This is a genomic window from Liquorilactobacillus oeni DSM 19972, from assembly GCF_001436275.1.
GTDB lineage: Bacteria > Bacillota > Bacilli > Lactobacillales > Lactobacillaceae > Liquorilactobacillus > Liquorilactobacillus oeni.
Genome location: NZ_AZEH01000020.1, coordinates 346,028 through 403,698, shown reverse-complemented (window position 1 = coordinate 403,698; position 57,671 = coordinate 346,028). Strand labels below are relative to the sequence as shown.

Annotated in this window: 51 protein-coding genes and 2 other annotated features (2 of these 53 running past the window's edge); of the genes, 17 read left to right on the top strand and 34 right to left on the bottom strand. The window is 37.7% G+C overall.

The window, feature by feature from the left end:
• A protein-coding gene (locus tag FD46_RS02810; protein WP_169790352.1) for a peptide ABC transporter substrate-binding protein crosses the window boundary here: on the bottom strand, positions 1–273 show its start. Its footprint begins 1,374 nt before the window's first position; only the first 273 of its 1,647 coding nucleotides appear in the window; its start codon is at positions 271–273; its stop codon lies beyond the left edge, outside the window.
• A 427-nt stretch (positions 274–700) separates the two neighbouring features.
• Between FD46_RS02810 and FD46_RS02805 the strand changes: the two genes are divergently transcribed.
• Positions 701–1,132, top strand: a complete 432-nt coding sequence (locus FD46_RS02805; protein ID WP_057895666.1) for an Hsp20/alpha crystallin family protein — start codon at positions 701–703, stop codon at positions 1,130–1,132.
• Between the two features lie 164 nt (positions 1,133–1,296).
• Here the strand turns inward: FD46_RS02805 and FD46_RS02800 are convergent, their stop codons facing one another.
• The 4 genes from FD46_RS02800 to FD46_RS02785 all read right to left on the bottom strand — a co-directional run bounded on the left by FD46_RS02800 (position 1,297) and on the right by FD46_RS02785 (position 5,189).
• Complete coding sequence (locus FD46_RS02800) at positions 1,297–2,442, bottom strand: ArgE/DapE family deacylase (RefSeq protein ID WP_057895665.1); 1,146 nt, start codon at positions 2,440–2,442, stop codon at positions 1,297–1,299.
• A 56-nt stretch (positions 2,443–2,498) separates the two neighbouring features.
• Positions 2,499–3,200: a methionine ABC transporter permease gene (locus FD46_RS02795; RefSeq protein WP_057895664.1), complete on the bottom strand. Its 702-nt coding sequence runs from the start codon at positions 3,198–3,200 to the stop codon at positions 2,499–2,501.
• A complete protein-coding gene (locus FD46_RS02790) occupies positions 3,193–4,266 on the bottom strand; it encodes a methionine ABC transporter ATP-binding protein (RefSeq protein ID WP_057895663.1) in 1,074 nt (357 codons plus the stop codon). The genes FD46_RS02795 and FD46_RS02790 overlap by 8 nt, the downstream gene beginning before the upstream one ends.
• Before the next feature lie 80 nt (positions 4,267–4,346).
• Positions 4,347–5,189: a MetQ/NlpA family ABC transporter substrate-binding protein gene (locus FD46_RS02785; protein ID WP_057895662.1), complete on the bottom strand. Its 843-nt coding sequence runs from the start codon at positions 5,187–5,189 to the stop codon at positions 4,347–4,349.
• Positions 5,190–6,107: 918 nt separating this feature from the next.
• On the opposite strand from FD46_RS02785, the gene FD46_RS02780 reads away from it, so the two are divergent.
• Both FD46_RS02780 and FD46_RS02775 read left to right on the top strand, forming a co-directional pair.
• Entirely contained in the window at positions 6,108–7,046 is a 939-nt protein-coding gene (locus tag FD46_RS02780; RefSeq protein ID WP_057895661.1) for a DMT family transporter, read from the top strand.
• 25 nt (positions 7,047–7,071) lie between these two features.
• Complete coding sequence (locus tag FD46_RS02775; RefSeq protein ID WP_057895660.1) at positions 7,072–7,938, top strand: NAD(P)-dependent oxidoreductase; 867 nt, start codon at positions 7,072–7,074, stop codon at positions 7,936–7,938.
• Positions 7,939–8,472: 534 nt separating this feature from the next.
• Here FD46_RS02775 and FD46_RS02770 read toward each other — a convergent pair.
• The gene (locus tag FD46_RS02770; protein ID WP_057895659.1) at positions 8,473–9,681 is read right to left on the bottom strand and encodes an NAD(P)/FAD-dependent oxidoreductase; all 1,209 of its coding nucleotides are present in this window, start codon (positions 9,679–9,681) and stop codon (positions 8,473–8,475) included.
• Positions 9,682–9,713: 32 nt separating this feature from the next.
• Positions 9,714–10,619, bottom strand: coding sequence for a prenyltransferase (locus FD46_RS02765; protein WP_057895658.1), 906 nt, complete (start codon positions 10,617–10,619; stop codon positions 9,714–9,716).
• A gap of 100 nt (positions 10,620–10,719) precedes the next feature.
• On the opposite strand from FD46_RS02765, the gene FD46_RS02760 reads away from it, so the two are divergent.
• The gene (locus FD46_RS02760) at positions 10,720–11,700 is read left to right on the top strand and encodes a polyprenyl synthetase family protein (protein ID WP_057895657.1); all 981 of its coding nucleotides are present in this window, start codon (positions 10,720–10,722) and stop codon (positions 11,698–11,700) included.
• Here the strand turns inward: FD46_RS02760 and cydC are convergent.
• From cydC to FD46_RS10720, 13 genes are all read right to left on the bottom strand, one after another.
• Positions 11,697–13,442 (bottom strand): thiol reductant ABC exporter subunit CydC, encoded by a 1,746-nt coding sequence (gene cydC / locus FD46_RS02755; protein WP_057895656.1) that lies wholly within the window; start codon positions 13,440–13,442, stop codon positions 11,697–11,699. The two genes, FD46_RS02760 and cydC, sit on opposite strands and share 4 nt — an antisense overlap.
• A 1-nt stretch (position 13,443) precedes the next feature.
• A complete protein-coding gene (gene cydD, locus FD46_RS02750; protein WP_057895655.1) occupies positions 13,444–15,159 on the bottom strand; it encodes a thiol reductant ABC exporter subunit CydD in 1,716 nt (571 codons plus the stop codon).
• Complete coding sequence (gene cydB / locus FD46_RS02745; protein WP_057895654.1) at positions 15,156–16,175, bottom strand: cytochrome d ubiquinol oxidase subunit II; 1,020 nt, start codon at positions 16,173–16,175, stop codon at positions 15,156–15,158. Before cydB ends, cydD begins: the two co-directional genes overlap by 4 nt.
• On the bottom strand, positions 16,175–17,593 hold the full coding sequence (locus tag FD46_RS02740; RefSeq protein WP_057895653.1) for a cytochrome ubiquinol oxidase subunit I: 1,419 nt from the start codon (positions 17,591–17,593) through the stop codon (positions 16,175–16,177). The genes cydB and FD46_RS02740 overlap by 1 nt, the downstream gene beginning before the upstream one ends.
• A gap of 260 nt (positions 17,594–17,853) precedes the next feature.
• On the bottom strand, positions 17,854–18,837 hold the full coding sequence (locus tag FD46_RS02735) for an AEC family transporter (protein ID WP_057895652.1): 984 nt from the start codon (positions 18,835–18,837) through the stop codon (positions 17,854–17,856).
• Positions 18,838–18,841: 4 nt separating this feature from the next.
• The gene (locus FD46_RS02730) at positions 18,842–20,512 is read right to left on the bottom strand and encodes a malolactic enzyme (RefSeq protein ID WP_057895651.1); all 1,671 of its coding nucleotides are present in this window, start codon (positions 20,510–20,512) and stop codon (positions 18,842–18,844) included.
• Between the two features lie 266 nt (positions 20,513–20,778).
• Complete coding sequence (glmS, locus tag FD46_RS02725) at positions 20,779–22,596, bottom strand: glutamine--fructose-6-phosphate transaminase (isomerizing) (protein ID WP_057895650.1); 1,818 nt, start codon at positions 22,594–22,596, stop codon at positions 20,779–20,781.
• A gap of 458 nt (positions 22,597–23,054) precedes the next feature.
• Positions 23,055–24,209, bottom strand: a complete 1,155-nt coding sequence (locus FD46_RS02720; protein WP_057895649.1) for a mannitol-1-phosphate 5-dehydrogenase — start codon at positions 24,207–24,209, stop codon at positions 23,055–23,057.
• Entirely contained in the window at positions 24,209–24,652 is a 444-nt protein-coding gene (locus FD46_RS02715; protein ID WP_057895648.1) for a PTS mannitol transporter subunit IIA, read from the bottom strand. The genes FD46_RS02720 and FD46_RS02715 overlap by 1 nt, the downstream gene beginning before the upstream one ends.
• Before the next feature lie 6 nt (positions 24,653–24,658).
• Positions 24,659–26,728: a BglG family transcription antiterminator gene (locus FD46_RS02710; RefSeq protein WP_057895647.1), complete on the bottom strand. Its 2,070-nt coding sequence runs from the start codon at positions 26,726–26,728 to the stop codon at positions 24,659–24,661.
• 15 nt (positions 26,729–26,743) lie between these two features.
• Entirely contained in the window at positions 26,744–28,552 is a 1,809-nt protein-coding gene (locus tag FD46_RS02705) for a PTS mannitol transporter subunit IIBC (RefSeq protein ID WP_057895646.1), read from the bottom strand.
• A gap of 384 nt (positions 28,553–28,936) precedes the next feature.
• Positions 28,937–30,415, bottom strand: a complete 1,479-nt coding sequence (locus FD46_RS02700; RefSeq protein WP_083479344.1) for a PTS transporter subunit EIIC — start codon at positions 30,413–30,415, stop codon at positions 28,937–28,939.
• 5 nt (positions 30,416–30,420) lie between these two features.
• Positions 30,421–30,918, bottom strand: coding sequence for a PTS sugar transporter subunit IIA (locus tag FD46_RS10720; RefSeq protein WP_083479343.1), 498 nt, complete (start codon positions 30,916–30,918; stop codon positions 30,421–30,423).
• A 430-nt stretch (positions 30,919–31,348) separates the two neighbouring features.
• Between FD46_RS10720 and treR the strand changes: the two genes are divergently transcribed.
• The 5 genes from treR to FD46_RS02675 all read left to right on the top strand — a co-directional run bounded on the left by treR (position 31,349) and on the right by FD46_RS02675 (position 37,842).
• Positions 31,349–32,089 (top strand): trehalose operon repressor, encoded by a 741-nt coding sequence (treR, locus tag FD46_RS02695; RefSeq protein ID WP_235805533.1) that lies wholly within the window; start codon positions 31,349–31,351, stop codon positions 32,087–32,089.
• 5 nt (positions 32,090–32,094) lie between these two features.
• A complete protein-coding gene (gene treC / locus FD46_RS02690; RefSeq protein ID WP_057895644.1) occupies positions 32,095–33,774 on the top strand; it encodes an alpha,alpha-phosphotrehalase in 1,680 nt (559 codons plus the stop codon).
• 72 nt (positions 33,775–33,846) lie between these two features.
• Positions 33,847–35,214 (top strand): NAD-dependent succinate-semialdehyde dehydrogenase, encoded by a 1,368-nt coding sequence (locus FD46_RS02685; protein ID WP_057895643.1) that lies wholly within the window; start codon positions 33,847–33,849, stop codon positions 35,212–35,214.
• Positions 35,215–35,310: 96 nt separating this feature from the next.
• Positions 35,311–35,555, top strand: a binding site (T-box leader).
• A gap of 198 nt (positions 35,556–35,753) precedes the next feature.
• Entirely contained in the window at positions 35,754–36,572 is an 819-nt protein-coding gene (locus tag FD46_RS02680; RefSeq protein ID WP_083479342.1) for a 2-keto-4-pentenoate hydratase, read from the top strand.
• Between the two features lie 442 nt (positions 36,573–37,014).
• Complete coding sequence (locus FD46_RS02675) at positions 37,015–37,842, top strand: undecaprenyl-diphosphate phosphatase (protein WP_057895641.1); 828 nt, start codon at positions 37,015–37,017, stop codon at positions 37,840–37,842.
• A 229-nt stretch (positions 37,843–38,071) separates the two neighbouring features.
• Here the strand turns inward: FD46_RS02675 and FD46_RS02670 are convergent, their stop codons facing one another.
• From FD46_RS02670 to FD46_RS02655, 4 genes are all read right to left on the bottom strand, one after another.
• Positions 38,072–39,031 (bottom strand): ABC transporter permease, encoded by a 960-nt coding sequence (locus FD46_RS02670; RefSeq protein ID WP_057895640.1) that lies wholly within the window; start codon positions 39,029–39,031, stop codon positions 38,072–38,074.
• Entirely contained in the window at positions 39,028–40,110 is a 1,083-nt protein-coding gene (locus tag FD46_RS02665; RefSeq protein WP_057895639.1) for an ABC transporter permease, read from the bottom strand. Before FD46_RS02665 ends, FD46_RS02670 begins: the two co-directional genes overlap by 4 nt.
• 6 nt (positions 40,111–40,116) lie before the next feature.
• On the bottom strand, positions 40,117–41,643 hold the full coding sequence (locus FD46_RS02660; RefSeq protein ID WP_057895638.1) for an ABC transporter ATP-binding protein: 1,527 nt from the start codon (positions 41,641–41,643) through the stop codon (positions 40,117–40,119).
• A 142-nt stretch (positions 41,644–41,785) separates the two neighbouring features.
• Positions 41,786–42,772 (bottom strand): BMP family lipoprotein, encoded by a 987-nt coding sequence (locus FD46_RS02655; RefSeq protein WP_420805338.1) that lies wholly within the window; start codon positions 42,770–42,772, stop codon positions 41,786–41,788.
• A gap of 269 nt (positions 42,773–43,041) precedes the next feature.
• On the opposite strand from FD46_RS02655, the gene FD46_RS02650 reads away from it, so the two are divergent.
• Positions 43,042–43,983, top strand: coding sequence for a nucleoside hydrolase (locus FD46_RS02650; protein WP_057895636.1), 942 nt, complete (start codon positions 43,042–43,044; stop codon positions 43,981–43,983).
• 142 nt (positions 43,984–44,125) lie between these two features.
• Entirely contained in the window at positions 44,126–44,455 is a 330-nt protein-coding gene (locus tag FD46_RS02645) for an ArsR/SmtB family transcription factor (RefSeq protein WP_057895635.1), read from the top strand.
• A 211-nt stretch (positions 44,456–44,666) separates the two neighbouring features.
• Here the strand turns inward: FD46_RS02645 and FD46_RS02640 are convergent, their stop codons facing one another.
• The gene (locus tag FD46_RS02640; RefSeq protein WP_057895634.1) at positions 44,667–46,127 is read right to left on the bottom strand and encodes an o-succinylbenzoate--CoA ligase; all 1,461 of its coding nucleotides are present in this window, start codon (positions 46,125–46,127) and stop codon (positions 44,667–44,669) included.
• A gap of 22 nt (positions 46,128–46,149) precedes the next feature.
• Positions 46,150–46,971, bottom strand: a complete 822-nt coding sequence (gene menB / locus FD46_RS02635) for a 1,4-dihydroxy-2-naphthoyl-CoA synthase (protein ID WP_057895633.1) — start codon at positions 46,969–46,971, stop codon at positions 46,150–46,152.
• A gap of 60 nt (positions 46,972–47,031) precedes the next feature.
• Between menB and FD46_RS02630 the strand changes: the two genes are divergently transcribed.
• On the top strand, positions 47,032–47,424 hold the full coding sequence (locus FD46_RS02630) for a PaaI family thioesterase (RefSeq protein ID WP_057895632.1): 393 nt from the start codon (positions 47,032–47,034) through the stop codon (positions 47,422–47,424).
• A gap of 122 nt (positions 47,425–47,546) precedes the next feature.
• Here the strand turns inward: FD46_RS02630 and FD46_RS02625 are convergent, their stop codons facing one another.
• The 3 genes from FD46_RS02625 to FD46_RS02615 all read right to left on the bottom strand — a co-directional run bounded on the left by FD46_RS02625 (position 47,547) and on the right by FD46_RS02615 (position 49,058).
• Entirely contained in the window at positions 47,547–48,146 is a 600-nt protein-coding gene (locus FD46_RS02625) for a TetR/AcrR family transcriptional regulator (protein WP_057895631.1), read from the bottom strand.
• Between the two features lie 77 nt (positions 48,147–48,223).
• A complete protein-coding gene (gene gloA2, locus FD46_RS02620; RefSeq protein ID WP_057895630.1) occupies positions 48,224–48,610 on the bottom strand; it encodes an SMU1112c/YaeR family gloxylase I-like metalloprotein in 387 nt (128 codons plus the stop codon).
• Between the two features lie 19 nt (positions 48,611–48,629).
• Positions 48,630–49,058: a MerR family transcriptional regulator gene (locus FD46_RS02615; protein WP_057895629.1), complete on the bottom strand. Its 429-nt coding sequence runs from the start codon at positions 49,056–49,058 to the stop codon at positions 48,630–48,632.
• Between the two features lie 247 nt (positions 49,059–49,305).
• On the opposite strand from FD46_RS02615, the gene FD46_RS02610 reads away from it, so the two are divergent.
• Both FD46_RS02610 and FD46_RS02605 read left to right on the top strand, forming a co-directional pair.
• On the top strand, positions 49,306–51,048 hold the full coding sequence (locus FD46_RS02610) for a sensor histidine kinase (RefSeq protein WP_057895628.1): 1,743 nt from the start codon (positions 49,306–49,308) through the stop codon (positions 51,046–51,048).
• 701 nt (positions 51,049–51,749) lie between these two features.
• Positions 51,750–52,706, top strand: coding sequence for a glycosyltransferase family 2 protein (locus FD46_RS02605; RefSeq protein ID WP_057895627.1), 957 nt, complete (start codon positions 51,750–51,752; stop codon positions 52,704–52,706).
• 616 nt (positions 52,707–53,322) lie between these two features.
• On the opposite strand, the gene FD46_RS02600 is transcribed toward FD46_RS02605, so the two are convergent.
• The 5 genes from FD46_RS02600 to rpmF all read right to left on the bottom strand — a co-directional run bounded on the left by FD46_RS02600 (position 53,323) and on the right by rpmF (position 56,013).
• Positions 53,323–54,375, bottom strand: a complete 1,053-nt coding sequence (locus FD46_RS02600; RefSeq protein WP_057895626.1) for a branched-chain amino acid aminotransferase — start codon at positions 54,373–54,375, stop codon at positions 53,323–53,325.
• Positions 54,376–54,588: 213 nt separating this feature from the next.
• Positions 54,589–54,818: a binding site (T-box leader), on the bottom strand.
• A gap of 231 nt (positions 54,819–55,049) precedes the next feature.
• Positions 55,050–55,184, bottom strand: a complete 135-nt coding sequence (locus FD46_RS10650) for a hypothetical protein (protein WP_268872839.1) — start codon at positions 55,182–55,184, stop codon at positions 55,050–55,052.
• Positions 55,185–55,424: 240 nt separating this feature from the next.
• Positions 55,425–55,550 carry a putative metal homeostasis protein gene (locus FD46_RS10395; protein ID WP_169790351.1) on the bottom strand — a complete coding sequence of 42 codons (126 nt, stop codon included), beginning with the start codon at positions 55,548–55,550 and terminating at the stop codon, positions 55,425–55,427.
• A gap of 18 nt (positions 55,551–55,568) precedes the next feature.
• Entirely contained in the window at positions 55,569–55,838 is a 270-nt protein-coding gene (gene rpsN / locus FD46_RS02595) for a 30S ribosomal protein S14 (protein ID WP_057895625.1), read from the bottom strand.
• A gap of 10 nt (positions 55,839–55,848) precedes the next feature.
• Complete coding sequence (gene rpmF / locus FD46_RS02590) at positions 55,849–56,013, bottom strand: 50S ribosomal protein L32 (protein ID WP_057895624.1); 165 nt, start codon at positions 56,011–56,013, stop codon at positions 55,849–55,851.
• A gap of 158 nt (positions 56,014–56,171) precedes the next feature.
• Here rpmF and rpmG point away from each other — a divergent pair, with 158 nt between their 5' ends.
• The 3 genes from rpmG to FD46_RS02575 all read left to right on the top strand — a co-directional run.
• Positions 56,172–56,321 (top strand): 50S ribosomal protein L33, encoded by a 150-nt coding sequence (gene rpmG / locus FD46_RS02585; RefSeq protein WP_057895623.1) that lies wholly within the window; start codon positions 56,172–56,174, stop codon positions 56,319–56,321.
• 91 nt (positions 56,322–56,412) lie between these two features.
• Entirely contained in the window at positions 56,413–56,799 is a 387-nt protein-coding gene (locus FD46_RS02580; RefSeq protein WP_057895622.1) for a hypothetical protein, read from the top strand.
• Positions 56,800–56,984: 185 nt separating this feature from the next.
• Positions 56,985–57,671, top strand: partial view of a metal ABC transporter solute-binding protein gene (locus FD46_RS02575; RefSeq protein ID WP_057895621.1) — the 5' portion only. It continues 225 nt past the right edge of the window; the window shows 687 of its 912 coding nt (coding positions 1–687); it begins with the start codon at positions 56,985–56,987; its stop codon lies beyond the right edge, outside the window.

The following is a 57,671-nucleotide window of genomic DNA, read 5'->3' as shown; positions in this document are numbered from 1 at the left end:
CGCTTTGGCAATCCCTGGTTCTATCTTACTATTTTTACCGAGTCGATAAAGACCTTCACCAGTATTATTCAACATGTCAAAACTAATAGTATCGGTAGCTGTGGAAATATCCATCGTTGGCAACTCTGAAGGCTCACTCCAGTTAACTACCTGCTTGTCAGCTAAACTACCGTTAGTACCAGCTGAACTCTTACCACACGCTACTAGTGCAAGGGTGCATGCCGCCGTTACTATCCCCACTCCTAGCTTTTTTCCCAATTTCAATAAAAACATCCCCTTTTTCATCAAAAACCTTATAAAATAAGTGCTGAGATTAATTTTAAGTTAAATTAAGATTAAATTCAATCTTTTTTTATTTTATTTTAAAAACAAAGTATAAGCGACAATATAGTTAGTTTTCCCTATTTATTACAGATTAATTTATATTAATCTACATTTTAATTTTTTAATTTATGATAACCTGGGTAAAATTATTAAACATAATAAATACAAAGCTGAACGCTTAATCAGTTGACATAAATACAAAAATGGCGCCTGCTTTCCGTAGCAGACGCCTCACCGTATAATAGAAACTTAAGCTTACCATGTTACTTTAAAATCGTCAACTTAAATTTAAGAACATCAGTTTGTTTTTCTTGCATTTCATCGTCACAGAGCTATCATAGAGTTGTAAGAAATAAAAGAAAGGAAGTTTTTGAATATGGCTAATGAATTATCAAATCGTTTCAACAGGTGGATGAAACCAGATGACTTTTTTAATGATCTTGGTCGTTCATTCTTCGGCTCAGATGTTTCCTTTAGTCGTGATTTAAAAACGGATGTCAAGGAAACTGATAAGAATTATACGGTTAAAGTTGATGTCCCTGGCGTGAATAAAAAAGATATCACACTTGAATATACAGACGGTACACTTCTCATTAGTGCAAAACGTGATTCCTTCAAAGATGAAAGTGATAAAGAAGGAAATATTATTACAAGCGAACGCAGTTATGGTCGTTTCAGCCGCCAATACAACCTGCCAAGTGTTGATAAGGAAAATATCAAAGCAAAATATACAGATGGTGTCTTAGAAGTTGATCTGCCAAAGCTCAAGGATAGTTCTGCTTCTAAGAATCACATTGAAATTGAATAATAAAATAGTGCAGGTACATTTCTTTAATGAACCTATACCAAATGCACGTTTATCCTTTTAAAGAAAGGCTCCGGGACTTAAGTAAAAAAGTCCTAGAGCCTTTCTTTATATAAAATATAAAACTTATGGTCAATCAATACCGTAAAGATATATTAGGGAAAATACTATTCAAAAAATTCAAGTGCAATCTGCTTATAAGTTTCAATTGTTGCCATGTAGCTGCTTAAAGTTGTATATTCGTTTTTTTGATGAGATATCTTCCAGTTATCAGGTCCCAAAACAATGACAGCCATACCATGATTACTGCGAATAAATACACTGGCATCGGTGGCTCCGTTAATTGTTTCCAATTGGACAGTTCGATCAGAATAATTATTTTGTGCTATTTTTAAAGCATTTTTGACAAACTTATCTTCTGGCACAGTTTCCACTGGATAAAAATTATGCACTAATTTAAATTCTAGCTTTGCTGCGTTCTGCTTATTCAACTCTGCAATTTTATTCTTTATTAACGCTATCACTTCTTCGTTGCCAAATTTTTCGGTAGGACGTACATTCCCGAAAAGTGAAGCATACGCAGGTATTATGTTAACCTGGTCTCCACCTTCAATCAATGTCACGCTGTGTTTTACACTTCCTAAAAACGGATCCAGCGGTACCTTGTCAAAAAGAGCTGCCTCTGCATTAATGTAAGCAACCAAACCGTTAATTGCATTAATACCACTTGCAGGAGTCGAACTATGAACTGCCTTTCCATAACTCTTTATCTGATAATTAAGACTTCCAGAGTGAGCATAAACTATCCTGCCGCTTGTAGGTTCCCCCACAATCATTGCAGTAATATCCTTGGTAATTCCCTGAGAATCAAGTCTGTATGCCCCTGGTGTGCCATATTCTTCTCCAGCAGTTGCGACAAAACGTACTGTTCCACGCAATTTCTTTTTTTCTTCGACTAATTCAATCAAAGCAATGACTTCTGCAGCTAAACCGCTTTTCATGTCTGCGGCGCCGCGGCCATAAATCCGATCCCCGACAACTCGTGCAGCAAACGGCGGATATTCCCAGCTTTTTTCATCTGAAACCGCAACTGTATCTTGATGCCCGGTAAAGCATAGTACCCGCGGATCTTCTTTTCCGCCAATTTCGGCAATCAAGTTTGCCCGCCCATTATCAAATGAGTCAACTTTACTTGAAATCCCGTGTTCTTTTAATAAAGCTGCAAGGTATTGCGAAACTTCCAGCTCATTACCATTGACAGAATTAATTTCGATTAATTTTCTTAAAACTTGCAGACGCTCTTTTTCTTCCATAATTCATCATCTTTCAAGTATATAAAATTTATTATCATTACAATACAATCAAGTGACTATTTTTTCTTATGGTTCAAGACGTGTGCCAAAAAGTCACCGGTTACTTGAACAACAAGTACAAAAATCAATACCAGTAAAGTTGCAACAGTTGTAGTATCATTAGCAAAACGATTATATCCATATGCAATTGCCATATTACCCAAGCCGCCTGCACCGATTGCTCCTGCCATCGCAGTTAAACCGATCAGACTGATCAAAGTAACCGTCGTTACACGTACCAATTCGGAACGAGCTTCTTTAAGGTAAACATCAAAAACAATATCAGTGTAAGTTGCACCTAAAGATTGTGCCGCCTCCACTATCCCATTGTCTACACTTTCCAAAGCAACCTGAACCTGCCGTGCATAAAAAGGAAAAACTCCTAAGGAAAGAGGAACAAGTGCTGCTGTTGTTCCGATCTGAGTTCCAACTATTTTCTGTGTTACGGGTGCAATGAACGCCAACAGGATAATGAAGGGAATCGCTCTAAAAAACGAAACGATCTTGTCAAAGAAATTAAATGCTGTTTTGTTCCTTAAAATTCCATTTGAATCTGTCAAAACTAACCCGATTCCAAAAATCAGACCCAGTATTCCACCGAATAATGCGGACCAAAAGGTCATATAAATTGTTTCGCCAATTGCAGGCAGCCAGCCGCCGTCACCAGTCCAACCTTGGTAAATCACATTTGGAAAATACTTTTCAAAGAATTCAATCATTTGAGAGTTCCCCCTCTTCAACATTGTGCACAACTATTCCCTTTTCTTCAAGAAAGACAACTGCATTTTTACGCTCTTCTGGAGCACCTTTGATAATCACAAAAAGAGTACCTACAGGTGTCGCGCCCAAAACCTCGATGTTACTATAGATAATATTAGCTTCTACATTGAATTCTTTGTATAACTTGATTGTGATTGGTTCGCTAATCAAATTACCAGTAAAAATCAACTGGACGATTTTTTCATTTTCATTCAGCTTAGCCAAATGATACGTTTTAAGTGCTGCAATTGCTTCTAATGAACCGCCCACAAACTCTTTTGTAAGTTTTTTCTTAGGCTGTGTAAAGATTTCGTGCAAAGTACCTTTTTCAATAATCTGACCTTGCTCCATAACCGCAACATGTTTAGCAACTCTTTTTACTGCATCCATTTCATGTGTAATCAGAATAACAGTCAGACCCAGCCTTGTATTTAAGTCCTTAAGAAGGTTCAAAATCTGAATCGTGTTTTTAGGATCAAGAGCTGAGGTTGCCTCATCAGAAATTAAAATTTCAGGATCATTCGCTAAAGCACGGGCAATTGCCACACGCTGCTGCTCTCCGCCGGATAATTGCGCAGGATATGATTTCGCACGATTCTCTAATCCTACCAATTTAAGCAGATTCAGTGCTTTTTCATTAATTTCCCTTTCCTTTAAGTTACTATGTTTTAAAGCAAACTCAACGTTTTCGAGTGCAGTTTGTTCGCTTAACAAATTAAATCGTTGAAAAATCATTCCGATTTTGCGTCTTTTTTCTCTTAATTTTGAGTTATCAATAATCGTCTCTTTGCCAGCCTCATTACTGTAAAAGACGTCTCCATTAACTTTGACTTTGCCGGCAGTCGGTACTTGCAATAAATTAACTACACGTACTAGTGTTGACTTCCCCGCTCCAGAATAGCCGACGACCCCGTAAATGTCACCCCTTTTAATATGAAGAGAAACATTTTTTACCGCTTCGATTTTACGATCTTTTTGCTGAAAAGTAACATTTATATTGTCTAATTCAATAATATTTTCTGACATTTTGCACCCCATAACCTCTTAAAAATAAACACAAGACTAAATTTCATTATGAAGCTGTTATCCTGTTAATCAGCTGAAAACTAGTTAAGCTTGATATCCCAAGCAGCCAGTTCAGAAGTTCCATACGCTTTTTTAATAGCCTTTTTAGTTGTCTCTGTCTGGAATGCTTTCACTACTTCTTTATAGACTTTCTTATCTTTGTCCTTTTTGTTGGCTGCAATTATATTAATCCATTGTTCAGAATCTTTATTTACCGGCTCAACATAAATAGCTGATTTATAATCAATTCCAGCAGACTGTGCGTAGTTTCCATTGATTACAGCTGCTGTGACATCTGATAATGAACGTGCTGTTTGACTAGCATCAAGTTCTTTTATCTTAAGATTCTTTGGATTCTTAGCAATCGACTTGACTGTTGCCAATTTTGTATCTGGTTTTAATGTGATTAATCCAGCATTCTTCAAAACAAAAAGTGCACGGGATTCATTAGTAGCATCATTCGGAATTGCAATTGTAGCCCCATCTGAAATCTGACTAACTTTCTTTATCTTGTTTGAGTAAAGACGAATCGGAGTAATGAATGTTTTGCCGATTGCCACAATGTTTGTCTTATTTGCTTTGTTCCAAGCATCTAAAAATGCATAATGCTGAAAGGCGTTAAGATCAACGCTGCCGCTGGTCAAAGCTTTATTAGGTTGTGAATAATCAGTAAATTTCTTGAACTTTAAAGTAATGTTGTACTTGTCTTTAGCAGTTTCAGCAACCTTCTTCCAAATAGCATCATCCTGTTTTGAACCTGACATCAAACCTACAGTGACCGTTTCGCTTTTACTGGTTTTTGCCCCGCCAAAACTAAAATAACCAGCGATCGCTATAATTACAACAACAACTAAACCGATAATAAGATTGCGTTTTTTCTTCATGATAATTTCTCCTTTAATTAATAGCCGATTTTCATTCTTTTCCACAATTAATTTCTGCCTATCTCTACTTTATATTCTCTGCTTCTCCCCCTCTTAATACTTTGAAGCAACATGTTGAAGTTCAGACTTGAGACACAAAAAAAGCATCCACCCAAAAAGGACGAATGCGATCGTGTTACCACCTTAATTTGCAGCGCTCTTACAAGGACTGCCTCAACAGGTTCATAAAAAAGCTATGAACCCTGCCGCAGTAACGTGCGCAACTCGTCGCTGGCTAAAAGATCACCAGTGCCATTCAGAACCCATCTTCAGAATTACTGCTTCGCTTCCTCACACCAACCGGAAGTTCTCTGAGAAGTAGAAATTCGTCTCTGTTCTTCAACATGTTTGTCATCTAATTAAAAGTCTATGGCAATCATTGTAATCTAAATAAAATCTTTGTCAAGTTCTTTTTATCCATTGTTTTTAATACTTTAACTTGAAAGTTCATCAAAGATCAGTCTTGTAATGCTGAACTTGTAACCCTTTACTTGCCTTATCGATATTCATAGTAAGCAGCTGACTTTTCAAACTATCCTGAAAATTCAATAAGAGCAGGAGCTTTCTTCTCTCAGTCTTCATAGAATTATAATTGTAGCCAAAAATGTATTATATCAAAGGCAGTTATTTGGCCTTGTTTAGAACACTTTTTGAATTAAGCCTGTATTTTGGCTATTGGATAATGCAAAAAACAGTTCTCTGCATAACTGAAAGCTTAGTTATTTGTAGAGTCTGCCTCGTTCATGTATAGTTAATTGTGTTTTCAATACTATTTTAAAGTCGTTTCTTGTTTTTCATAAACTATTGAAAACTCAATTGCTATTTTTCCTTATAGTACATTTTATTTTCGCCAAATTACTTAGTTAAGGAGATCTTGCTATGCTTTCAATTACTTTAGGAGTTATTATTGGAATCTTTTTGCCATTGCAAACAGCTATCAACTCACGCTTGCGAAAAGCAATCAGCTCCTCTTTTTTGGCTTCTGCTATTTCATTCACAACTGGGACCCTTTTTCTTGGGGTAATAGCCACTGCTAATCATAGTTCATTAATCCCTCCCGCAAATTTATTCAGCTCTCAACCTTTATGGCTTTGGAGCGGTGGTCTTTTGGGGGTAATTTTTTTGACCGGCAACATCTTGCTATTTCCTCACTTAGGCGGTGTACAGACTGTCATCATGCCTATCCTTGGTCAGATTATCGCAAGCCTGATAATTGATAACTTCGGTCTCTTCTTTTCCCAGCACCATCCCTTAACGTTATTACGAATATGCGGTGCTTTGATTGTTGTTTTAGGTGTCTTTTTCACCATTGCTTTACCTGAAATCCTGCATAGAGATAAACTGCAGGCTAAACTGCATTCCCGCCCGGATCACCAGTGGCTTTGGCGGTTCTTCGGGATATTAACAGGCGCCCTTAGCGCAACACAAACGGCTATTAATGGACATCTAGGAACAATACTACACTCAGCTATAAATGCTGCTTTTGTTTCATTTTTCGTTGGTTCATTTTGCCTCTGGTGTCTTGTTATCTGCAGCAACAGTAAACAAGCATTTCCACGTTTAATAAAGGCTCATTTCCCTTGGTGGGCTTGGAGCGGCGGCTTGTTAGGAGCAGTTTTCGTTACTGGCAATTCATTTTTGGTCCCTCTCCTTGGTACTGGACTGGTTACTATGATTGTTTTGCTTGGAATGATTCTTGGAAGTCTTCTGGTCGATTATTTTGGCTTGTTTGAATCACCGAAGAGACCGTTTGAATTTACACAGCTATGCGGAATCGTTATTATGATCATTGGAGTCAGTCTTATCAAACTGATATAATTTTAAGTGAGAAAGGGTGTTTGTTATGAAAATCGGCTTTATTGGAACTGGCGTTATGGGGGCAGCTATTGCTGGCCATTTTTTGGATGCAGGTCATTCACTAACCGTCTTTAATCGAACAAAGAGCAAAACAGATAAGCTTGTTGCTAAAGGAGCTGTCTGGGCCCCAACTCCCGAAGAGGTAGCTGAAAAAAGCGATGTAGTCTTCACAATGGTAGGTTTTCCACAAGATGTAGAAAAAGTCTACTTTGGTAAAAATGGTATTTTTAACGGCCTATCACGAGACGGTATTACTGTTGATATGACCACTAGCAAACCCAGCCTAGCAGAAAAAATTTCAACTTATGCAGCTGAACATCATTTTCACGCTCTCGATGCCCCTGTTTCAGGAGGTGACATCGGTGCCAAAAATGCTGAGTTGACAATCATGGTAGGTGGCGAGGAAAAAAGCTACCAAAAATTATTACCGCTGTTCAAATCTATAAGCAAAAAAACAAATTATTTTGGAAAAGCCGGCAATGGACAACATGCAAAAATGGTCAACCAGATTATGATTGCGGGAACAATGACCGGTCTAACAGAAATGCTCCTTTATGCACAACATGCGGGTCTTGATGAAGAAAAGATCCTAGCCACTCTTTCAGCTGGAGGTGCAGCTAACTGGAGTATGTCAAATTATGTTCCCCGCATTTTAAAAGATGACTTTACACCAGGCTTTTTTGCACGTCATTTTCTAAAAGATCTGCGAATTGCACTTGAAGAAGCTGATCGTATGGGTCTTGATTTGCGTGCAACAGCTACTGCAAAACGTTTATACGAAGTTATGGTAGATGTAAAGGGACTTGGCAATCAAGGGACCCAGGGCCTGATTAACATTTATAAAAAAGACTAGCTTTACAGTTTTTCACAGAAGCTGCATTTAAAAATCCTTGAGCAGCAATTAGGGCACAACTTTGGATTGGCTATAGAATAGAAGTCCATGGTTAAACTGAAATACGTTAATGCTGCTATTACGGGAAAAAGAGTATGCCAATAGTCGTTGGACTTTGAGCATTAGCTACAAATTACGAACATAGGTTGAATTTGACTACGAGTAATTTGCGGTTAAGCGGAAAAAACTGACTATTCTTGCATATTTCAAAACAGAAGGACTAAGTCAAAAGCTAACTTTTGATTTAGTCCCTTTTTCTCCCACAAATTAAGTTTTGCACAATATTTAATTGTAAAACATGATATCCTTAACCTATAACTATCTGTTATATAAGGATTTTATTTTTTTAATTCTTTTAAAGGTTGACATTTTGCTCACTATTAAGCAAAATAGTAATATAGTTTTTTGTTTTTCCGCAAAAACAAATACACAAAAAGAGACTGTGTACAAACGCCTGTAACACAATCTCTTTTAAACTTAATAAATTAATTAATATTAATGGTACAAGTCAAACCGTCCCTTAGAAAGGACTTCCTTGACTCCACCAGTTTCAAACAACGATCTATCCATAATAATTTTCTTAAGAAATGATGCTGGGAAACCTTTGACAGAAGAATTTCCTACTACTCCAAACGCATGTGTATTGCCGATTGATGCAACCGAGCCAAGTGACTTAAATGTAAATTCATCCATTTTTTCGCCATTAAGATTTGCTAAAATGTTTTTGGCTGCATATTCGCCCATCCTAAGAGCAATCTGAGCAGTTGTCGGGTACGGACGGTTATTTTCTTTATTCATTACAGCGGAAACATCTCCCACAATATAAACGTTTGAATAATCTGGATCTGTTAGATTTCCCTTGACCATTACGCGTCCACGTTTTTGCGAAAAATTAGAAACGTCCATTACGTGGCTGCCGCTAACACCAGTAGTCCAAATAATAGTATTTGCCAAAAGCTCTCTTGTAGCTCCAGTGTCCTTATCATTTTGATAAACAACAATTCCTGGTTTGATTGCTTTGATTGGTTTACCGGTCAGAAACTTAACTCCCCAGTTTCTCAAACTTGTAATTCCATAATCAGCAAGTTTCTCATCAAACATTGGCAGTAAACGGGTTACTGCTTCGACACAGAAAAGCTCGATTCTTTCTTGATCAACACCGGCAATTTTTGCAAAGGCTGCACGCTTATCAGAAAGTGCGCCTAATAACTCGATCCCAGTAAACCCAGCGCCGCAAACAACAATTTTTAAATCAGCTGCTTTTTTTGTCTTTGCATAATCTTTCATTTGTGAAACGATGTGCTGGTAAACCTTTTCAGCAGAAGGCACATCAACCATTTCCAATGCATTTTCCTCTACCCCGGGGATTCCAAATGATTCAGAACGGAAGCCTAAAGAAACAACCAGATAATCGTATGAAATTTCATTACCATTTTCCAACTCAATTTTTTGACTTTCACGGTCAATCTTTTCCACAGTTGCCTGCACAAAAGTCGTGACAGAATCTTTTACTACATCTCTAATCGGGTATGTAATCTTTTCTTTAGGTTGTGTCCCAGCAGCAACTTCATGCAGATCAGTTGCTTCATAATGATAATCATTGCGATCAACTAAAGTGATATGAAAATCACCCTTAGCTGCTTGTAAATAATGCAATGCTCTTAAACCAGCGTAACCCGCACCTAAAATAACTATTTCCTTCACTTTACTACATCTCCTTGTAAATATTTTTAGAGCTAAACGAAAGGCATGTATAATAAGAATGCCAGTGTCTGGCTTGCTGCTCCTACAGCAAGTATCTTAACAGCGCAGATAAAAGTCTCTTTTTTTACCTGTTTGCTTAAAAATTGCTTAACCTGCTTGACAATAAACGGTAATGCTATTAAAGATATTAACATCGTCCATGGGGCAATCTTAACCAGTACTGCGCAAACTAAAGCAGCTACAGCCACTACATTCATTATAACAAATAATTTTAAAGAATGCTTTTTCCCAAGATAGTGGACAAGTGTGTATCGTTCATTGTTTTCATCCTCTTCCAAATCACAAATATTATTTGCCAACATTAGATTTGAAATCCACAATGTATTAGGTAATGATATCAGTAAAACCTTACCCAAAGAAGCTAGATTCCATGGAAAGATCTGATAAGTATTGATGTAAACACAGATCAACGTAATTAAAAAACCCATTATTGGGCCGGAAAAAAACTCTCCTAAGGGCAAACTCGATAAGGGACGCGGTCCAGACGAATAAAAGATCCCCACCAAATAACAAATAATTCCCATTACCAATAAAGGCCAACCAGTATAATATACTAGGATAAGACCAATTAAAGCAGAGATAGCAATCATACTGCTCATTAACCAAAAAACCCCCCGGACTGAAAGGTTTTCCCGCCCAATAATATTTGTTTTTTGTTTATAATTGTGTTCGTCTATGGCATGATGATAGTCATTATAATTATCAAGAATATCAACTGCCATATTAAAAATAAACATTGCAATAAAAAAAGCTAAAAGTATCCCTAAATTTAAAGAGCGGTAATTATACCAGCTGAAACAGACCCCCAACAAAAAGGGAAGTACACTTGCTGTTTTAGCCTTCATCTCAACCAGCTCTAGAAAAACAGGAACTGTCAATCCAACCACCTCATTTCTTTATTTATAGCTAAACGGTAATTTATGGTTTAATATAGTGTAGAACATATTATGCTCAAAGGTTACCGGAAAGGATTCTAACATGCTAGAGATATGGAAACATTATCCAACAGTCGTCCCAAAACTTCAAGCAGTAACGCAACTAATTTCTGAACGTCTGCAAAGCGATAATACTGATATTCAAGAACTGCTGAATGCTTGTGCAAATGATCAAGGCAAGATGTTGCGTCCTGGCCTCTTTCTTCTCTTTGCAGAATTAGGAGAGCACCCAAGTCAAGATAACGAACAGCTAATCAAAGTTGCTGCAACGCTTGAAATCCTACATAAAGCAACCCTGATTCATGATGATATCATTGATGACTCTCCTTTGCGGCACGGAGAGATAACAATTCAATCTAAATATGGCAAAGATGTTGCTGTATATGCGGGCGATCTTTTATTTACAGTTTTTTTTGAACTGTTGAGTGAAACTATGAATGGCACTTCCTTAATGCACTATAATGCCACTGCAATGCAAAAGCTGCTTATTGGCGAGTTAAGCCAAATGCACGCCCGTTACTTTCGTGCCCAAACAATTACAGACTATCTACATAATGTAAAAGGAAAAACCGCAGAGCTCTTCAAGCTGGCTTGTCTTGAAGGAGCTTATTTTAGCAAACAATCTCCCGAGATTCAGGAAATTGCTGCCCAAATAGGTGAGAACATTGGAATTGCTTTCCAAATTTTTGATGATATCCTTGACTATACTTCAACTTCAGGAACATTGAAAAAACCTGTTCTTGAGGATCTAGCAGAAGGCGTCTATACCTCTCCCCTTCTTTTTTCCTATGCAGAACATCCTCAAGACTTCGATAACCTGCTGCAAAAAGAGCGACAAGTAACAGCTGTTGAAGTAAAAAAGGTTGGTCAGCTTGTCCGTAAATACGGCGGGGTACAAAAAGCTACTCAACTAGCACATAACTATACTAAAAGGGCTCTTTTGCTAATTACAGAGCTGCCTGCTTCGCCCGCACAAAAACAAATTAAAAAAATTACTGAGATTATGTCAAAACGCAGCTTTTAGTGTAAAATTCCGTGATCAATTTCAAGCAATCTTTGATAATGCTGATTTGTATGTGCTAACTCTTGCGGTGAGCCGCTCATCGTCAAACGACCATCTTCAATAAAAATGACTTTGTCCATTAAAGAAAGTCCTTGAAGATGATGAGTAATCCAGATCAAAGTTTTTCCTTCAAGCTGCTTTACAAACATTTCAATGAGGTCTTGTTCCGTTAAGGGGTCAAGACTTACTGTGGGTTCGTCCAAAATAACAATCGGAACATCCTGCAATAATATTCTAGCAAGCGCCAGACGATGACGCTCACCCCCTGAAAAACGTAACCCCGCCTCGTCAACAATCGTTTCTAAGCCGTCTGGCATCCTTGAAACAAGGTCCTTTAACCCTACGCGCTCAAGAACAGACCACATCTGTTTTGCAGATGCAGCCTCATTTCCTACGCGCAAATTATTGCTAATAGTAGTATGAAACAAGTAAGGTGTCTGATGAATTACTCCGATATAATGGCAGATATCATCTCCTAATTTTGCAGGGGGAATGCCATTTAAAGTAAGATTGCCGCTTGAACACTGCAAATCACCACGTAAAAGCCGTGCTAACGTACTTTTTCCTGAACCGCTGCGCCCAAGAATCGCTAAACGTTCGCCGTTTTTGATCGTTAAATTCAAATCTTTTAGTACTAATTGTTGCGCATCCGCATAATGAAAATTAAGGCGCGTAATCTTAAACTCATACGGTGCAGTTAATTTTACGTCTTTTTTTTGTTCAACATCTCTTTCTTTGGGTAAAGAATTCAATCGTGATAACGAATCTTGATACGTATTAGTTTCTTGTGCAGCTTGCCCTAACGGCGCAAAAGCGTCGATCAAAGGAAAAACAGACAGGACAAAAGCTGCAATCCAATTAGCAGCTCCACCATGAGCTCCGGGAAATATAGAGCTTGTCCAAACCACCAAGACAATCGTTAATATACCGAACATTAGCTGAACTGCAAAGTCACGTTTATGATCGTTATTTTGGATCTCATATTTGATTTTTAAAAGCTCACTTTGTGCTGCAGCGTGGAGCTCATTGTACTCAGTTCCTCTTTGACTGAAAATCCAGTCCGAAACACCCAGAATATTGTCTGTGAGCCCTGCATACAATTCATTTCGTAAGCTTTTTTGCCTTTCTTGTTTGGCACCATTAACTATCATTGAAATCAGAGGAAAAACAAAAACAAGTGTTCCCAACAGTAGCAGCATTACCAGCGCAAACCATAAGGAAAAATACCCAAGTGCTAAAATAATGAAAACATACAACAGCCACGCGATCACAGTCGGAAAAATAGTCCTTAAATACAAGTTTTGAAGATGTCCGATGTCTTCTGCTAAGAGCCCCAGAATGTCTCCTGTCTGATACTTGCTTTTAAAGAAAACAGCATCTTTTTCGATCACATGATACAATTTAAGGCGCAACTCGGAAGTTAATTTTAGCACCCAGTTGTGACTCGTCAGACGTTCTAAATAGCGAAAAACCGGCCTTCCAATCCCAAAAGCACGAGTCAAAACTATTGGTACATAGACTAATAAAATATTCTCAGGATGAGCTGCAGAACGGCTGATCAGATAACCAGAATTAAACATTAAAGCTCCTCCGCAAATGAACGTCAAAAAGCCCAGCACTAAGGCTAAGAATAATGATTTGCGGTACTTACCCCAAAATGGTTTTATCCACGTATCTTCCTTGAATAACTTAAATATCTTCATCTCAAATTCTCCTCAAAGAACTGCTTAGCCTTACAAATGCACCATTTTTCCGTTTTAATTCGGCCAATGTGCCGGATTCAACAATTTTTCCCTTATCTATCACAATGATTTTATCCATTTGCTGCATCCAATGAAGCCGGTGCGTAGCAAAGAAAACAAGGTGTTGATCCATCAGCGGCAGCATACGCTCTTTTAATTCAACTTCAGTTTCGATATCCAAATGGGCTGTCGGCTCATCAAAAAGCAGAACTTTCCTAGACTCATCAAGAAAAGCACGTGCCAAGGCGATTCTTTGACTCTGCCCACCGCTTAATTCCCTAGCACTTTCTCCAATTATCGTTTCTAATCCTTGCGGTAATTCTGCAACCAGCTTTTTGAGTCCCACTACTTCAATAGCTTGGCTGATCTGTTCTTTTGTTGCAGCAGGGTTATAAAATGTAATATTTTCCCGCAGAGTAGCTTTAAAAATATACGGATTCTGCGGAAGATAAATTAGCTGATTTTGCCAATCATTTTGTGTAAAAGATGCTGCCCTTTCCCCTTCAAAAGAGATTTCAGCCTCATCTGGCTGTAAAAAGCCGCTTAGGAGATTAATCAAGGTTGACTTACCAGAACCGCTTAAGCCGATAATTCCTATTTTTTGATAGCCTACAGCGCTTAAGGAAACATCATCTAATGCCCGATGGTTTTTATCGTAGGAAAAAATTGCCTTCTTAAGTTTAAATGTACTGGAGTGCTGCCAACGCGGAATCTCGATTTGACGAACCTTTGGTTCTTTCAAAGCCAGTATTTTTTGAATTGCATTCATTGCATTTTTACCATCCAAAGTAGCATGGTAGTCTCCTGAAAAATCACGAATCGGTAAAAAATACTCAGGACTCAACACTAAAACCGTTAAAGCCGGGAAAAATTGAATTTGCCCATTTAATAACCTTAATCCTAATAAAACAGCAACAACGGCAATTGAAAGCGTAGTAAAAAAGTCAAGGGCAAAGGTTGATAAAATTGCAATTTTAAGAGTATTCATAGTTGCTTTACGAAAGCGTTCGCTGGTTTTAAAAATACTCTTACCATACCGTTTGCTTAAGCCAAAAAATTTCAAGGTATCGATTCCACGCAGTGAATCTACAAAATGATTCGAAAGTATCTGATATGTCTTATATTGTTTGTCAGCCTTAGCCTGAGCAGCATATCCCAAAACGATCATAAAAATAATGATCAACGGAAAAATCGCCAGCAAAAAAACACCAGATTCCCAATCAAAAAACCAAATTACAGTTAAAATAATCCAAGGAACAATCATCAAATTAACTGTTTTTGCCAAAATCAAGTGAAGATAATTTTCGACTTTGTCAACTCCTTCTAATACCATTGTAGTCACGTTACCGGTCCCATTTGCTTGAATAACTTGCGGACCAACCCGAAAAATCTTGCCTAAAAGCTGTTTGCGTATATCAGTTGATTGTTTTGCTGCAAACCTGTCAAGAATTTTATCGCGGTAAAAAACCATAAAATGGCGTAAAGCAAAACATCCAAAAAATAAAATAACCCATTTTAGCTGTCCAATAAGTTTTTCACCATTCCACAACTCAACAATTGTCGTTGCCAGAAAACACGCCTGCCCAACAATCGCGCTTCCTTGTATAAAAGCTATCCCTGCCAAAAGGGTTAGTATTTTCCTAATCCCAGGCAAGGATAGTAATTTCTTATCTATCAATATCTGCTCTCCAACGCAGCATTATGCTTAATGCGTTTTCTGAAAATATAATAAGTCCACGCGATATAAGCAAGGACAAAAGGCAGGAATGTCAACGCTATATAAGACATAATCTTAAGTGTGTATGGACTTGAAGAAGCATTTGTAACCAAGAGATCATATTTAGCACTTAAGGAGCTGATCATTACTCGTGGAAACAATCCAGTGAACAGCAGTGCTACTAAAGCAATAAAGCTGCCTCCACTTGCCAAGAAGGCCCCCAGTTCATGCTCTTTCATAACTGCAATATTTGCGATCAAAGTTAAAAGGACGATCAAAATAACAAAAGTCAACGTTGCCTTCAAATGCAAAGCAAAGAAATCAGTTTTAAAATAAAGAAGAATTGCAAAAGCAATTAAACCTAGGTAAAAAATACCATATAAAAAGCGGGCATAATTCTTGGCTCTTTCCCGAATAGGTCCTGTCGTCTTTAAAGCAATATAATTCAGCCCATGCAAGTAACTCATCAAAGTCAACGCTACGCCGCCAACAATCGAGAAGAGATTAAAATAATCCCCAAACCCTGCTGTCATATCTCCTCTGGCATTAATCGGCATTCCTTGGATCATACTGATAAACATAATGCCAAAAAAGAAAGGAACTATCAGACTGCCAAGTGAAAGAGCCCAATTCCAAAGTTGTTTTTGAGAACTAGGGACCTTGCTACGAAACTCAAAAGAAACACCCCGAATAATTAGGCCGGCTAAAATAGTGAACAAAATCAAGTAATAGCCGCTAAAAAGTGTCGAATACCAAAATGGGAAAGAAGCAAACATTGCTCCTCCGGCTGTTATTAACCAGACTTCATTACCATCCCAGACTGGGCCGATGGTTGATACCAGCTGATCTCGTTCATCTTCGTTATGTGCTAGTGTCTGAATGGACATTCCAACACCAAAATCAAAACCTTCCAAAAAGAAAAAACCCGAAAAAAGTACTCCAATTAAAACAAACCATAAAACCTGTAAAGTACTCACTATTCAAGCGCCCCCTTGTCAAACGGATCAACTTCTGAATCTTTTTGTTCTTTATTGCTGTGATCCTCGTCGTAATCAGGTCCCTTTCTTAATTCACGGACAATCAATGAAACCATTGTGATAGCGAGTCCTGTAAAGAGAAGAAAATAGATAATATTTGAAACCAAGAGTGAAGCCACTGAAACATTTGGCGAAACACTCTGCTTAATAGTAAACAGTCCATAAACTGTCCAAGGATAGCGTCCTAATTCCGTAACAAGCCAACCAGCAGTATTAGCTAAAAACGGCGCAAACGTACATAAACCTAAAATCCACAGCATCCAACTTTGCTTATAAAGAAGCTGCCTCTTCTTGCGAATAAGAATCAAACCGATTAAAGAAACTAACAGCATCAGCATTCCAAAGCCAGCCATAATTCTAAAACTCCAAAAAACAGCGTTAACTGGAGGATAATAATTCCGCTGACCATATTTTTTGACCAGTTGTTTGTTTACACTATCTAAACCTTTAATTGCACCAGATGGCTTATCATAAGCCAGTATACTAAGTACATAAGGAACATCAATTCCCCAGATACGCTTATGTTGATTTTCGTTTGCCCATGCAATAAGCGTCCAAGCAGCAGGATCGCCTGTATCTTTGTAAATTCCCTCAGTTGCCGCAAACTTCATCGGTTGTTCATTAACAAGTGCCTTCATTTGCAAATCACCGGCAGTTATAACAGCAATCGAACCAAACAATGTTACAATCAAGCCAACTTTTAACGACCGTTTGTAAAACTCAGGATTTTTGATTTTCTTTTTCAACAAACGAAAAGCAGCTAAACCTGCAACCACAGCACCACCTGTAACGACTGCGCCCGCAATTACATGACTGAATTCATACCATAATTGAAAATTAGCCAATAACGCCTTAAAGTTTGTCATAACAGCATGTCCGTTTTTAATGGTATATCCCACTGGATGCTGCATAAAGCTGTTGGCAGCCAGTATCCAAAAAGCGGAAAGTATGGAAGCAAAAGTAACTAGCCAAATAAAAACAACATGCAGCTTAGGGCTAACCATTTCCCATGTAAAAATCCAGAGTCCCAAAAAGGTTGATTCCATAAAAAATGCTAATAAAGCTTCTAAAGCAAGCGGAGCTCCGAAAATATCTCCTACAAAACGAGAGTAATCCGACCAGTTCATTCCGAACTGAAACTCCTGAATAATACCAGTTACAACTCCTACTGCAAAACTTAGCAGGAAAATGTTACCCCAAAATTTTGCCATTTTAAGGTATTCCTTTTTCTTAGTCACAACATATGCTGTTTCCATAACTGCAACAATCACTGCTAACCCAATGGAAAAAGGAACAAAGAAAAAGTGATAAATCGTCGTCATTGCAAACTGGAAGCGCGCCAATGAAACGATGCTCATGCAAACTCCCCCTTAAATTACTAATAATTAATTACTTTCAACTCATAATTAAATAAGAACTTTAAACGTACTCATTTCAAATATACTACTATAATGCCTAAAATCAATTAAGCCGACCACTAAATATCGTGGAAAACCTATTTTTTAACTGATTTTAATTTTGCATCGTAAATTATAGTTATTTTACAATAAAATAAAAAACACTGGAGATTACACAACTAGCTGTAATCCTCAGTGTTTGTTATACTTGCTTGATTATTTTAAAAGTTTTGAATCAATACCATCACAACTGGCAATACAACTGCAAATAGAACGGTTGAAGTAGTAACTACATTAGTAGCATATTCTACATCTCCATGACCTTCATTCGCCAAAATCGGCAAGACCGCAAGACCAGGAGCAGATGCTTGAACAATCAGGGTCTGTGCTTCCAGACTTGGAATACCGAATCCGTGATGCATCCCTAAAAAGATCAGCATTGCAATCAAAGCAGGTGCAATCGCAAAACGGCCCACTAAGGCCACAATCGTATCTCGATCAAACCTAATAGAAGAAAGTCCGGCATTGCATAGCACGATCCCAATGTAAATTAATGATAATGGTGTCACAAGGCTGCCTACATAAGTTAGTGCATTGATTAAAAATGCCAGCCAGCTAACTTGCATAACATGCACTGGTAGGACCAAGAAGACCAATGCTACTAAGAAACCTACTAGTGGCGGCGGCAATAGTTTCTTCCAATTGAAACTGCTTTTACTGCTTGTTCCACTTGTCTTAGTAGGATCATCCCAAGACATTAAAAAGGCACCTAATGTCCAAGTAGAAACTGTGTTAACGACGTAATACATTAAGAAATAAGCCATCGCTTTGTCGCCAAAAAGCGCTAAGTTCAGCGGTAAACCAATAAAAATAGTATTTGCATTAACAAACATATTAATAAACGTTCCACGTCGACCGGGCCTTACTTTAAGCAGCTTTACAAGTATAAAAGCCACAATGTAGCCAAGAATAACGCCGCCGAACCCATAAATTAAACCAGAAGATAACCCAAGAAGTTTGCTTAATGTAAGGCGCTTCAAAACACTGGTAAAAATAGAAGCAGGCAGCGCAACTTTCATTAACAACTTGGAAATCGTACCACCAAAATTATCATCAAACCAGCCTTTTTTACGTAAAAGATAACCCAAAGCAATGATCAAAACAATCGTCAAAATACTTTGAATGGAGGTAAATAATGCAGCCATTGTTTTATTCGCCCCTCTTTGCAACTTTTACATCAGCTAATATTGCATGATATTCTGGTGTCCATTTAATATCTGCAATCGCCTTTTCTACATCAGCAATTTTTGTGCGGTTTAACTTTTCAGCAACTGCTTCTTTAGCTGTTGCAATCGCAACAGTCTGGCTGAAAGAACTCAGCTTAGAAACTGGTGGTAAAACAGCAGCACCTGGTTGAGTAGAATCAACGATCCCGCCAAGGCTATGCGCTGCCGCAGAGATCATTCCATCTGTTAATAAACGTGCTGTTGCAGCAATTGTACCTAATCCAAGACCAGGATAAACCAAGGCATTATTAGCCTGGCCGATTTCATATGAAACACCATCATAGACAACCGGTTCTGCAGGAATCCCTGTAGCTACTAGAGCTTTCCCTTTAGTCCAGCAAATCAGATCTTCAGCTTTAGCTTCGGCCAGCTTGGTAGGGTTAGATAGCGGGAAAATAATTGGACGTTCAGTATGTGCAGCCATTTCTTTTATAACATTCTCAGTGAAAGACCCTGGAACAGTTGAAGTACCAACTAAAATAGTAGGATGGATTGCCTTCACAGCAGCTTCAAGATTAGTAAGTTTCTCTGCGTTGGCAAACTCACTTCGTTTACGTGCAAATGGCTTTTGCTCTGGTGTTAAATCATCCATATCATCAAACAATAGACCCTGCTTATCTACAAGGTAAAAATGTTTTTTAGCTTCTTGTATTGTCATTCCTTGCTGCACAAATTCTTCGCAAATCCGACTGGCAATTCCTGCACCGGCAGTTCCCGCACCAAAACACATATAAATTTGATCACTGATTTTTTCATGTGAAATATTTAATGCGCCAAGAATCCCTGCTAAAACAATAATTCCGGTTCCTTGGATATCATCATTAAAAACTGTATATTGTTCCTTATAACGATTTAAAATATTGGCAGCATTGCTTCTGCCAAAATCTTCAAAATGAAGATACAAATTAGGAAACATTTTTTCTGCAATTGCAACAAAGCGATCTACAAAAGAATTATATTTTTTACCATAAATTCTTTCATGACGAACTCCTAAATAAAGATCATCGTCAAGAATTTTTTTATTGTTTGTTCCTGCATCTAAAACAACCGGCAATACCTGACTAGGATCTATTCCTGCTGCTGCAGAATAAACCATTAATTTTCCAACAGCGATATCGACCCCTTGGGTTCCCCAATCTCCAATTCCTAAGATACCTTCACCATCAGTCACAACAATCAAACGGATATCACGTCCATCTGCACTTTGACGTAGTGCATCTTCAATATGATCCTGATCATCGATTGATAAATAGGTCGCATTTTGCGGGTCAGTGAATAATGCGCTGTAGTTTTCGATAGTGTCAGCAATTGTTGGATCATAAACAATTGGCATAAATTCATAAACATGTTGCGAAAAAAGTTTGTAAAAAAGAATATGATTTTCATTAAAGATGTTCATCAAGAAGATCCGCTTCTCTAAAGCAGTTTCCTTACTTTGATATTGTGCATAGGCTTGTTTGACTTGCTGCTCTAATGTCTGAATAGCAGGTGGTAATAGGCCGTTTAAGCTATACTGATCTCTTTCTGAGCGAGTAAAGGCGGTTCCTTTATTCAAAAACGGATCATGCAATAATTGTTCTGGTGTATATTTCATAGTTATTGACCTCCTGAATTTTTGTTTACAATTAATTACTTTATTCCAGTAAGAAAATTATAGTCAAACTGTGACATTGTAATAACTATTTCTTATAACAAAAATTCAGTTTCACAATAAGAGGAGCTGGGTCAAAAGTTGTCTTTTGACCCAGCTCCTCTATTTTAATCTGCAATATGCGCATTAGCGTGTTTCAATAGTCAGTCTTTTTATATTTTAATAACAATTTCAAATCTAAATTAAGACTTAAAATAACTGTTTAAACTCTATTCCACTGTCACACTTTTAGCCAAATTACGCGGCTTATCAACGTCGTATCCACGCTGTAAACTGGTGTAATACGCTAACAATTGGCAAGGTACAATCGCCAATAATGGAGTCAACAGCGGATGAACATCAGGTAAAATAATTTGGTCTCCTTCTTCTGAAAGCGCACGGCTAACAATGTAAATCACATTAGCCCCACGAGCTAAAACTTCTTGAGCGTTGCTGCGTGTATGTTTAGCTGTCTTTTCATCTGTGATGATTGCAACCACTGGAGTATCTTTTTCAATCAAGGCAATTGTTCCGTGCTTTAATTCACCTGAAGCAAATCCTTCTGTTTGTACATAAGAAACTTCCTTAAGTTTAAGTGCAGCCTCTTGTGCAATATCATAATCGATTGCACGACCAATATAAAAAGCATTGCGCGTGGTAGACAACGCAGCAGTGGCAAGCTTTTCAAACTGTGTTTTTTCATCAACCAGTTCTTGCATCCCATTGGCTACTTTTGTCAATTCCTGAGAAACATTAAAACCTGCAGCTGCAGTAAGACCTTGCTGTGTACCCATCGCTTTGGCCAGTAAAGCTTCCAAAGCGATTTGTCCAGTATATGCCTTTGTTGAAGCAACGGCAATTTCTGGCCCAGCGTAAAGTAGCAATGTGTAAGTTGCTTCACGTGATAATGTAGAATTTTCCACATTTGTAATCGTTAAACTTTGATAACCCCATTGATTAACTAGTGAAAGTACTTGTCTGCTATCAGCTGTTTCTCCACTTTGTGTCAGAAAAATGAAGAAAGGTTTTTTAGAGAGCAGTGGTGGATTGTATGCAAATTCCGAAGCTACATGGACTTCTGTCGGAATCTTTGTGAGTCTTTCAAAAATCTCTTTGCCCACAAGTCCTGCATGGTAACTCGTTCCAGCAGCAACAATATAAAGCCGATCTGCTCCGTTTAATTTTGCCAGCAAATCTTTAGCTATTTTGATACTGCCGTCTTCAGCAACATAATGTTTGATTAATGAGCGCATTACACCTGGCTGCTCATCAATCTCCTTCAACATATAGTACGGATATGCCCCCTTGTCAGCTTCTGAAGCATCTGTACTAACATGAAACGGCTTGCGTTCAACAACATTTCCTTGAGGGTCTTCAATTCTAATACTGTTAGGTTTAACTATGACAATTTCTCCATCTGTCAACTCAATAAAGTCATGAGTCTGATCAAGCATTGCAAGTGCATCACTGCAGACAACGTTAAAACCTTGACCGACGCCAATCAGCAATGGGCTCTTATTCTTAGCTACATAAAGTGTATCAGGCTCTCTATGATCAACTAATAAAAAGGAATACGAAGAACTTTCATCAATTAAACCCAATACTTTTTTAAAAGCTGTCTTTGTTTTCAAACCCTGCTGTGCAAATTTTGCTACCAGTTGAACGACTACTTCCGTATCTGTGTCGCTTTTAAAAGTTACATCTTGCAGATATTCTTCTTTCAATTGAGCAAAGTTGCCGATTACACCATTATGTACAAGATAGTAGCGACCATCAGCTGATATGTGCGGATGTGCATTAGCTTTGCTGGGAGCACCATGAGTTGCCCAGCGCGTGTGTCCGATTCCAGTTGAGCCATGAACATCATTTGAGATCTCTTTACGTAAGTCAGAAATACGCCCTTTTTCTTTAACAAGGTACTCCTTGCCATCTTGATCATTAACATAGATACCAGCAGAGTCATAACCCCGATATTCAAGCCTCTCTAACCCCTTCAAGAGAATCTCAACAGCGTTCTGGTTGCCTGTAACTCCGACTATACCACACATAATAAAACCAGCCTTTCTACACATTTATTATAAAAAAATATTAATTTTACAAAATTGGTCTATATCAAAAAATAAAATAATTTATCTTACTAACAAAAAATATAAGACATTTTCATGCTCATGTCAATTAAATTATCTCAAAATGGTATATACGATTCACAAAGCCAAAATCATATCAATAAGGACTATACCAATTATAAAAATGGCGAAAAAAATGTTGGTGATTATTATGCAAACCAATACTATCTTTCTAGACACAAAACAGAGAGTGTGCTAATAGTCGTTAGGATTTGTGCATTGACTGCAAATTACGAACATAACCTGAATTTAACTATGAATAATTTATGGTTAAGCGGAAAAAGCTGACTATTGAAACACGTTAATATGGCAACTGCAAGAGCGTACAAAAGAGCTGTACTAAAAACATAATTAGCACAGCTCTTTATAAATTCTTAAAATTATTTTGTTTCAACAGCTTTTTTATACGATGCTTCAATATCTTTGATTAACTTCTCGTCCTTCAAGCCAGTAGTCTTGCGGATAACCTCATTAAGAGATTCTTCTTTGAGCAACTTTTGCAATTCTTGGCTTTCATCATCTTTAGGTTCATCAAAAGTATAGATCATCCCAACAGTTTCAAGAAGCGCCTTATAACTCAAATCGCGTTCCTTAGCTTCACGAATCGGGCGAATGAACCGTTCATCATAACCCAGCTTGCGAATTGGTGTTCTGCCCACACGTGCAATTTCATCAGAAAGATACTTATTTTCGAACCTGCCGATAATCTTCTTTTGATAAGCCTCATGATCCTTACGTTCAAATTTCCACTTGGCGATCAACAGATCTCCTGTTTCTTTCAAAACTCTTTTAAGCTGCTGCAAAACCTCAGGATCCGCAATGGCATCGCCAATATTGTCATAACCCTTATGCTTGCCAGTATATGCCACAGTTGCGTGCCCAGTATTAACTGAAAAAAGCTTTCTTTCAATGAACGGTTCCAGATCCGGAGCATAGTGAACCTTTTTTAACTTCAATTCTGGTGCTGCCATTTGGCTTTCGTCAACAACCCATTCTTTGAATGGTTCTACTGAAACAAATAGCGGGTCTTCATGCTTTTGCAGTGGTACGATCCGATCGACAGCTGCGTTAGGGAACCCAATCGTTTGGTCAGCATATTCCTTGTCTGCTGGCTCGAGATGTGAATAAACCTCTTTTTTCAATGATTGACTGCCGCCAATCATGTTCTCACAAGCAATTACATCTACCTTATGTTTATTGCTGTCTGCTTTTCGTGCTTGGATACCCTGAGCAATTAAAGGTGCAATAAACTTCAAAATCTTAGGGCCGATTGCCGTGGTTACGATGTCCGCTTCCTTCAATGCAGCAACAACTTTTTCCGGATCTTTTCCATTGTTGATCCCGCTGACATTGTCAACGTTAATCTTCTTTTGTGTTTCATCTGCCAGCTGAATTGTATAGCCATGTCTTTCGTTCAACGCATCAATAATTTTTTCATTGACATCAACAAATGTAATCTCGAAATCATTTTCAGCTAAAGTTTCACCGATAAAACCGCGACCAATATTTCCTGCTCCAAAATGTACAGCTTTCATTATTTACCAACCTCTTTCAATAAATTAATGATCTCTTCTTCGGACTGTGCGTCTGCTAACTTAACTACATTATTAACATCGCTGCAAAAAAGTGCGATTTGCGACAAGATATTCAAATGTTCTCCATTCAAACCGGCAATTCCAAAGACAACTGTTACAATGTTTTCTGTTCCTTCATCTTCAGAAAAATCCACGCCCATTGGAACCTGAACAATCGAAATACCTGTTTTTTTAATAAATCTTTTACCATCTTCCGTCCCATGCGGTATTGCAATGAAATTCCCCATATACGTTGAAACATCATTGTTGCGTGCAAGCATTGAATCAATATACCCATTCTCAACGTAACCATTATCAACTAACAGTTTTCCTGCCAATCTAATTGCTTCTTCCTTAGTTGCTACATGCTGACCAAGAAGAACCATCTCTTTTTGTAATTCCATACCTTCTCATCCCTCTCTTTTAAAGTCAATTTGTTCCATAAATTGTGTTGCAATTAAATTCTTAATCTGTTGTTGCGTGCCATCTTCAAAAATACGTGTGTTGCTGCTGTTCATTACAATAGTGCTGCTTATCAGCCCCATTAAGTCATTTTGAAAATCATCCATCGGCGACGGACCGACCATTAACATTATCCTAACAACCTCAATCGGTGATTGATCCATTGCGAGCATTTCAAGCGGTTTTGTTAACTCATAAACTGAAAAGAAAGGAAACTTTACGCACTTGTCAGTAGTATGCACCAATGCAATTTCTGTATCAGGAATCCCGACAGGTGCAACAGCTGCTCTTTTGATCATTTCTTGTTTAACTCTAACGCGATCTGTAACAACTGTTTGAGGAATCCTCTCTAAAATTTTTGCTAACACAGTATCCAAATCGCTTTCAACTTCAATTTTTTCAACGGTTATTCTGTCCAGCAAAGCGCTACTTTCTCTTAACCTGCTGAGCATCTTATGCAACCGTTTTTGTCCTTGTTCAGGATCAGAAGATTGTTTTTGAATATTTTGCAGCTGCTGTTTTTTACCCATGTCATACTTTGAAATCAAATTTTTAATTCTTTCCAGTTCATCATCTAATAATAACGGACTGACAACTTGGTACTTCCAGTCAAATCCTGGCAGATTAAGAGTTGAAAGAATCAAGTCGTATTCAGCAGGATCGATCCCATTAAGTTGTGAGACTTTTGCAATTTTGATTTCTCCAATAATCGGGATCTCTTTATGAAGTCGGCCTTTCAGGATACTCGCAGTTCCGATACCGTTAGGACAGACAATTAGTGCCCTTAATTGTCTTTTTGCACTGCTGCTCGAATAACTGTTTGCAAAATACAGTAAAATCAACTGCGACTCAGTTTCTGAAAACGAATAATTTACAAAGATTTCTTTAAGTGCTTTCTTAACAGCCGCATAAAGTTTTGGATATCGCTGCCCCACGCTATTCAAGATCTCAATACGAGTGTTGGGCAGCCGTGCTGATTCACGATGCAACAGCAAAGTCATGTGTCTAACAAGTCTGGAGAAAAGGTCCTGATCCAAGCCAAAGTTCCAGTGAATTTCAGTTGAAATCAGCTGAATCAGCTGCTTGATACTGTATGAGATCCGCAGATCATAGTTATCAGCCCAGCCGCTGACACCAAAATGATAATCCAATCCTTGTAGTTGAGCCGCAATAAAGTCTACCTCACTCGTCGTTATTCTTTCTTTTACTTCATTGCTGAATTTTGTAAAAATCTCAAGCACCTGTTGTCTGTATTGGAAAATTTTATCCTGCTCTGCTGCATTATATTTTTTAATAACAACCTTTTTCATTCTAATAAGTGAAATTGCAATCATTAGAACTAACTGCATCTCTTGCATATCAGATCTCATGCGATAAGTTATCCGTGCCTTTTCGAGTGCTGTCACACATTTTTGCAAAACGCTTTTTGGTAATAGATTCAAGAAAAAACTTTGTGTTTGATTATCTTGTTTTACATTCAAGTACTCGAAAAACTCATATTCATTAATTTCATTTGTCAAAGTACCGCAGAGTATCAGCCTGCGCTGCGCTTCTTCTCCGACTATCTGTATACCAACTGCTTTTTTTGCGTCTAACTTAATCCCATATCCAGCCAAAGCCCTAGAGACTCTTTTCAGGTCTCTTTGAATTGTCCCTTCGCTAACACCTAGAGAAACTGCGAGTGAAAAAATTTTAATTGGTTCACTTCGCAACAAAAGCAAACAAACAATTGCTGCTTGCCGCTGTTTTGTTGTTAAAATAACTTTTTCTTTTTGGCCATGAAGTTCCATTTCAAGCCTTGCTTTATCAGCTGTCGAGCCTTCTAAAAGATACAGCGTTTCGTGATTTTGAATCTTTAGACCGTGCTGGCTAAGATACAGCTTTAGTTCTGAAAATTCGCGGTAAACTGTTCTGCGGCTGATCTTTAATGCATCTTCAAGTTCAGCCATCTGGACACCTTCCGGGCTTTCACAAATTTTACTCAATATCTTTTTTTGGCGGTCTGATAGCAAGATCAACTAAATCATCCTCTTTTACGCTAAGTGTTCGACAATATAACTGTATTCTTCATCTTCAAGCAAGTTCTTTACAGCTACTATCTGTACCTCAGTATAACGTAATTTCAGATTTTTCTCTGCTTCATTAGTTACGATTACTAAATGTTTTTTGCTATCTTCTAGTTCGTTTATTCCAAGGTTTTTAACTGGAACTTTCTTTCCAGCTTTCTTCAACCGATCTTTAAACAAGGAAGCCGCCATTGTAGCTGAACCCACTCGCTGATCATGGTGAATAAAGTCAACCTCTTCAACTGCACTATAATCAATATCCACTGGATGATTACTGCTATCAGCACCTGCTTCTTTTTTCTGTTGAAGTTGTTTTTCAGGTTCTAATTGTGTAAGTGCTTTAAGGTTTAATACTACTTCATCATATTTAGGACTGCTTAAAAAGTTGTCTACTGCAATATGCATTGCATTCGGTGTCTTCTGTAATGCGCGGTCAGCTAACTCTTCTTGGGTAATTACCAGCAAGCCATCTTCATCCTTTAAGCGGCTGATAGCCGTGTTTGTAACGGGCATATCCTTAATTCCTGCTTTTTTAACTTTATCACGCAGTAAAGATGCTCCCATTGCAGATGAGCCCATACCAGCGTCACAAGCAAAGATAATTTTTTTAACATCAGCATATTTTTGAACTGCTTTTTCAGCATTCTGTCCATCGATAGATGCTGTACCACCTTTTGATTCAGCTTTCATCTGGCTCATTTGCGCCTGCTTTTTAGCCAGCTCATCTTCAGCTTTACCATCTGATTTGTCAGTTTTCAAAATTATTGCTGCAACGATAAATGAAACTACTGCTGCAACAAATACTCCCGCGAGAATACGAAGATAATTTCCTTTAGGCGTCATTAACAAAATTGCAATAATTGAACCTGGCGATGCTGCGGCTTTAACACCAGTGTTTAAAAGTGAGAATGTAAATGTTCCACTGACGCCGCCGGCCATTGCAGCAAAGATTAATGCAGGCTTCATTAATACATATGGAAAATAAATTTCGTGAATCCCACCAAAGAATTCAATTAAGGCTGCCCCTGGAGCAGAAGCTTTTGCAGCACCCTTACCAAAGAGAATAAATGCTAACAAAATTCCTAAACCAGGACCTGGATTAGATTCAAGCAAGAACAAAACAGATTTGCCTGCTTGCGACGCCTGTTGAATTCCTAATGGAACTAAAATTCCGTTTCCAATTGCATTATTTAAGAAAAGCACCTTTGCAGGTTCGATAATAATGTTTGCTAACGGCAGCATATGAATTGAAATAATCCAATCAACGCCCTTGCTCATTACCATGCTACCCGCCGTTACCAAAGGGTTGATAACAAAAACACCAAAAATTGCTAAAATCATTCCAAGAATTCCACTTGAAAAGTTGTTATAAATCATTTCAAATCCAGATTTGATCTTATCTTGAAACATTTGGTCAAACTTTTTGATGCACCATCCACCCAATGGGCCCATGATCATCGCACCTAAGAACATCGGAACCTTTGCTCCGACAATCACACCCATTACCGCGATCGCACCAACGACTGCTCCTCGTTCTTCATATACCATCCGCCCTCCGACATATGCTATTAATAGAGGGATCATATAATTAAGCATCGGATCAATCAATGTTGCAATTTGTTTGTTTGGAAACCATCCGGCAGCCATAAAAACAGCGGTAATCAGGCCCCAAGCAATGATCGCAGCAATGTTCGGCATAATCATTCCACTAAGACTCGTTCCCAGTTTTTGAATACGAGTCTTCAGTGTTTTCTTTTTAGAAACTTTTGCTTCCATTGGAATACCTCCTTCTTTTCTACACTATTATTATAGGTACCAAATGTAAGCATTTACAATACCTATTAACCAACACTTAGTCACGAACCATCGTGCCATTGTTTATGAATAAATTCACAATCTTTTACACTCAGATTTTCAGCTACTATATCTGTCTATTGTGACCCTTATTTTGCAAAAAACTGCAGTAATTTACCTTGCTTTCAATTTTTTCAGTAGAAGATAACGGTAAAAAACTTGCATAAACAAAAATAAAACAGCAACGAAAATACATCTTCATTACTGTCTCACTGTAAACTTTTAAAGATTGCATATTATATTATTAAATAAGTGAATTTTAGTTTCATGTGAAACAAAGACAACACTATAAATCCTCAACTTTTATTATGCTTTGACAGCATTTTTTTTGCTTGGATTTTCTTTCTTTTCGACTTTTTCGCTCATTACCATCTTGTCATTGTATCCCCAGAACCAAGTTACCAAGAAGCTGACAATAATCGCTGCTAGACTTGAAAGTAAGAAAGCGTAAAAGCTGGTAAGCTGAGCAGGATTTTTGGGATCAAAGAATGATGAAAAACCAATCAGCGAACCCGTAAAACCGAACATATTACCATGCATAAGTCCGGTAATAAAGCCTGACACGGCAGACCCGATTAATCCTGAAATGAAAACTCTACGATAACGCAAGTTAACACCATAAATTGCAGGTTCTGTGACACCGCAAAATGCTGAAATTGCAGCAGCAAAACCCAAGCCTTTCAGATTTTCCTTCTTTGACTTAATAGCCACTGCCAAAACTGCGGCCCCTTGTGAAACCATTGTTCCCGAAATAATTGCATTAAGTGCACTTTCACCGCTACCAGAAATCTGTTGTGCAACCAAAGGTACAACGCCCCAATGCAGACCAAAAATAACCAAAATTTGGTAGAAACCGCCGATTACGAGGCCCCCAAGCCAACCTGAAACATGAACGAGCCAATTAATAAAATCAGCTATTCCATTAGCAGCTCCTTGAATTATTGGGCCTGTTAGAACTAACGTGATTACACTAACAACTAAAACTGTGATTAATGGTGTGAAGATCATTTGCAGATAACTGGGAAGATTTTTTTTGAGCCAGCCGCCGATTTCTTTAGCAAACCATGCTGCAAGAATCATCGGAAAAATCGAATATGTGTAGTTCAAAAATTGAAAATCAAATCCTCCAATAGAGAACATGGTCTTAAAATTAGTTCCCCATGTTATAATCTGGGGATATGTTAACACTCCACCGATTACAGCCGTAATGACAGGATCGCCCTTCATATAACGGGCTGCAGAAAACCCGACTAGAATCGGAAGAAAGAAAAAGGCCGAATCTGCTATAGCACTGATTGTCAGATAAAGTGTGCTTTTAACATCCAGCAAAGAGCCTAACTGCGGTAAAGTTAATAATGCCAATATCCCCTTAATAATCCCAGCTGCTGCAATCACACCAATTACCGGTGTCATAGAACCCGTAATAACACCAATCAGGTTATTAATCCCTCTCGTTACAGGATTTCCTTTTTGTTTATCTGTTGCTGAAGCCGTAGTTGTAGCACCATCATCGATTTTAGCAGCAAATTGCGGTCCGAGTTCCTGCACCACAGCATCGTATACATTACCAACCTCATTACCGATTACAACTTGATACTGGCCAGATGCTTTGATGACATCAATTACACCGGTGGTCTTTTTCAGATCTTCATCCTTAGCAACGCTTTCATCTTTCAGATAAAAACGTAATCGGGTAATACAATGAATAAGATTATCGATATTTTTCTCTCCTCCAACATCGCTAATAATCTTCTTTGCCAACCCAGAATAATCTTTCTTTGCCATAGTTGTCACTCCTCTTTCTTCAACTTAATCTTCCCAATAACGTTACCCGCCGAACACTTCTTATTCACTTCCATCTCAACCTTATCAACCATATCAGCCGTATTGGTTGCTACTACCATAATTGTTGCTTTAAGTTTGTCTTCTTGAATTTGTTTAACATCCATAGTAGCGACCTTTTGGCCTGCTTTAACCTTTTGACCAACTGCAACATTGATTTCGAAGGGTTTGCCTTTTAATTCGACGGTGTCAATCCCCATGTGTACTAAAATATCCACCCCTTCTGCCGTTTCAATTCCTAAAGCATGTTTTGTTTCGGCCACCAAAGTTACTTTTCCCGTTACAGGCGACAAAATCTCATCTTCTGTTGGCTCCAATCCAAAGCCCTTACCCATATTACCAGTTGAAAATACCGCATCATCCACATCGGACAGAGCAACAACCTGTCCAGTTGCTGGAGAAAGCACCTCTATTGTGTCGGACTTTTTTTTGCTAAACCCAAACATTAAAATCCCTCCTAAAATTACAAGACCAAGTTAAATCGCTTTCATTTAATTCAAACTAATGATAAAACGTGTATATACATAAAGTCAATTTAATAGCCTTTTTAAATTCTGCTTCTAGTAAATAGCAGAAAAACATGTTGTCTTTTAGACGGCTATCAACCGTTACAAGCGTAAAATTAGTCTACAGCTTTGCAGCGCTGATACTCAAAAATACCCAAATTTTTCTTGTATATGCGCTTTTAATTAAGAACAGCAGAACTATAAATGGATACAAAACCAGGAAAACAATGCACAAGTAGTGTTTTTAGACATTAGTTTTCAATTATCGTTATGAGCTGTAATATCAATAGTCTTGTTCCTCTATAATCATGTATATACAGGAACAATATGATATATTAAGAAAAAAGATTTCTAAAGGATGTGCAAATCATTGAGTACCTTCAATAAACAAAATATAATCGCACACGATATTGCAATAAAAATTCAGCATAAAATTTACGCTGCACAAACTTTTTTACCTAGTGAACACAAACTCTGCGAGTTATATGGCACTTCACGTGAAACGATCCGGAAATCGCTTGAGCAGCTGAATGAGCTAGGGCTGATTCAAAAAATAAAAGGAAAAGGCTCAATGGTTTTGGATATTCAACGCTTTACATTTCCCATTTCTGGAATTACAAGCTTTAAGGAATTGAATAAAATGCTTGGAATGAATGCAAAGACCATTGTCCTTAAATTAACAAAAACTGTCGTTCCTGATTTTTTGACAAATGGTGTTATTCAGCCTCAACAACCGGCTTTTTACCTTGAAAGACTGCGCTTGATTAATGGTGAACCCGAGGTTTTAGATCGTGACTATCTTCTTTCTCCTCCACTAGATGAACTTCCTGAAAAAGCTGCCGCAGACTCTGTTTACGCATATCTTGAAGAAAACCTCAGTTTCGATATTTCTTATGCAACTAAGGAAATTACAGTCGAAAATCCTCCTGAAGAAGTTAGAAAAAAACTGAAGTTAGCCACCGCAGATCTAGTGGTTGTTGTCAGAAGTTATACTTATTTGGCAGATACAACTCTTTTTCAAATTACCGCTTCTTACCATCGTCCAGATAAGTTCAAATTTACAGACTTTGCAAGACGGAAAAGAATTTTAACAAACACGAAAGGAAAGTAATGTTTATGAATACAACAGATTACTATCGCAAACTGGGACAAAAGGTAATTTATCAGATCTATCCTAAATCTTTTTATGACAGTAACGGTGACGGCATTGGAGATCTGCGAGGAATTATTCAAAAAATTCCCTATATTGAAAAGCTAAACGTTGACATGATCTGGTTCAATCCCTTTTTTGTTTCTCCCCAAAATGATAATGGCTACGATATTGCAGACTATTACAAAATAGATCCACGTTTTGGAACAATGGCTGATTTTAAAGAACTGGAACAGCGGTTAAAGGAAATTCATGTTGATGTCATGTTAGATATGGTTCTGAACCATTGTTCAACCTCCCATCCCTGGTTTCAAAAAGCTCTTGCTGGAGATCCTAAATACCGTGCTTACTTTTACATCAGGCCTTCAAAAAAAGATGGCAGTGTACCAACAAATTGGCAGTCTAAATTTGGTGGTTCTGCTTGGAAAAAGTTCGGTAACAGCTCAGACTACTATCTCCATCTCTACGATCCCACTCAAGCCGACTTGGATTGGCATAACCCCGATGTCCGTAAAGAAGCAGCACAAATCGTGAACTTTTGGCGCAATAAGGGTGTTAAAGGCTTCCGCTTCGATGTAATCAATGTGACCGGCAAAGACACAAATTTGCGTAATTCAACAGATCCTCAGCAAGAAAAAAAACTATATACCGATACTCCGGTTGTCCATACTTACCTGAAAGAACTCAACCAAAACAGTTTTGGACGGGACTCCAGCATTATTACTGTAGGAGAAATGTCTTCTACAACGGTCAATAATTCGATTGCATATACACAACCGCAGAATCATGAACTCTCAATGGTTTTTACCTTTCATCACTTAAAAGTCGACTATAAGAATGGTAATAAGTGGAAGACTATCCCCTTTGATTTTGCTGCATTAAAGAAACTTCTTTTCGAATGGCAAACTGAACTTGACAGACACGGGGGCTGGAACGCTCTTTTTTGGAATAATCACGATCAACCACGTGCATTAAACCGCTTCGGCAATGTGCACGAGTACCGCGAAAAGTCAGCAGAAATGCTTGCTCTGGTTCTCCATTTGCTGCGGGGAACTCCCTATATTTATCAGGGAGAAGAGCTCGGAATGCCGAATCCTTCCTATTCTGAAATTTCTAGTTATAATGATGTGGAAACTAAAAATGCTTACAATGCCCTTTTAAAAAAGGGTTATTCCGAACAAGAAGCTTTTAAAGCCGTTTCTTTAAAATCACGTGATAATAGTCGAACGCCTATGCAGTGGAATGCAACCAAGTATGCCGGCTTTTCAACTACAAAACCGTGGCTGATGCCGACAAATCAAGCTAAAATAAATGTTGAGCGTGAACTTGCACACGGTGAAATATTTGAATTTTACCAAAAACTTATTCAGTTGCGCAAAACTGAAGAACTAATTGCAATTGGACATTTCGAAGCACTTTTTGCTGAACATCCTCAAGTTTTTGCCTACCGGCGCTTTTTAAATGAGCAGCAAATAATTGTTTTAGCTAATTTTTATGAAAAAGAAACAAGTATCGAAATACCGAAAAAACTGCAGGGTCAGGTATCATTATTGCTTGGCAACTATCCTTTTAAATACAATGAACAATTGCCAAAAAAACTTAAACTACGGCCTTATGAAGCACTTGCTTTCAAACCTCTTTCTTAAGTCAATCTTTTTATTTTCATCCGCTGGCAATTACTTCTATAATTAGGGCTGTAACAGAAAGGAGTCTTTTAAGTGTCTTATAAAGCAATTAACCCTTATAACGGTGAACTGATCCGAGAATTTGCCGAAACATCCAATGAAGAATTGGAGGCTGCCTTAAAAAAAGCTGATGCTTTTTATCGTCAGGCAAAGACAGAGCCGATTTCAAAAAGAGCAGAGCTGTTAGCAAAACTTGCAAACGAATTTACAAATAACATTGATAAATATGCTCGTTTCATGACAACAAACATGGGCAAAAGAATCTCTGAAGCTCGCGGAGAAGTTGAAAAAAATGCAGCCTTTGCAAATTATTATGTCAATAACGGTGAAAAAAACCTTAAAAACCAAACGTATAAAAGTGTAGCTGGAAAAAAAGCGCATACCGAATTTAATTCAATTGGTACGATTCTTGCTGTTGAACCTTGGAATTTTCCTTACACACAGATCATGCGGGTCTTCGCACCTAATTTTATCTTAGGAAACCCAGTATTATTAAAACATGCCAGCATTGTTCCAGAATGCGCACAAGCTTTTGAAGATGCCTGCAAAACTGCTGGCCTTCCAGAAGGTGCATTTAAGAATCTGTTCATCAATTACGATCAAGTCAATAAAGTCATTGCTGATGATCGTGTTCAAGGTGTTGCCTTAACCGGTTCTGAAAAGGCTGGTGCGATTATTGCTGCAGAAGCTGGTAAAAATCTGAAGAAATCTACAATGGAACTTGGCGGCACCGATGTTTGCATCGTTTTAAATGATGCTGACCTTGAAACCGCCGTCAAAGGTGCTGTTTCGGCACGCCTGAATAATTCTGGGCAAGTCTGCACTGCAGCTAAAAGATATATTGTCCAAAGTAGAATCTATAATAAATTTCTTGCTGGAATTATCGAAGAGTTTAAGAAGAAAAAGCTGGGAGATCCATTAGACGAAACGACAACGCTGGCTCCCCTTTCTTCAAAAACTGCACAAAAGAATTTACAAGAACAAGTAAGTAAAGTTATTGCCGGAGGATCTAAAGTTATTTGGGGTGATCCCACTCCTGTAGAAGGCCCTGGTGCCTTCTTTAATCCTCTGATCATCACAGGTATGTCCTCTGCCAATCCGATGTATGATACTGAGCTTTTTGGTCCGGTTGCACAAATTTACAAGGCCGAAACTGAAGAGGAGATTTTAAAAATCGCAAACCATTCACAATATGGACTTGGCGGGGCAGTTTACTCAAGTGATCCAAAACATGCACAGAAATTAGCTACTAAAGTTGAAACTGGCCAGGTGGCACTTAATCAGCCTTTATCTTCTAACCCGGAATTTCCATTCGGCGGTGTTAAAAGATCTGGTTATGGCCGCGAATTAAGCGATTTGGGAATTCGTGAATTTGCTAATATTAAAACGGTGTTAGAATGATTAAGTTAAAGTAAGTTATTTTTAAAAGTAATTTAAAAAGGCCCTTGACTGCTCGCTAAATTAGCGTTAATATACCGATAACAAATTAAATTTAAATGAGAAGCGTTGATTAGGAAAGTATTTTACGTACGCGGTTTTAGGGACTCTCCGATAATGGAAAGGTGAGCGAACGAACGTAAAAGAAAATCACCTTTGAGCTGCAGTTCGAAATCAAAGCGATATTAGATTCTGCTGGGGACTCCCATTATCGAGTGTGCAAATTCTTATAAAGAGTTTGTAAGAGGCATCTTTTTCATAGTAGGTGCAATTTAAAGGTGGTACCGCGTTTTAACGCCCTTTGACCAGATAGATGGTTAAAGGGCGTTTTTTGTTTAGATTTAATAAAAAGGTAGGTGAGGAAACCATGCAAGGCGATGAAAGTGGTATTAAAAGCGACGATGGCAATATTCAGATTTTAAAGTTGAAGTACAGTTTTAGCGGTTCCTCACCAGCATGGACATGCATTTAGGAACCGCTCTCAAAAAATGGAGGGGTTAACAATGAATCAAACACAAACTAAAGAAACTACATCTCTGACAAAAGAACAAGAAAACTTTGCACAAAAACTTTTTCATGCTTACACTACTCGTACACCGCTTCTCGTTTCTGATTGGCAGGGGGCCGTAAACGACGATGAAACAGCATATCGAGTTCAAAGACGGCTAACAGATCTCAAAAAAGAAAAAGTCGGTGGTTACAAAGTCTCTCTTACAAGTGAGGAAACTCAAAAAATGTTTGCTTCTACTTCTCCGCTTTATGGAGCACAAGTTACAAGCCGCTTTCTCCATGCTCCGACCAGTGTCAGTCTCTCAAACCTAATGGAGCCGCTTGTTGAAGTTGAACTTGAATTTAAAGCGGTCAAAGAACTTAAAAGCACTGATTCTCTTCTTGAATTAATGCAAAAGACAACTGTTGCCGCTGGTTTGGAAGTTCCGGACTCGCGCTTTAAAGATTGGTTCCCGACATTATCCAAGTACTTGGTGATGTCTGATGCAGCTGTCGGTGGCCTTGTTCTTTATGGAAATGAAAAACCGACCACTGAAGTCTTCAAGACTACTGAAGAACTCGCACATGTTAATTGCGAACTACTCTATAATGGCAAGAAACTTAAAGAAGGTGTTTCATCTGAAGTCTTGAATAATCCGCTGAATTCTCTTCACTGGCTGGTTAAAAAACTTGAGGAACAAGGAACACCACTTCAAACAGGACAAATGGTTTCTACTGGGACATTCGTTTTGCCGCCTAAATTAGCTGTTGGTAATTGGACTGCCAAGTTTGACCATACTCTAGGAAACGTTGAATTAACAGTTACAAAATAATATCTTAATTAAATAATAAAACATTATTTTGTTATCGAACTTAGATGATATAAGCTGAAGACCTTGAACACTGACAGCAAACTGCAAGTATAGTTTATTTATGTGTAATTCGTGATGAGACGGGAAGAGTTGTCTGCTAAAACACAGTAATACAAAAACCGAAAATGGTACGGAGGGATTGAGTCAAATTATTTGGCTTAATCCCTCTTTTAAGTTCATGTTTCGTTTTTTATTACTTATTTTTTACATCCTTCTAAATAAAAACACTTAACTTACAATTTTTTATCCAACGAATCAGTTTTTTCAAATACAGTCTTACATGCTTCAACTTTTCAAGTAATTTATAAATATTCTCTTTAAAAGACTTGCCATAAATTGTTTAATACAGCTAAATGAAGTATCATGATACAGTAAAACCATTATTTACAAAGGAGAAAATTTTATGTTTGACATTATTAAGGCAATTATCTTAGGAATAGTTGAAGGTATAACTGAGTTTTTGCCTATTAGTTCAACGGGTCATTTAGTACTTGTAGATGAATTCATCCAACTGGAACAGTCAAAACAGTTTGTTGATATGTTCAATGTAGTAATCCAGTTAGGAGCAATTATGGCTGTCGTTGTCATCTACTTCCATAAGTTAAATCCCTGGTCTCCACGCAAAAGCACGGTTGAAAAGAAAAAAACTTGGACACTGTGGAAAAAGGTAATTGTTGCTGTAATCCCTTCAATCTTGATAGGCTTACCATTAAATGATTGGATGGATGAACATCTTATGAACTGGTTTGTTGTTTCAATGGCTTTAATTATTTATGGAATACTCTTCATTGTAATTGAAAACCGCAACAAAAAGTTGACACCGACATATGATGATCTGGATGCTCTTACATATAAAACAGCAATTACTATCGGTTTGTTTCAGATATTATCATTGGTTCCTGGTACTTCTCGTTCAGGTGCCACAATTTTAGGCGGGATTATGATTGGTACTTCTCGTTTTGTTGCTGCTGAATTTTCATTTTTCTTGGCCATCCCAACAATGTTCGGTGCTTCATTGCTAAAGCTCTACAAATACTTCACACACGGCGGTACACTTATTGGGTCACAGGGAATTGTTTTAGCAGTTGGTGTTATTGTTTCCTTTGTAATTGCATACCTTTCAATTCGCTTCTTGCTTAATTATGTTAAGAAAAATGATTTTAAAGTATTTGGCTGGTATCGTATTGTATTAGGGGTTATCGTAATTGGCTACTTCACACTGTTTCATTAAGCTCTGGTGGCTATATATTTGAATTCAATACGTTTCAAATTCAAATCAGCTGCAGAAAAATAATAATTTTATATTAAAAAAGCTTTCAAATACAATCCACATGATTCTTTGCGTATGCTGGATGAATAAACTAAGGGCCCGTGACGGAAGATTGATTTCGTCACGGGCCCTTAGCTGTATATTTAAATGTTTAGAGCTTGATAAGAATAAAAATAATAAACTTTATTACTTACTTTCCTTTAATATAATTCTGGCCGTCTGCAGCAGGCGCAACAGCTTTACCCAAGAAAAAGACCAATACAATAATAGTAATAGCATAAGGGGCGATCTGGAACCAAACTGAATTAACCTGCGATAAAACAGGAACGTAACCGCCAATTATCGGCAAACTCTGAGCTAACCCAAAAAAGATTGCGGCGCCTGTCGCACCTAAGGGATTCCACTTACCAAAAATCATCGCAGCAAGTGACATAAAACCTTGCCCCGAAATCGTGCTTGCGGAAAAATTCAAAGTAATCGATTGTGCCATTACAGCGCCTCCGATTCCGCCCAAAAATCCTGATATTAAAACACCCAAGTATCTATACTTGCCTACATTAATTCCCAATGTATCAGCAGCAGTAGGATTTTCACCGACTGAACGCAGTCTTAACCCGATATTCGTGCGATAAAGAATATACCAGCTTAAAATTCCTATAAAAACAGCGACAAAGGCAACTAGAGAAGTCCGTGAAAAAAGAACCTTTCCTACAAATGGAAGCTGTGACAAACCTGGGAAAGTGAAACTGCCCATACTCTGGTCAATGACAGGTGTCTGCCCTTTTCCGTTATAAATAATACGGGTTAAAAAGACGCATAATGCTGGTGCCATCAAATTTAAAACTGTCCCGCTGATAATATGATTAGCTCTAAAAGTAACTGTAGCTACTGCATGCAAGATTGAAAAGAGCAGCCCAAAAACAGCACCGACAAGCAAAGAAATCCAAGGAGTCGCATTTCCTAAAACGTTGGCAAATGAAAGGTTAAAGACCGTACTGCTGAAAGCCCCGACAATCATCATACCTTCCAACCCAACATTCACTATCCCACTGCGTTCTGAAAAAGTACCTCCAAGAGCAGTAAAAATTAAAGGAGCGGCATAAATTAAGGTAGTCGAAAAGACTGTCATTAAAATTGTTGTTAAACTCATTTATCTGCACCTTCCTTTTCGCTTACCCGTTTTTTAGCAAACCAGCGTTTTTTCAATAATAATTCAAAGACATATTTGATCGAAACAAAGAAGATAATTGCTGCAATTACAATATCAACAATCTCACTTGGAGTATTCGAATAAACGGAGATACTCAATCCGCCAATCTGCAAGGCTGAAAAAAGCAAGGCTGAAAAGACGATCCCAATCGGGTTTTCGGCTGCAAGTAAAGCAACTGCCATACCATTAAACCCAACGCTTGGAAGATTGTTTGAAACAGAAATATTCTGAAAATTTCCCAAACCATCTATTGCTCCGCCAAGCCCAGCAAGCAGCCCCGAAATAAGCATCGCAATTACAATAGTTCTTTTTACATTTACGCCCGCATATTTGGACGCAGACTCATTAAGCCCTACTGTTTTAGTTTCAAAACCAGAACGGGTTTTATTAAAATAAAACCAGATTAGTGCGACGACGATCAATGCAATAAAAAATCCCCAATTAAAAGTTGAGTTATGTGTAATTTCCTGCAGAAAATTAGTATTTAAACTCGCTTTTCTGACAATATTAGGCGAAGAATCACTCCCCTTTGCTGCTAACCAGTTCTTTACAGCAAAGTTAACGAAATACAGCGCGATATAATTCAACATAATTGTAGTAATTACTTCACTGGTGCCAAAGTATGCGCGTAAAACACCAGCAATCATCGACCAGATTCCACCAGCAACTGCTCCGCAAAGCAGTCCGCCTGTAATCAGCAAAAATCCGGGTAAGTGTGAAAAGTTAAGGGTAAAGGCAATCGTGCTAAACCACCCCACTAAATACTGTCCTGGTCCACCAATGTTAAAGAACCCAGCTTTGCTTGCTACTGCAAATCCTAATGCTGTCAAGATAAGCGAGATCATGTTACGTAAAGTTTCACCTATGGAATAGATATCTCCAAAAGCTCCTACTAACAAATTTTGATAATTTTGTAATGGATCATACCCAAAAGACAACATTACGATTGCACCAACTATAAAGCCGGCAAAAATCGAAATCAATGCATTGGATATTCCCTTAAATGATTTACTGAGCACGCCTTATTACCTCTCTATTCCTGTAGAAACTGGTGTTTTGCCAGCCATCATCAACCCTAATTCTTCGCTGGACGTATTTTGCGGATCAATTTGTCCAACTACTTTGCCTTCATGAATTACAATGATACGATCAGATAACTTTAAAATTTCGTCAAGTTCAAAACTGACAAGTAAAACTGCACGCCCAGCATTTCGCTGTTCCATAATTTTTTCATGGATATACTCGATAGCACCAATATCAACCCCACGAGTAGGATTAGCAGCAATTAAAAGCTTAGGTTCCTTTGCAATTTCACGGGCTACGATTACTTTTTGCTGATTACCACCGGAAAGATCACCTACAAGTTCTTTTTCACTTTGCGAACGAATATCAAAATCTTTAATCAGCTTTCTTCCATTTTGATTAATCAATTTATAGTTCAAAAGACCGTATTTGCTGATAGGTTCATGATAATAATCTTTTAACGCCAAATTTTCAGCAATTGTTAACGGTAAGATCAAGCCCACATTTTGCCGATCTTCCGGGATGCAGCCCACACCAGCTTCTGAAATCTTTCTTGCAGAGTAGTTTTGAAGTTCTTTGCCATCAACTTTGATACTGCCCGCTCTGACTTTTCTCAACCCAGTAATTGCCTCGATCAGCTCACTTTGTCCATTTCCATCAACTCCGGCAATTCCTACGATCTCACCTTCATGAATGGTTAGATTAAAATCTGAAACCTTGCGGCGCTTATGTGCGTCAACTTCCAAATTCTTAACTTCAAGCACTAGCTTATCCTGGGGTACAGTTTTCTTATCAAGCGCTAAGTTAACTTTGCGGCCAACCATCATTTCAGCAAGCGTTTCTTCCTTCGTCTCACTGACTTTAACTGTATCAATAACCTTACCCATCCGAATAACAACACAACGGTCAGCTACTTCCTTGATTTCCTTTAACTTATGAGTGATAAAAATTACCGCTTTACCTTCAGCTGCTAAAGCTCGCAAAATCTTGATCAACTGATCAATTTCCTGTGGTGTCAACGCAGCAGTCGGTTCATCAAATATAAAAATATTGGCTTTGCGATACAAGGCTTTCATAATTTCTACACGCTGTTGCATTCCTACAGTAATATCGCGAACCTTCGCATTTAAATTGATATCAAGATGGTATTTCTGTGCAAGTTTCTGAATTTCAGTAGCTGCTTTTTTGTAATCAATAAATGAACCTTTAGTCGGCTCATCGCCTAGAATAATATTTTCAAGTACCGAAAAAGCTGGAATCAGCATAAAATGCTGATGAACCATTCCAATACCAAGTTTCTTTGCATCCCGGGGATTATTCATTACAGCTTTATGCCCATTAATCAAAATCTCCCCCGAAGTCGGTTCAAGCAGGCCAGACAGCATCCCCATCAAAGTTGACTTTCCAGCACCGTTTTCTCCTAAAAGAGCTAGTATTTCACCCTTTTTTAATTGCAAAGAGATATTGTCATTAGCCTTATAGCTGCCAAATTTTTTGGTGATGTTCTTAATTTCAACAACGTTATCCATACAGACCTCCTCCGATCCAGTATGCAATAAAATGGCGAAGTATTGGTCATCTCTTCTCCAATGCTTCACCACTTTTTGCTAAACAGCTTTCAAATTAGCTGATGATATCTTACCACCGATATCCTTAAAATTAATAATACTCTTATTTAGGGTCAACTTTAATTGAACCATCTTTAATTTTTTGTTGGTAACTTTGAACAACTTTCCAAGTATCACTAGGCATATTATCGTTAATGATACCTACTCCATTATCCTTGAGATCATAAGTAACAACTTTCCCACCAGGGAATTTATCCTTCATCGCCTGATTAGAAAGATCTTTAACTGCAGTACCCACTTTTTTAACAGCCGATGCCAAAGTTACATTACCGCCTTCATATGCACCATCGGCTTTTTGATCTTGGTCAACGCCGATAACCCATACTTTTTTACCATTCTTAGCAGAATTCTTAGCTGCTGTGAAGACACCTGCTCCAGTTCCACCAGCTGCATGGAAGATAACATCTTCATTATTATTAAACATTGCAGTAGCTAATGATTGACCAACATCCGCCTTAGAGAATGAACCGGCATACTTTACATCAACCTGAATTTTAGGGTTAACGGCCTTAACACCCTGTTTAAATCCAGCTTCAAAGGTTTTAATAACGTCACTTTGAATTCCGCCTACAAAACCAACTTTATTTGTTTTGGTTGTTTCAGCTGCCGCAACTCCAGCTAAGAATGAAGATTGTTCAGTCTTGAAAGTTATAGAAGCAACATTTTTACGGTTCTTAACAACTGAATCAATAATTGCAAAATTAGTATCCGGGTTTGCCTTTGCTGCTGAACCGATTGCGTTGTCTAACTTATAACCGATCCCAAAAATAGTTGCATACTTAGCTTTTACCAACTTATTAATGTTTGGCAAAAAGTCGGAATCATCATTCGACTGAGCATAATTATATCCATTCAAGCCCTTCTTTAAATTGTGGCTTTTACCCCAGCTTTGCAGTCCTTCCCATGCAGACTGATTAAATGACTTATCATCAATACCGCCGCCATCTGTTACTAAAGCAGCAGAATGCTTTGTCCCTTTACTTGTTGCAGAATTATTGCCGCAACCAACAAGAATAGTCCCCACCATCATTGTTGCTGCTAAAAATGCCAATACTTTTCTCTTCACTGAAATACAGCCCCCAAATTTTTATTTAACTTTAACTACGAAAAAGTATACAGCAGTCACGTTCTAAAATCAATATGTTTCGCAAAACAAAAAGTCTATTGTTCGTATTTTAATAAAATACTTTTTAAAAGAAGTAATTATCCTCAAAATAGGAGTTTTTTGACGAACACTGTTATGTTAGCTATAATTTAGGACAACTTAAAGAAAATCATATAGATAAGGGGCACTTAATTATGACAGAAAAGGTTTATTTTAACCATGATGGCGGTGTTGACGACTTGATATCTCTCTTTCTTTTGCTTCAAATGGATGACGTTGAGCTTGTCGGAGTAGGAGCAGTTGATGCAGATAGTTATGTCGGACCTTCCGTTGAAGCCAGCCGTAAAATTATTGATCGTTTCGGGCATGGCTTAAAAATAAAAGTAGCTACTTCTAACTCGCGAGCAGTCCATCCTTTCCCAAAAGAATGGCGGCTTGCAGCTTATTCAGAGAACGCACTTCCACTCTTAAATGAAAGCGGCAAGATCTTAACTCAAAAAAGCGATGAACCAGCGCATATTGATCTTTTACATAAGCTGCAACATGCCCAACAGCCTCTTTCGCTTGTTTTTACAGGACCTCTTACAGACCTTGCACGTGCGCTTGAACTCGATCCTTCAATTGAAAATAATATTAAGCAGCTGATTTGGATGGGCGGTACATTTCTCAAAAGAGGCAATGTAATCGAACCAGATTCAGACGGTACACAGGAATGGAACGCCTTTTGGGATCCGAAAGCGGTAAAAACTGTTTTTGACTCAAATATCTCATTGAAATTAGTGAGCCTTGAAAGTACCAATAATGTGCCGCTCACTCAAGAGATAAGACAGCATTGGGCTTCTCAAAGGCGCTTCACCGGTCTTGATTTTATCGGCAACAGTTATGCATTAGTTCCTGAACTAAGATTGTTCGAAACGAACTCGACATATTATTTATGGGATGTACTCACAACATGCTGCTTCTTCAATCCCACTATTGTAAAAACCCAAAAAATCACTTGTGCTGTCAGTATCACTGCGCCCAGTGACGGTAGAACTTATCTTACAGAGGACGGCCGTTCAGCCGAATTAGTTTATGACGTTGATCATAAAAAATTCTTTGCTTTAATTGATCAGCTTGCACGTAAAGCTGACTAAAAATTGACAATAATAAACCAGATAAGGTGAAGAACTCTTTTTACTCGACAATATTTTAGGTATAATGGAATGTGTATGGTAAAATCTATATGTTTCCATATTTTTTCTGATCTAGTACTGGATTTTTTTAAAGGTGGCCTATATGACAAAAGCGAATAATTATCAATTACCAAGTAATTTTGAACTGGATAAAAGCGTTCAATTATTTAAAGCTTTCGGAGATCAAACTCGTTATAAGATTCTCTTCTTATTAGCGGATAAGTCTTTATCTGTCAATGAGATTGCTGAAGAAATTGGTATTTCGCAGTCAGCCACTTCACACCAGCTGAAATTATTGCGTCAAACGGAACTAGTGCGCGGTATTCGTGCTGGTCAAAAGATCAATTATGAATTATCGGATCAGCATATTATTACAATTTTTGAGCAGGTTAGAGAACACGTCAGGGAAAGAGACCCATATCATAGAAAATAAGTATTAAAAATAAATAGACCAAGAATTATCAATACACCAGCAGCATTCTTTAGTCATTATTAGTGATGGCTTAAAATATAATTTAGCTTGTTATTAGGCAATTTGTTGTGTAGTGCTGAATAACACGAGTATTGCAAGTTAAAGTGAAAAGGTACTGAGTCAAAAGTTAATTTTTGACTCAGTACCTTTTTATAAAAACAACAAATTATGTTTAAAAACTCGTTTTTTGATTGCTCTCAAAATAATTCCTTAATGCATAATGTTTGATTTTACCGCTCGCTGTATGAGGAAGCTGTGAAACCTGAATAAAGTATTTAGGAACCTTATAATGTGCAATAACTTTTCTGCCATAGCTGCAAAGAAACTTCTTATCAAGTTCTTTTGCTGCTACAAAAAAAGCACACGGAACCTCGCCCCACTTTTTATCAGAAACTCCTATTACTGCAATCTCTTGAATAATGGGAAGTGTCATGTAAACTTCTTCTATTTCATTAGGAAAAATATTTTCTCCGCCTGACACAAACATTTCGTCGCTGCGGCCTTTTACAAATAGAAATCCTTCCGTATCTAGAGTACCAATATCTCCCGTGCGAAACCATCCATCAGATGTAAGCTTCTTTTCAAACTGGTCCTTATTATTTAAATAACCGCTAACCACGTTCGGTGCTTTAATTTGAATTTCACCTTCATCTTGTCCAGCAATTCGCAGCTGTACAGGAAATAGTGGCTTGCCGACCGAACCAATCTTACGTGCAGCATCTGCAAAGTTTAAAGCTACTATCTGTGAGCATGTTTCTGTCATTCCGTACGACTGAATCACCGCAAGCTTTTTTTCCTGACATGCAGCTAAAGTTGTTTTGGAAATGGCAGCACCTCCTAATAAAAAAGCACGAAAATGTTTCTGATATCCGCTTTTTGGAAAAACTGCAAGAAGCTGCTCAAGCATCTGCGGAACAACAGACATTAGCGTGACTGGCTGTCTGCACAGCAATCTGGTAATTTCAGCAGCTTCAAAGCGGCGTGTCAGCAAAACCCCCATGCCATAAACCAAGCTGCGCATAACAATAGAAAGCCCGCTGATATGAAAAAGCGGAACTGCACATAACCAAAGATCATCTGGAGATACTCCCAAATTAAAAGCAGACCCTACCGCTGAGTAAAAGTGATTACGAAAACTTTGAATTACACCATGAGGATTACCGGTAGTTCCTGAAGTATACATAATAGACGCTGTGCTTGTCTCTGGAAATTCCTGCTTTATAACCGGCTGAGCTGCAGCTGATTTTCTAATTTCAGCTAATGAACTAACAAACCATTTTTTTTGCAGCTCCTTGCATCCGTCCAGCCTTAAAGCTAATTCATCGTCAAATAAGACAACTTTTAGATGTGCATTATCAAGCTGCCTTTCAAGCTCAGCTGAACTTAGTCGAAAATTTAGTAAAACCGGGGTAATTCCAAGCTGCTGCAAAGCAAGAAGCATAAAGTAACTATTCGAGGTATTAGCCGGAATAAGCGCTATCCTATGTTCTCTTTGCAAATTTGCTTTAGTCAGACAGCCTGCTGTTCTAATAACTTCATTTTTCAACTGCTTAAAAGACCAGATATGTTCTTCAAAAATCAAGGCTGTCTTTTGAGGCACCAGCTTCGCTTGTTTCGTTAACCAATTTTCCAATTTTACCGCTCCTTAAACACTTTTACGGAAATTTTGGAAACTTATCAAAGTCAGGTTTGCGTTTTTCATTGAATGCATCCCGGCCTTCTTTTCCCTCATCTGTAGTATAAAAGAGCATTGTTGCATCACCACCGAGCTGCTGCAGGCCTGCTAATCCATCTGTATCAGCATTCATGGCTGCCTTAAGAAAACGCAGGGCTGTTGGAGACTTGGTCAGCAACTCGTCACACCACTTAAGAGTTTCAGTTTCAACGTCAGCGAGGGGTACAACCTTATTGATCCAGTTCATTTCAAATGCTTCTTTTGCTGTGTACCAATGGTTCATGAACCAAACCTCTTTCGCACGTTTATGCCCAATAACACGTGCCAGGTATGCTGAACCATAGCCGGCATCAAAACTGCCGACCTTGGGCCCAGTCTGCCCAAATTTAGCGTTATCAGCTGCAATAGTCAGATCACAAACAAGCTGCAAGACATTTCCTCCGCCAACTGACCAGCCCCTAACCATAGCAATAACTGGTTTAGGAATAATCCTGATCAGGCGCTGCAAGTCCAGCACATTTAAGCGTGCAATCTTATCGGGACCCACGTAGCCACCGTTTCCACGTACTCCTTGGTCTCCACCTGAACTGAAGGCTTTATCACCTGCTCCAGTCAGAATAATTACTCCGATTGAACTATCATCCCTGCAAAGAGTAAAAGCTTCAAGCAGTTCAGAAATTGTCACTGGTGTAAATGCATTCCGTCTTTCAGGACGATTAATCGTTAATTTGGCAATTTTGCCACTGCGTTCAAAAATAATTTCTTGATATTCCTTAACTCGTTGCCATTTTCTTGTTTCCATCTTTTTAATGTCCTTTCTGGTAAAATAGACTTATAAACCACTAACTCAGGAGATGTATGTATGAATCTGCTTGACACCTTGAATATAAAAACTGAAACTGTATCTGCTCAAAAAACTATTCTTGTGCTCAATGTAAGCGACAAAATAAAACAACCATTTGGATTTGTTCATGGCGGAATCAATGCAGTTTTAGCAGAAACTGCAGCCAGCATGGGAGCAAATACTCTTGCTGACACGAACCAGGCTGCTTTTGGTCTCAGCATCACCACAAATCACCTGCTGCCGGTTTCTTCCGGAACACTTAAAGCTATCGCGCATCCAATCCACATAGGAAAGAGAATTCAGGTTTGGCAAGTTAAAATAATTCAATACCCAAGCACCAAAGTTACCAGTGTTAGTACCGTTACGATTTCCCTTCAAAAAAAATTTGAAAGCGCCTCGCACACCAATTAATTTTAGCACACGCAAAAGTGAAAATCATAAATGAAGCCTTGAAAAAAGGAGCGGTTAACCTGATTTGATCCTTAAGGTTTCCCGTTTTTATTGCTGCTTTTATAATACGTTATTCGAAAAAACTATTCTTTGAATCCCCTTTTCTTGTGCTTGTGATTTGCTAAATATGTTATACTTTCGCGGATCATTTTAAGTGTATCTTCTTCAATGTAGCTAGTAACAGGACGCATTCCCTGTTCTACCCACAAAAGGATTACTCCTGTTACACCATTTGAAAAGTAAGCATACAGATATTCAAACTGCTGGTCGTTCACCCAGTCAATTTGATTCATCATGTAAGGACGAACAATTTCTTTACAGCTTGCAAAGATCCTTCTTAAAAAAAGGCTTCCTTGGTTTGCGTCCAAAGCGGCCTTTACTATCTCAGGATCAGCCTGCTTCAAAGCTTCGAAAATAGCTGGTAAAACAGTCCGCTGTCCCTGGCTGAATCGAAGTTTAATCAAGACAAGAGTATTTTTGAAAAGGTCCTTTCTTAAGCAGCGCTGCAAATCAAATTGACTGCTGTAATAATGATAAAAAGTACCACGTGTAATCTCAGCCTCTTTACAAATATCAGTAACATTGATTGCTTCAATATCTTCAATTCGCAGCAATTTTAAAAAGCTGCTGCGAATCACTTCTTTAGTACAGCGGCTTCGTTGATTATTTTTTATTCCAGTCAAAAAATCTCCTCCGTCAATTTAAGAAAGCCATCACAGCTGCACTTTCTAAATTGTCTTTTATAAAAATGACCAGTTGTTTATTCATGAATTTCTAACGGCAGTCCATCCGGATCAAAAAAGAAAGTCATCTTTTCACCTGTAAATGTGTCTTTTCTGATATCCTCTGTCCTTATCCCCATGTTTTCTAGTTCTGAAACTGTTTGTTCCACATCTGCAACTTTGAACGCTAAATGTCGCAGTCCTGTGGCTTCTCCCCTTGGAAAAGTCAGCCGTTGCGGTGCATCAGGTTTGATAAAAATCTCAAGGCGAACCGCTCCGTTTGCTAAATCAATTTTAATATCATTTTTGTCTGGTCGTTCATGCTGGGCAATTACTTCAAAACCCAATTTATTAACGTAAAATTCACGTGTTCGTTTTAATTCATGTCCGATAATAGCTACATGATGAAGCACTGTTAATTCCATTTTTTAGCCTGCCGTTTCCTTATTCTTCTTGTTGAATTTCAAAGTGACTGCCCTTTTCATCTACAATTCCAATCACTCTTTTACTCTTTCTTTTATCAATAAAACCCATAATTATTTTTCCAGAAGGACCGTTAGGGTCTTCTACAACCACATCTTCAAAAGCTTCACTGATGAACTTTTTACAAATTTCCACTTTTTTTCGCTGCTGTTCAGCCTGCTCTGCAGCCTTTGCAAGAGTAAAACCTTCATCTAAAAATTTTTTAATAGCCTGCACTTTAAAAAACATTTCAAATTGATATTTTCGCCCAGAACTCCTCTCCTCCGTAACAGACTCAATGTACTTCTTTTCTTCCCAATACCTCAGCTGCCGCGGTGAAACTCCTGTCAAGTTTCCTAGGTCTCCGATTCCAATAATTAAGTCAGCTTTTAGTGAAAAATTCTTTCCCATGTCTGCTCATCCTTTTTTAATACTTTTCATTGAAAACTGCTTTCTTCTTTATATATTTTACCAAAAAATAGCAGTAAAGCGATAATTCAAACAACAAGCCACTGTTTTTTCTAAAAATATACTTAATTACAGCGTAGTCCATCTTTTTTCAAAAAATCCTCAGACTGCAAGTAGTTTCTAAATTGACAAAGTGCTAATATCTATATATAAATCAACTATAAGTTATAGCTTAAAGGGAGCTGTCGCCGTGTTTTCACTCTTTATTCTTTTACTGCAGCGTCTTGGAATTATCTTAGTATTAGCATTCTTACTTGTTAATGTTTCCTTTTTTAGAAAGCTGATTACCAAAAAAACGCTAAAAGCTGCAACTGCTTTAATTGCAATTTTTGCAGTTTTTACAATTATTTCAAATTTAACTGGTGTCGAAATTACACGGGATAATTCTCTTGTACAAGCACCCTTTTTAACAGGATTGCCGCAATCAGACTCAATTGCAAATACGCGAACACTGGTTATTACCGTAGCCGGAATAATAGGCGGACCCTTTGTGGGCAGTATCGTTGGTTTCATTGGCGGTTTGCATCGTGTAATTCAAGGTAATTTTTCTGATTACTTTTATATTGTCAGTTCAACTCTGGTCGGTTTTGTCAGTGGTACTTTGGCTAAGCGGTTTTCTCAGCGCGATTCTTATCCTGCTTCTTGGGCTAGCGCTGCTTTGGGCTTACTTGCAGAATCCATTCAAATGGTTTTTATTGGCATTTTCAGTGGTCTGGCATTGGTAAAATTAATTATTATCCCTATGATGCTATTGAACAGTATTGGCGTTTCAGTTTTCATCTCTATCCTTAATGCATATCTTTCAAATGAACAGCAGCTTAAGGCAGTACAAACACATGATGTCTTAAACTTGGCTAACCGTACTTTGCCTTACTTTCGTCAGGGATTAAACATTAATTCCGCACAACAGGCATGCAGAATAATTAAAGAATATACTAACTTTGATGCTGTCGGAATTACTGACAGGATCAATGTGTTAGCTCATGTAGGAGCAGGTAAAGATCATCATCTTGCAGGGCAGGCTGTTTTAACTGACCTTTCAAAACACGTAATTGCAAGCGGAACTGCCCGTTTTGCCTATCATAAAAATGAAATTGGCTGTCCGAATGCCAATTGTCCATTAGCTTCAGCAATTGTCCTGCCTCTAAGAGTCAATGACAAGACAATCGGTGCATTGAAGATGTACTTTACAAAAGCTGAGCGTTTAACTACCGTGGAAGAAAACTTAGCACAAGGTTTAGCTTTGATTTTTTCCAGCCAGCTTGCTTTGGGTATGGCTGAAGAACAATCAAAGCTTGCCAGCGATGCCGAAATAAAATCACTGCAGGCCCAAATAAATCCCCACTTCTTTTTTAATGCTATTAACACCGTGAACGCTTTAATGAGGACAAACGTGGAACAGGCACGAGCAGCATTACTGCAGCTCAGTACTTTCTTTCGTTCCAGCTTGCAGGGCGTGACAGCAACACAAATCCCGCTCAAGCAAGAAAAAGAGCATGTCAACTCTTATATGTCACTGGAACAAACCCGTTTTCCAGACAAGTATACTGTCATTTATAACATAGATGCTGATTCGGAAGTAAAAGTACCGCCCTTTTGTCTGCAAGTTCTCGTTGAGAATTCAGTACGACACGCTTTTCCAAATAGACGTAAGGGAAATATCATCAGGATTTCTGTAAAACAACAGGAGCAATCTTTAATAATTGTTGTCGCTGATAATGGTATTGGAATCAAAAAAGAGCTGCTCACGCGCTTAGGACAGGAAACAATTGCATCTTCAACAGGCACAGGTACTGCACTAGTGAATCTTAATCGTCGTCTGATCGGCTTATATGGTAACGAAAGCCACTTGCAAATCCAAAGTTCAGAAAAAGGAACTACGATAAAAACAATAGTTCCAGTAAGCAACCCCCAAAATTTATCCCACCAATAAGCTTGTTTTATGATCGCGGTACGTGAACTATGTTTAGTTAAAACTTTATTTTTAACCCTAACATCCAAAAAATGATCCTGCTAACTGTTTTCAGCCTTTAAAAACTGACAAAAAATTACCTCTGCTATTGCACATAAAACAAATAATTAAAAATTCAAAACAGGCGAAGAATAAATATACTTTGTCAGCTTTTCATCACGAAAAGTTTCATTGGCTATTACTTATATTTAGCAAACAATGTTTCGAATATATTAGAAACATTTGCTTACAGGACTGGAAAAGCGCGAAGAAATCTTAATTTTTACCATGGCAAGGTCTATAAACCTGGCCGTTTCACCAACTCTGGCAAAACAAAAATAAAGGAGCGTGCCAATAATCGTTAGGCTTTGAGCATTAACTGCGAATTGCTCATAGTCAAATTCGCGGTTAAGTGGAAAAGACTGATTATTGGAACCCGTTAATATGGAAACTGTAAGAAAGCACAAAAAAGCTGAACCAAAACAATAAATCTTGGCCCAGCCCCTATTTAACAGCTTAATTCCGCTTATAAGTTAAACGCTCTTCAAAGCTATTGGTACTACCAAACTTCTCCAGCAAATGATAAAGTGAAGTAGTGTGTATAGCTATTTGTTAAGTAATTTCTGTCGAATTTATCCTAACAACTATTTAAATTATACAGAGAATGTTTTTGGAGGAAACACATGAACAATAAATTAACGATTGTAGTACCCTGCTACAACGAAGAACAAGTTCTACCAGAAACTGTAAAGGAACTGGGCAGTGTTCTGGAAAAAATGATAAGTGATAACAAGATTGACTCATCAAGTAAAATTTTATTTGTAAATGATGGCAGTATGGATAAAACTTGGGACTTAATTGAAAAATACGAAGAAAAATATAATTATGTGACCGGACTAAAATTCACTAGAAATTACGGACACCAAAATGCATTATTTGCAGGAATGAAAGTTGCAGCAAAAAAATCAAACTTGATTATAACAATCGATGCTGATCTGCAAGATGATGTTAATGCTATTCCTAAAATGGTAGACAAATATCTCGAAGGCTACGATGTTGTATACGGGGTCAGAAACAGTCGTGATACTGATACATTCTTTAAAAGAAAAACAGCGTTGGCATTCTATGAAATAATGAGAAAAATGGGAGTAGAGCTAATTCCAGACTCCGCAGATTACAGATTATTGAGCAAACGAACAACCGAAGGATTACTAGACTTTAGTGAAAGAAACTTATTTCTTAGAGGAATGGTACCTCTTGTCGGATATCGGTCTGCTAAAGTATATTATGCAAGAAAAGAACGCTTTGCAGGTAAATCTAAATATCCGTTAAAAAAGATGCTGAAGTTTGCAACTAACGGAATCACTTCATTTTCTACTGTACCTATTAAAATGATAATGGGCTTAGGAATACTGATAGTTAGTGTAGGAATTATACTATTTATTTACTCCCTAATAATGAAATTCACACACCACACCAGCGGCGGTTGGACCTCTTTGATAATCTCTATCTGGCTTCTTGGCGGAGTTCAGCTTATTAGTTTAAGTGTAATTGGCGAATACATTGGAAAAATATTTACAGAAGTTAAGAGGAGACCAAGATATAGAATTGAAAAAGATGACTATACAAAGAAAAATTAACACGGAATGTATGATATTATTTTTAGCAAAATGCAATAAATATCTTCAAAAACAATCGGAAATACGCTGGAGAAGAAGGTAGTTATTGATAAGACATATAAATAAATTAAGAAATTTATGCCTAAAAGTGTATTGCTGCTGAACATTCTAGTATTGATCCTTGAACATGCCCGGCAATTAGATTTAGTTTATAGCATTTCTATGATGCTACAGTTCAGAAAAACTTATAGTTAGCGAAAATTCATTTTAGCTTTTATCCAAATAATGTAATGCTGTTGTGAATTTCAACACAGTTATATTTTCTTAATAGGTACCAAAAATTATCTTAGCCTAGATTTATTAAATGTACCGTTAGTTAATTTACCTACTGTACTAAGTGTTTTTATAATATTTACAATCACAATAACCTTGCACCAATTACTACTTTTATACAAAATAAAACTTTCTTTCGTAATAGTTCTGGGCAACGGCCAAGATATTATAACGAAAAGGAAGTTTTCATGGTTAAAGTCATTCATGGTATCTCAGATTCATTAAACTATTATCGAATCTGCTTATCTTTACTTGCACAAGAGCCTCTAAGTATTACAGTTCTTAAGGATAGCATAGATGCTACTTATTTAACCTGTGTAACATCGACCTCTTGAACCCAGCCTTTTGGTGCCGGACGATCGCCTAATTGAATTTCTACCAAAGCCTCATAGAGCTTTTTAGTTACAGGACCGGCTTTTGTTTCACTAAAGAAGACATGCTTTTTACCCTTATAAGTTAAAGAGCCTACTGGCGAGATAACAGCTGCTGTTCCCATTGCTCCAGCTTCAGAAAGTTCATCAAGCTGGTCTGCCTCAATTTGTGTTTCCTTTGGATTCAAGCCCAGCTGTTCAGCAATTTCCAATAACGATTTTTTAGTAATTGAAGGCAAGATAGAATTTGATTTCGGTGTCACAAATTGACCGTCTTTTGTAATTCCATAAAAATTAGCTCCCCCAAATTCATCAACGTACTTATGTTCGCGCGGATCTAAGTAAAGACAATCGGCAAAACCAGCCTTTTTTGCTAATATTGAGGGCAATAAACTGCTTGCATAATTGCCAGCAGTTTTGGCTTGGCCGGTTCCACCATAGGCCGCTCTATCATAATCGCTCACTACATAAGGCATTGGATTCAACCCTTTAATATAAGCACCTACTGGAGTTGCGTAGATATGAAATTGATATTCCTCAGAAGGAGCAACACCAACTACTGGCTGTGTGCCAATCATAAATGGTCTAATATATAAGGAACCGCCTGTTCCGTATGGAGGTACAAATTCTTGATTGGCTTTAACTACTGCTTTTACTGCTTCCACAAATTTGTCTTCAGGATATGGTTCCATTAAAAGCCTCTTAGCAGAATTAGCGAGCCTTTTAGCATTCATGTCTGGGCGAAATAGGTTGATTCCGCCATCTTTCCTGCGATAAGCTTTTAAGCCTTCAAAAACTTCTTGACCATAATGAAGATCTTCTGCTGCTTCTGAAACAGTCAGCGTTGATTCAGTAGTCAACCCGCCATTTTGCCATTTACCATCTTTAAATTCTTCATGGTAGCTATACGGCAAATTCCGGTATTTAAAACCTAAATTAGACCAATCAAGTTCTTCAACTTTTTGTTTTGTATTTTCATCTGACATACTATCAGCTCCTCTTAAATTAAACTCTGACTTTCATAATAAATCTTCTTTTGCATTTTAAACAAGTGGTCGCAGCATCAATTTGCAAAAATTGCAACACCTCCTAGTTTTCAGTAAATTAAAAAGATCTCATAAACAATCAGTATTTGTTATAAGCACAGCGCCAACACTGTAAAATTAAAAAAGCCCTCTCAGATCATCTATAAAATGATCAAAAAGGACGCTTTTGCGTGGTACCACCTTTATTCGTAATCTTATAAGATTACCTCAAGCATAACGCTATAACAATATGCTACACGATAATGAGTGTGTCCAGTATAGCCTACTATAAGTTCAACTATACAGCTCAGAGTGATACTCGCCTTATCTGTCGAGTTGCTTTTCACCAACCAGCAATTCTCTGATCGAACGTATAAAACGATGGTTCTCTTCAAAGCCGTTTACTTTTTAATTTCTTAGCTAAATCTAATGTTTGATTGAAGCTTACACCTGCATTCTTAAGATGTCAAGCCTCTAAAAGCTGATCGCCACGCTGCCAATAGCACCAGAAACAACAAGTACAGACTTAAGAAATAGATTAAAATAAACTACCCAAGCTTAAGGTACCTGTGCCGCAGCGCATAATATAACCTCATTATCTGTTTGAATTCAGCTAAAAGATAGTCTCAGTAATATTACGCTTCACCTTTAACATTTTTGTGAAGGTTTCTTTTCTTATAACCACGGTACTTTTTCAAGAGAATAAACGCAAATTGAAGAGCCGTAAATATCAGTGACAGTTTAGCCCAAAAACCGATGCTGCTTTTCATTTAAATCCCCCCTTATAAAAAATAAAAAAACGCTTTCTATATTTTTAAGTATAAGGTAATAGCTATGCTTCAACAAATTATCAGCCTATCAAAAACATTAATTGAATCTGAAAATAATTACTAATAAATTCAATACTATCAACATGATGTAAAAAAGAAGCCGGATCAAAAATTATATTTTGACTCGACATTTCAAGTTAGACATTTAATTTTTATTTTATTGTTAAGAACCATTATATTTTAAAAACTGCGTGCTTTTTTCTTGGTTTCTTTGATTATTTTCAAAGCACGTTTGCGTTTTTTAATGTTGGGACTTTTCAATAATCTATACGCACTATTAATATTCATATCTTTTTTTGTCGTCATTTTAACACCCGCTTCCACCTACCAGCTTGCTTTACGAACCCCAGGAATTAACCCTTTATGTGCTAATTCGCGAAATCTGATACGTGACATTCCAAACTTGCGTAAATACGCATGTGGCCTGCCATCAATAAGATCTCGGCGGTGAATCCTTGTAGGAGAAGCATTTCTAGGTAATTTGCTTAAACCTTCAAAGTCATGCTTTTGCATCAATTCAATCCGTTTTTGAGCATATTGTTGAACAGTTTTTTCTATTTTCTTTTCTTTAGCAATTTTTGACTTTTTTGCCATTGTTTTCCTCCTAAAGTACTTTTTTCCCGCCATAATATCCCTTATCAGATACATGATGGCTCATGACAAACTCCCCGGTTTCTTTATCAAGATGAATACTTGGGTTTGGTAATTTCTTTCCCGAGCGTCTCATCTTTTTTTTACTTTTTGAAGTTTTTCTTTTAGGTACTGCCATTCGGAACACCTTCTTTCAAACTTAATAGTAATTATTACTGTTAAGACTATACACAATAACTTATTATTTGTAAAGCATGCTTTAAAACAGCATTTGACAGAAGACATAAAGCTTGTTATTTTATAAACAGTAACTATTACCATTAAGGGGGAACGAAAATGCGAGTTAACATTATTTTAGAGTGTGCAGAAACAGGTGAACGCTTATATCTAACAAGTAAAAATAAGCGTAATACTCCTGAAAAACTGCGATTAAAGAAGTATTCTCCAAAGTTACAGCATCGCGCGGTCTTTACTGAAATCAAGTAGTGTTTAAAAGCGACAATCTTATCTTAATCTGATAGATAGCCTATGCTTTTAGTTACAAATAATTAAAAAATCAAAAACGAGGTTTTATACTATGGAAATCATGTATCCTCCTCTAGTCGAGCAGGGTTTTCGTTTTTTCAGCAAGCTTAACCCAGACCTAACTAAAGCAGATACGTACAGTTTTTTAGTCAAAAACATGATAATAACACCTTGGGGATATCCTACAGACAAAGCATTACAGGCAGGTTGGGTTAAAGAAATTAACGAAGAACAAGATTTGTCATTTCCACAATTTTTAGCTATCTACCCTGTTTTTGCAAAATTTAAGCAAAGCTTCTTTAAAAAAATTGATGGTTTTTGGGAAATCAAAATGTCACTGAAGAATCAGCTTCTGTGGCAATTAAAACAGTCTTTTTTTGATGAAGATGAAGAAGAGCAGCTGCAGGAGTACTTTAGCACTCGAAAGATTATCGATTGATCAACTTAATTATTCATATCATAAAACTGAATTCTATCTTATTTAGTTTCAGCAGGAAGATCAAAAAGATAATCATTTTTGTAAACAGTATTAAATACTGTTTACAAAAAAATAATTTATGTTACGCTATTATAGTGCTGACAGATTTTAAAATATTTTTGTACATAAAGGGAGCGTATTAACTGATGTTAAAAAAGAAAAATTTTTTCTTGATTAGTGTAATTACGGGGTTTGCTATTTTACTAGCATTTCTAGGGCTGGCAAATCCTGCAAAAGCAGCTACTACTAAAGACTCAATTAAGGTTATTTCGTCAGTCGATTTTTATGGTGAAACAGCTAAAGCTGTATTAGGAGATAAGGGAACAGTGACATCTGTGATTACTAAACCCAGTATTGATCCTCATGATTACGAACCGACAACTAAAGTCGGTAAACAAGTCAGCAAGGCAGATGTAATCCTTTATAATGGCATTGGTTATGATACTTGGATGACTAAGTTAGCAAAAAATAATAAAAATGCTACTGTTATTCGCGTTGGAGAAGACGTTTTAGGAAAAAAAGATGGAGATAATGAACATCTTTGGTATCGTACTGGTACAATGCCTGCAGTAGCTAATTATTTAGCTACTAAATTTGGTAATTTGAGTCCTCAAAATAAAGCTTACTTTAAAGCCAATGCTAAAAAATATATCAAAGAAATTAAGCCCATTTCAAGCAAAGTCAAAAAATTAAGCAAAAATAGTGATAAAAAATATGTTGATGTCAGCGAGCCAGTTTTTGATTATGCATTAAAAGAACTTGGGTACAAAGAAAAGAATGTCCATTTCGCTAAAGCTGTAGAAGATGGAACTGATCCTTCACCAAAAGACATC

Excerpts from the sequence above, each read along its gene's own strand:
- FD46_RS02805 (WP_057895666.1), top strand. The coding sequence starts at position 701 with ATGGCTAATGAATTATCAAATCGTTTCAACAGGTGGATGAAACCAGAT.
- FD46_RS02800 (WP_057895665.1), bottom strand. The coding sequence starts at position 2,442 with ATGGAAGAAAAAGAGCGTCTGCAAGTTTTAAGAAAATTAATCGAAATT.
- FD46_RS02795 (WP_057895664.1), bottom strand. The coding sequence starts at position 3,200 with ATGATTGAATTCTTTGAAAAGTATTTTCCAAATGTGATTTACCAAGGT.
- FD46_RS02790 (WP_057895663.1), bottom strand. The coding sequence starts at position 4,266 with ATGTCAGAAAATATTATTGAATTAGACAATATAAATGTTACTTTTCAG.
- FD46_RS02785 (WP_057895662.1), bottom strand. The coding sequence starts at position 5,189 with ATGAAGAAAAAACGCAATCTTATTATCGGTTTAGTTGTTGTTGTAATT.
- FD46_RS02780 (WP_057895661.1), top strand. The coding sequence starts at position 6,108 with ATGCTTTCAATTACTTTAGGAGTTATTATTGGAATCTTTTTGCCATTG.
- FD46_RS02775 (WP_057895660.1), top strand. The coding sequence starts at position 7,072 with ATGAAAATCGGCTTTATTGGAACTGGCGTTATGGGGGCAGCTATTGCT.
- FD46_RS02760 (WP_057895657.1), top strand. The coding sequence starts at position 10,720 with ATGCTAGAGATATGGAAACATTATCCAACAGTCGTCCCAAAACTTCAA.
- cydC (WP_057895656.1), bottom strand. The coding sequence starts at position 13,442 with ATGAAGATATTTAAGTTATTCAAGGAAGATACGTGGATAAAACCATTT.
- FD46_RS02740 (WP_057895653.1), bottom strand. The coding sequence starts at position 17,593 with ATGAGCATCGTTTCATTGGCGCGCTTCCAGTTTGCAATGACGACGATT.
- FD46_RS02735 (WP_057895652.1), bottom strand. The coding sequence starts at position 18,837 with ATGGCTGCATTATTTACCTCCATTCAAAGTATTTTGACGATTGTTTTG.
- FD46_RS02730 (WP_057895651.1), bottom strand. The coding sequence starts at position 20,512 with ATGAAATATACACCAGAACAATTATTGCATGATCCGTTTTTGAATAAA.
- glmS (WP_057895650.1), bottom strand. The coding sequence starts at position 22,596 with ATGTGTGGTATAGTCGGAGTTACAGGCAACCAGAACGCTGTTGAGATT.
- FD46_RS02720 (WP_057895649.1), bottom strand. The coding sequence starts at position 24,209 with ATGAAAGCTGTACATTTTGGAGCAGGAAATATTGGTCGCGGTTTTATC.
- FD46_RS02715 (WP_057895648.1), bottom strand. The coding sequence starts at position 24,652 with ATGGAATTACAAAAAGAGATGGTTCTTCTTGGTCAGCATGTAGCAACT.
- FD46_RS02705 (WP_057895646.1), bottom strand. The coding sequence starts at position 28,552 with ATGGAAGCAAAAGTTTCTAAAAAGAAAACACTGAAGACTCGTATTCAA.
- FD46_RS02700 (WP_083479344.1), bottom strand. The coding sequence starts at position 30,415 with ATGGCAAAGAAAGATTATTCTGGGTTGGCAAAGAAGATTATTAGCGAT.
- FD46_RS10720 (WP_083479343.1), bottom strand. The coding sequence starts at position 30,918 with ATGTTTGGGTTTAGCAAAAAAAAGTCCGACACAATAGAGGTGCTTTCT.
- treC (WP_057895644.1), top strand. The coding sequence starts at position 32,095 with ATGAATACAACAGATTACTATCGCAAACTGGGACAAAAGGTAATTTAT.
- FD46_RS02680 (WP_083479342.1), top strand. The coding sequence starts at position 35,754 with ATGAATCAAACACAAACTAAAGAAACTACATCTCTGACAAAAGAACAA.
- FD46_RS02675 (WP_057895641.1), top strand. The coding sequence starts at position 37,015 with ATGTTTGACATTATTAAGGCAATTATCTTAGGAATAGTTGAAGGTATA.
- FD46_RS02670 (WP_057895640.1), bottom strand. The coding sequence starts at position 39,031 with ATGAGTTTAACAACAATTTTAATGACAGTCTTTTCGACTACCTTAATT.
- FD46_RS02660 (WP_057895638.1), bottom strand. The coding sequence starts at position 41,643 with ATGGATAACGTTGTTGAAATTAAGAACATCACCAAAAAATTTGGCAGC.
- FD46_RS02655 (WP_420805338.1), bottom strand. The coding sequence starts at position 42,772 with ATGATGGTGGGGACTATTCTTGTTGGTTGCGGCAATAATTCTGCAACA.
- FD46_RS02650 (WP_057895636.1), top strand. The coding sequence starts at position 43,042 with ATGACAGAAAAGGTTTATTTTAACCATGATGGCGGTGTTGACGACTTG.
- FD46_RS02645 (WP_057895635.1), top strand. The coding sequence starts at position 44,126 with ATGACAAAAGCGAATAATTATCAATTACCAAGTAATTTTGAACTGGAT.
- menB (WP_057895633.1), bottom strand. The coding sequence starts at position 46,971 with ATGGAAACAAGAAAATGGCAACGAGTTAAGGAATATCAAGAAATTATT.
- FD46_RS02630 (WP_057895632.1), top strand. The coding sequence starts at position 47,032 with ATGAATCTGCTTGACACCTTGAATATAAAAACTGAAACTGTATCTGCT.
- gloA2 (WP_057895630.1), bottom strand. The coding sequence starts at position 48,610 with ATGGAATTAACAGTGCTTCATCATGTAGCTATTATCGGACATGAATTA.
- FD46_RS02615 (WP_057895629.1), bottom strand. The coding sequence starts at position 49,058 with ATGGGAAAGAATTTTTCACTAAAAGCTGACTTAATTATTGGAATCGGA.
- FD46_RS02605 (WP_057895627.1), top strand. The coding sequence starts at position 51,750 with ATGAACAATAAATTAACGATTGTAGTACCCTGCTACAACGAAGAACAA.
- FD46_RS02600 (WP_057895626.1), bottom strand. The coding sequence starts at position 54,375 with ATGTCAGATGAAAATACAAAACAAAAAGTTGAAGAACTTGATTGGTCT.
- FD46_RS10650 (WP_268872839.1), bottom strand. The coding sequence starts at position 55,184 with ATGAAAAGCAGCATCGGTTTTTGGGCTAAACTGTCACTGATATTTACG.
- FD46_RS10395 (WP_169790351.1), bottom strand. The coding sequence starts at position 55,550 with ATGACGACAAAAAAAGATATGAATATTAATAGTGCGTATAGATTATTG.
- rpsN (WP_057895625.1), bottom strand. The coding sequence starts at position 55,838 with ATGGCAAAAAAGTCAAAAATTGCTAAAGAAAAGAAAATAGAAAAAACT.
- rpmF (WP_057895624.1), bottom strand. The coding sequence starts at position 56,013 with ATGGCAGTACCTAAAAGAAAAACTTCAAAAAGTAAAAAAAAGATGAGA.
- rpmG (WP_057895623.1), top strand. The coding sequence starts at position 56,172 with ATGCGAGTTAACATTATTTTAGAGTGTGCAGAAACAGGTGAACGCTTA.
- FD46_RS02580 (WP_057895622.1), top strand. The coding sequence starts at position 56,413 with ATGGAAATCATGTATCCTCCTCTAGTCGAGCAGGGTTTTCGTTTTTTC.